The 55381-nt window shown below is 60.9% G+C and carries 59 protein-coding genes, 4 tRNA genes, 2 pseudogenes and 1 riboswitch (1 of these 66 running past the window's edge); of the genes and pseudogenes, 43 read left to right on the forward strand and 22 right to left on the reverse strand.

All coding sequences use genetic code 11. The features are described from left to right. The 6 genes from NX84_RS02715 to NX84_RS02740 all read left to right on the forward strand — a co-directional run. Positions 1-56: the end of a bifunctional uroporphyrinogen-III C-methyltransferase/uroporphyrinogen-III synthase gene (locus NX84_RS02715; protein ID WP_052319633.1), read on the forward strand. The gene continues 1633 nt to the left of window position 1, outside the view; only the last 56 of its 1689 coding nucleotides appear in the window; its start codon lies off the left edge, out of view; it ends in the stop codon at positions 54-56. 63 nt (positions 57-119) lie between these two features. Next, positions 120-1097, forward strand: a complete 978-nt coding sequence (gene hemB / locus NX84_RS02720) for a porphobilinogen synthase (RefSeq protein ID WP_039673500.1) — start codon at positions 120-122, stop codon at positions 1095-1097. Positions 1098-1118: 21 nt separating this feature from the next. Continuing rightward, a complete protein-coding gene (locus tag NX84_RS02725) occupies positions 1119-1817 on the forward strand; it encodes a hypothetical protein (protein ID WP_039673502.1) in 699 nt (232 codons plus the stop codon). After that, complete coding sequence (locus NX84_RS02730; RefSeq protein WP_039673504.1) at positions 1814-2311, forward strand: hypothetical protein; 498 nt, start codon at positions 1814-1816, stop codon at positions 2309-2311. The genes NX84_RS02725 and NX84_RS02730 overlap by 4 nt, the downstream gene beginning before the upstream one ends. A 38-nt stretch (positions 2312-2349) precedes the next feature. Beyond that, positions 2350-3390, forward strand: a complete 1041-nt coding sequence (gene hemE, locus NX84_RS02735; RefSeq protein ID WP_039673506.1) for a uroporphyrinogen decarboxylase — start codon at positions 2350-2352, stop codon at positions 3388-3390. Continuing rightward, entirely contained in the window at positions 3391-4758 is a 1368-nt protein-coding gene (locus tag NX84_RS02740) for a protoporphyrinogen oxidase (RefSeq protein ID WP_039673508.1), read from the forward strand. It begins immediately after the preceding gene. A 125-nt stretch (positions 4759-4883) separates the two neighbouring features. Here the strand turns inward: NX84_RS02740 and NX84_RS02745 are convergent, their stop codons facing one another. The 3 genes from NX84_RS02745 to NX84_RS02755 form a co-directional block, all read right to left on the reverse strand. Beyond that, the gene (locus NX84_RS02745) at positions 4884-6503 is read right to left on the reverse strand and encodes an ATP-binding cassette domain-containing protein (protein WP_111689404.1); all 1620 of its coding nucleotides are present in this window, start codon (positions 6501-6503) and stop codon (positions 4884-4886) included. Positions 6504-6588: 85 nt separating this feature from the next. Next, a complete protein-coding gene (locus NX84_RS02750; RefSeq protein WP_039673510.1) occupies positions 6589-7605 on the reverse strand; it encodes a hypothetical protein in 1017 nt (338 codons plus the stop codon). Continuing rightward, positions 7605-8183: an ABC transporter ATP-binding protein gene (locus NX84_RS02755; protein ID WP_039673512.1), complete on the reverse strand. Its 579-nt coding sequence runs from the start codon at positions 8181-8183 to the stop codon at positions 7605-7607. The genes NX84_RS02750 and NX84_RS02755 overlap by 1 nt, the downstream gene beginning before the upstream one ends. A gap of 217 nt (positions 8184-8400) precedes the next feature. Between NX84_RS02755 and NX84_RS12910 the strand changes: the two genes are divergently transcribed. Together NX84_RS12910 and NX84_RS12750 are read left to right on the forward strand one after the other, a co-directional pair. Continuing rightward, positions 8401-8538 (forward strand): hypothetical protein, encoded by a 138-nt coding sequence (locus NX84_RS12910; RefSeq protein ID WP_169744698.1) that lies wholly within the window; start codon positions 8401-8403, stop codon positions 8536-8538. Between the two features lie 59 nt (positions 8539-8597). Next, the gene (locus NX84_RS12750; RefSeq protein ID WP_126297590.1) at positions 8598-8786 is read left to right on the forward strand and encodes a hypothetical protein; all 189 of its coding nucleotides are present in this window, start codon (positions 8598-8600) and stop codon (positions 8784-8786) included. Between the two features lie 40 nt (positions 8787-8826). Here NX84_RS12750 and NX84_RS02765 read toward each other — a convergent pair whose 3' ends face one another. Beyond that, positions 8827-9666, reverse strand: a complete 840-nt coding sequence (locus NX84_RS02765; protein ID WP_039673635.1) for an NAD(P)-dependent oxidoreductase — start codon at positions 9664-9666, stop codon at positions 8827-8829. A 25-nt stretch (positions 9667-9691) separates the two neighbouring features. Continuing rightward, positions 9692-9762: riboswitch (guanidine-III (ykkC-III) riboswitch) on the forward strand. Between the two features lie 11 nt (positions 9763-9773). On the opposite strand from NX84_RS02765, the pseudogene NX84_RS02770 reads away from it, so the two are divergent. Both NX84_RS02770 and NX84_RS12475 read left to right on the forward strand, forming a co-directional pair. Beyond that, positions 9774-9944: pseudogene (locus NX84_RS02770) on the forward strand (DMT family transporter); the annotation flags it as partial. A gap of 71 nt (positions 9945-10015) precedes the next feature. Continuing rightward, entirely contained in the window at positions 10016-11449 is a 1434-nt protein-coding gene (locus tag NX84_RS12475; protein WP_082013888.1) for a phytoene desaturase family protein, read from the forward strand. Between the two features lie 20 nt (positions 11450-11469). On the opposite strand, the gene NX84_RS12480 is transcribed toward NX84_RS12475, so the two are convergent. The 5 genes from NX84_RS12480 to NX84_RS02790 all read right to left on the reverse strand — a co-directional run bounded on the left by NX84_RS12480 (position 11470) and on the right by NX84_RS02790 (position 16221). Next, the gene (locus NX84_RS12480; RefSeq protein WP_231913998.1) at positions 11470-11730 is read right to left on the reverse strand and encodes a recombinase family protein; all 261 of its coding nucleotides are present in this window, start codon (positions 11728-11730) and stop codon (positions 11470-11472) included. A gap of 271 nt (positions 11731-12001) precedes the next feature. Beyond that, positions 12002-13297: an ABC transporter permease gene (locus NX84_RS02775; RefSeq protein WP_039673515.1), complete on the reverse strand. Its 1296-nt coding sequence runs from the start codon at positions 13295-13297 to the stop codon at positions 12002-12004. Further along, a complete protein-coding gene (locus NX84_RS02780; protein ID WP_039673517.1) occupies positions 13294-13968 on the reverse strand; it encodes an ABC transporter ATP-binding protein in 675 nt (224 codons plus the stop codon). Before NX84_RS02780 ends, NX84_RS02775 begins: the two co-directional genes overlap by 4 nt. Then, positions 13965-15572, reverse strand: coding sequence for a permuted SH3 domain-containing protein (locus tag NX84_RS02785; RefSeq protein WP_039673519.1), 1608 nt, complete (start codon positions 15570-15572; stop codon positions 13965-13967). Before NX84_RS02785 ends, NX84_RS02780 begins: the two co-directional genes overlap by 4 nt. A gap of 142 nt (positions 15573-15714) precedes the next feature. Then, a complete protein-coding gene (locus NX84_RS02790) occupies positions 15715-16221 on the reverse strand; it encodes a hypothetical protein (protein WP_039673521.1) in 507 nt (168 codons plus the stop codon). A gap of 204 nt (positions 16222-16425) precedes the next feature. On the opposite strand from NX84_RS02790, the gene hemL reads away from it, so the two are divergent. From hemL to NX84_RS02825, 7 genes are all read left to right on the forward strand, one after another. Then, on the forward strand, positions 16426-17763 hold the full coding sequence (gene hemL / locus NX84_RS02795; RefSeq protein ID WP_052319634.1) for a glutamate-1-semialdehyde 2,1-aminomutase: 1338 nt from the start codon (positions 16426-16428) through the stop codon (positions 17761-17763). 32 nt (positions 17764-17795) lie between these two features. After that, positions 17796-18404, forward strand: coding sequence for a histidine phosphatase family protein (locus NX84_RS02800; RefSeq protein ID WP_039673525.1), 609 nt, complete (start codon positions 17796-17798; stop codon positions 18402-18404). After that, complete coding sequence (locus NX84_RS02805; protein WP_052319635.1) at positions 18404-19003, forward strand: TlpA disulfide reductase family protein; 600 nt, start codon at positions 18404-18406, stop codon at positions 19001-19003. The genes NX84_RS02800 and NX84_RS02805 overlap by 1 nt, the downstream gene beginning before the upstream one ends. Then, positions 19000-19809 (forward strand): cytochrome c biogenesis CcdA family protein, encoded by an 810-nt coding sequence (locus NX84_RS02810; protein WP_039673527.1) that lies wholly within the window; start codon positions 19000-19002, stop codon positions 19807-19809. Before NX84_RS02805 ends, NX84_RS02810 begins: the two co-directional genes overlap by 4 nt. A 14-nt stretch (positions 19810-19823) precedes the next feature. Continuing rightward, positions 19824-21455 carry a cytochrome c biogenesis protein ResB gene (locus NX84_RS02815; protein WP_039673529.1) on the forward strand — a complete coding sequence of 544 codons (1632 nt, stop codon included), beginning with the start codon at positions 19824-19826 and terminating at the stop codon, positions 21453-21455. 125 nt (positions 21456-21580) lie between these two features. Further along, positions 21581-22597: a c-type cytochrome biogenesis protein CcsB gene (gene ccsB / locus NX84_RS02820; protein WP_039673531.1), complete on the forward strand. Its 1017-nt coding sequence runs from the start codon at positions 21581-21583 to the stop codon at positions 22595-22597. After that, a complete protein-coding gene (locus tag NX84_RS02825; RefSeq protein WP_039673533.1) occupies positions 22598-22864 on the forward strand; it encodes a helix-turn-helix domain-containing protein in 267 nt (88 codons plus the stop codon). Here NX84_RS02825 and NX84_RS02830 read toward each other — a convergent pair. Further along, entirely contained in the window at positions 22861-23151 is a 291-nt protein-coding gene (locus NX84_RS02830) for a hypothetical protein (protein ID WP_039673535.1), read from the reverse strand. The genes NX84_RS02825 and NX84_RS02830 overlap by 4 nt on opposite strands. Before the next feature lie 43 nt (positions 23152-23194). Between NX84_RS02830 and NX84_RS02835 the strand changes: the two genes are divergently transcribed. Further along, positions 23195-23536 carry a DUF4229 domain-containing protein gene (locus NX84_RS02835; RefSeq protein WP_039673641.1) on the forward strand — a complete coding sequence of 114 codons (342 nt, stop codon included), beginning with the start codon at positions 23195-23197 and terminating at the stop codon, positions 23534-23536. Here NX84_RS02835 and NX84_RS02840 read toward each other — a convergent pair. The 5 genes from NX84_RS02840 to NX84_RS02860 are packed head-to-tail and all read right to left on the reverse strand — an operon-like array spanning position 23533 to position 27761. Beyond that, entirely contained in the window at positions 23533-24417 is an 885-nt protein-coding gene (locus NX84_RS02840; protein WP_039673536.1) for a 1,4-dihydroxy-2-naphthoate polyprenyltransferase, read from the reverse strand. The two genes, NX84_RS02835 and NX84_RS02840, sit on opposite strands and share 4 nt — an antisense overlap. Before the next feature lie 5 nt (positions 24418-24422). Continuing rightward, a complete protein-coding gene (locus NX84_RS02845) occupies positions 24423-25277 on the reverse strand; it encodes a metal ABC transporter permease (protein ID WP_039673538.1) in 855 nt (284 codons plus the stop codon). Beyond that, positions 25274-26128 (reverse strand): metal ABC transporter permease, encoded by an 855-nt coding sequence (locus NX84_RS02850; RefSeq protein ID WP_039673541.1) that lies wholly within the window; start codon positions 26126-26128, stop codon positions 25274-25276. The genes NX84_RS02845 and NX84_RS02850 overlap by 4 nt, the downstream gene beginning before the upstream one ends. After that, a complete protein-coding gene (locus tag NX84_RS02855; RefSeq protein ID WP_039673542.1) occupies positions 26125-26835 on the reverse strand; it encodes a metal ABC transporter ATP-binding protein in 711 nt (236 codons plus the stop codon). The genes NX84_RS02850 and NX84_RS02855 overlap by 4 nt, the downstream gene beginning before the upstream one ends. Then, complete coding sequence (locus tag NX84_RS02860) at positions 26835-27761, reverse strand: metal ABC transporter substrate-binding protein (protein WP_039673545.1); 927 nt, start codon at positions 27759-27761, stop codon at positions 26835-26837. The genes NX84_RS02855 and NX84_RS02860 overlap by 1 nt, the downstream gene beginning before the upstream one ends. Before the next feature lie 107 nt (positions 27762-27868). Between NX84_RS02860 and NX84_RS02865 the strand changes: the two genes are divergently transcribed. Further along, positions 27869-28558 (forward strand): metal-dependent transcriptional regulator, encoded by a 690-nt coding sequence (locus tag NX84_RS02865; RefSeq protein ID WP_039673547.1) that lies wholly within the window; start codon positions 27869-27871, stop codon positions 28556-28558. On the opposite strand, the gene menE is transcribed toward NX84_RS02865, so the two are convergent. The 5 genes from menE to dcuC all read right to left on the reverse strand — a co-directional run bounded on the left by menE (position 28555) and on the right by dcuC (position 33726). Then, positions 28555-29703 carry an o-succinylbenzoate--CoA ligase gene (menE, locus tag NX84_RS02870; RefSeq protein ID WP_039673549.1) on the reverse strand — a complete coding sequence of 383 codons (1149 nt, stop codon included), beginning with the start codon at positions 29701-29703 and terminating at the stop codon, positions 28555-28557. The genes NX84_RS02865 and menE overlap by 4 nt on opposite strands. Positions 29704-29714: 11 nt before the next feature. Then, positions 29715-29876: a hypothetical protein gene (locus tag NX84_RS12915; protein WP_169744699.1), complete on the reverse strand. Its 162-nt coding sequence runs from the start codon at positions 29874-29876 to the stop codon at positions 29715-29717. Positions 29877-30282: 406 nt separating this feature from the next. Continuing rightward, positions 30283-31263: a 1,4-dihydroxy-2-naphthoyl-CoA synthase gene (locus NX84_RS02880; RefSeq protein ID WP_039673553.1), complete on the reverse strand. Its 981-nt coding sequence runs from the start codon at positions 31261-31263 to the stop codon at positions 30283-30285. A 344-nt stretch (positions 31264-31607) separates the two neighbouring features. Next, positions 31608-32069, reverse strand: a complete 462-nt coding sequence (locus NX84_RS02885) for a DIP1984 family protein (protein ID WP_039673555.1) — start codon at positions 32067-32069, stop codon at positions 31608-31610. Between the two features lie 247 nt (positions 32070-32316). Next, complete coding sequence (dcuC, locus tag NX84_RS02890) at positions 32317-33726, reverse strand: C4-dicarboxylate transporter DcuC (protein WP_039673557.1); 1410 nt, start codon at positions 33724-33726, stop codon at positions 32317-32319. Between the two features lie 85 nt (positions 33727-33811). On the opposite strand from dcuC, the gene NX84_RS02895 reads away from it, so the two are divergent. The 7 genes from NX84_RS02895 (at position 33812) to NX84_RS02925 (ending at position 41877) form a co-directional block, all read left to right on the forward strand. Then, positions 33812-34831: an o-succinylbenzoate synthase gene (locus tag NX84_RS02895; RefSeq protein ID WP_039673559.1), complete on the forward strand. Its 1020-nt coding sequence runs from the start codon at positions 33812-33814 to the stop codon at positions 34829-34831. Positions 34832-34879: 48 nt separating this feature from the next. Continuing rightward, entirely contained in the window at positions 34880-37216 is a 2337-nt protein-coding gene (locus tag NX84_RS02900) for an ATP-binding cassette domain-containing protein (protein ID WP_039673561.1), read from the forward strand. A gap of 23 nt (positions 37217-37239) precedes the next feature. Beyond that, positions 37240-37833 carry a hypothetical protein gene (locus tag NX84_RS02905; protein ID WP_039673564.1) on the forward strand — a complete coding sequence of 198 codons (594 nt, stop codon included), beginning with the start codon at positions 37240-37242 and terminating at the stop codon, positions 37831-37833. Then, entirely contained in the window at positions 37826-39523 is a 1698-nt protein-coding gene (menD, locus tag NX84_RS02910) for a 2-succinyl-5-enolpyruvyl-6-hydroxy-3-cyclohexene-1-carboxylic-acid synthase (RefSeq protein WP_052319636.1), read from the forward strand. Before NX84_RS02905 ends, menD begins: the two co-directional genes overlap by 8 nt. A gap of 61 nt (positions 39524-39584) precedes the next feature. Further along, positions 39585-39968 carry a DUF3592 domain-containing protein gene (locus NX84_RS02915; RefSeq protein WP_231913989.1) on the forward strand — a complete coding sequence of 128 codons (384 nt, stop codon included), beginning with the start codon at positions 39585-39587 and terminating at the stop codon, positions 39966-39968. 8 nt (positions 39969-39976) lie between these two features. Further along, positions 39977-41176: a glycosyltransferase family 4 protein gene (locus NX84_RS02920; protein ID WP_039673645.1), complete on the forward strand. Its 1200-nt coding sequence runs from the start codon at positions 39977-39979 to the stop codon at positions 41174-41176. A gap of 11 nt (positions 41177-41187) precedes the next feature. Next, positions 41188-41877, forward strand: a complete 690-nt coding sequence (locus NX84_RS02925; protein WP_039673647.1) for a demethylmenaquinone methyltransferase — start codon at positions 41188-41190, stop codon at positions 41875-41877. Between the two features lie 21 nt (positions 41878-41898). On the opposite strand, the gene NX84_RS02930 is transcribed toward NX84_RS02925, so the two are convergent. Then, the gene (locus tag NX84_RS02930; RefSeq protein WP_052319637.1) at positions 41899-43137 is read right to left on the reverse strand and encodes a geranylgeranyl reductase family protein; all 1239 of its coding nucleotides are present in this window, start codon (positions 43135-43137) and stop codon (positions 41899-41901) included. A 94-nt stretch (positions 43138-43231) separates the two neighbouring features. Here NX84_RS02930 and NX84_RS02935 point away from each other — a divergent pair, with 94 nt between their 5' ends. The 9 genes from NX84_RS02935 (at position 43232) to rplA (ending at position 47843) form a co-directional block, all read left to right on the forward strand. Beyond that, entirely contained in the window at positions 43232-44236 is a 1005-nt protein-coding gene (locus NX84_RS02935; RefSeq protein WP_039673571.1) for a polyprenyl synthetase family protein, read from the forward strand. Between the two features lie 76 nt (positions 44237-44312). Next, a tRNA-Tyr gene (locus NX84_RS02940) sits at positions 44313-44394 on the forward strand. A 246-nt stretch (positions 44395-44640) separates the two neighbouring features. Then, positions 44641-44716, forward strand: a tRNA-Thr gene (locus tag NX84_RS02945). Between the two features lie 34 nt (positions 44717-44750). Then, positions 44751-44822 (forward strand) — tRNA-Met (locus NX84_RS02950). Between the two features lie 129 nt (positions 44823-44951). Then, a tRNA-Trp gene (locus NX84_RS02955) sits at positions 44952-45027 on the forward strand. Between the two features lie 24 nt (positions 45028-45051). After that, the gene (secE, locus tag NX84_RS02960) at positions 45052-45378 is read left to right on the forward strand and encodes a preprotein translocase subunit SecE (protein ID WP_039673649.1); all 327 of its coding nucleotides are present in this window, start codon (positions 45052-45054) and stop codon (positions 45376-45378) included. 125 nt (positions 45379-45503) lie between these two features. Then, a complete protein-coding gene (gene nusG / locus NX84_RS02965; RefSeq protein WP_039673573.1) occupies positions 45504-46430 on the forward strand; it encodes a transcription termination/antitermination protein NusG in 927 nt (308 codons plus the stop codon). 165 nt (positions 46431-46595) lie between these two features. Beyond that, positions 46596-47039, forward strand: coding sequence for a 50S ribosomal protein L11 (gene rplK, locus NX84_RS02970; protein WP_010189723.1), 444 nt, complete (start codon positions 46596-46598; stop codon positions 47037-47039). A 99-nt stretch (positions 47040-47138) separates the two neighbouring features. After that, the gene (gene rplA, locus NX84_RS02975) at positions 47139-47843 is read left to right on the forward strand and encodes a 50S ribosomal protein L1 (RefSeq protein ID WP_039673575.1); all 705 of its coding nucleotides are present in this window, start codon (positions 47139-47141) and stop codon (positions 47841-47843) included. Between the two features lie 635 nt (positions 47844-48478). Here rplA and NX84_RS02980 read toward each other — a convergent pair. Beyond that, positions 48479-49273 carry a siderophore-interacting protein gene (locus tag NX84_RS02980; RefSeq protein ID WP_039673577.1) on the reverse strand — a complete coding sequence of 265 codons (795 nt, stop codon included), beginning with the start codon at positions 49271-49273 and terminating at the stop codon, positions 48479-48481. Positions 49274-49398: 125 nt separating this feature from the next. On the opposite strand from NX84_RS02980, the gene NX84_RS02985 reads away from it, so the two are divergent. From NX84_RS02985 to NX84_RS03015, 8 genes and pseudogenes are all read left to right on the forward strand, one after another. Then, entirely contained in the window at positions 49399-50343 is a 945-nt protein-coding gene (locus tag NX84_RS02985) for an ABC transporter substrate-binding protein (RefSeq protein WP_039673579.1), read from the forward strand. Then, on the forward strand, positions 50344-51411 hold the full coding sequence (locus tag NX84_RS02990; protein ID WP_082013889.1) for a FecCD family ABC transporter permease: 1068 nt from the start codon (positions 50344-50346) through the stop codon (positions 51409-51411). Then, positions 51408-52460, forward strand: coding sequence for a FecCD family ABC transporter permease (locus NX84_RS02995; protein ID WP_039673581.1), 1053 nt, complete (start codon positions 51408-51410; stop codon positions 52458-52460). The genes NX84_RS02990 and NX84_RS02995 overlap by 4 nt, the downstream gene beginning before the upstream one ends. An 84-nt stretch (positions 52461-52544) precedes the next feature. Next, a pseudogene (locus NX84_RS03000) lies at positions 52545-53261 on the forward strand (ABC transporter ATP-binding protein); the annotation flags it as partial. 344 nt (positions 53262-53605) lie between these two features. Then, positions 53606-54127 (forward strand): 50S ribosomal protein L10, encoded by a 522-nt coding sequence (gene rplJ / locus NX84_RS03005; protein WP_039673585.1) that lies wholly within the window; start codon positions 53606-53608, stop codon positions 54125-54127. 88 nt (positions 54128-54215) lie between these two features. Next, the gene (rplL, locus tag NX84_RS03010) at positions 54216-54602 is read left to right on the forward strand and encodes a 50S ribosomal protein L7/L12 (protein ID WP_039673587.1); all 387 of its coding nucleotides are present in this window, start codon (positions 54216-54218) and stop codon (positions 54600-54602) included. A gap of 222 nt (positions 54603-54824) precedes the next feature. Beyond that, entirely contained in the window at positions 54825-55058 is a 234-nt protein-coding gene (locus NX84_RS12485; protein ID WP_231913979.1) for a type II toxin-antitoxin system RelE/ParE family toxin, read from the forward strand. Continuing rightward, on the forward strand, positions 55036-55380 hold the full coding sequence (locus NX84_RS03015) for a HigA family addiction module antitoxin (RefSeq protein ID WP_306302912.1): 345 nt from the start codon (positions 55036-55038) through the stop codon (positions 55378-55380). The genes NX84_RS12485 and NX84_RS03015 overlap by 23 nt, the downstream gene beginning before the upstream one ends. Position 55381 lies beyond the last annotated feature (1 nt).

Raw genomic sequence — 55381 nt, forward strand, 5'->3', positions numbered from 1 at the left:
GCAAGAAGCGCCGCTCGCGGAAGAAGTCTGCATCGACCACATCTGGGCGGTCCTAGGAGGGGCGACTAGAGTCGGGGAAGGTATAGATTGTCTCGAAGCTCGAAGGAGAGTTCCTACTTATGAGCATTGTTCGCCGCCCCCGTCGTCTGCGTCAGACCCCGGCCCTCCGGAACCTGGTTGCGGAAACGTCGCTGCGTCCTTCCGACCTCATCCTTCCGATGTTCGTCGTCGACGGGCTGGATGCGCCCCGCGATATCCCGTCCATGCCTGGCGTGCAGCAGCACACCGTCGAGTCCCTCAAACGTGCCGCACACGAGGCTCTTGATGCTGGCGTGACCTGCGTTGACCTTTTCGGTGTTCCGCGCGAGGAAGACAAGGATGCGACTGGCTCCGTGGCCTGGGATCCGCAGGGCATCCTCAACGTTGCGATTGCGGAGCTGCGTCAGGAATTCGGCGATGACCTCATCGTCATGGCGGATACCTGTCTGGATGAATTCACCTCTCACGGGCACTGTGGTGTGCTCGACGACCAGGGCCGCGTGCTTAACGACGAAACCGTGGAACTCTATCAGGACATGGCTCGCTCCCAGGCCCGCGCCGGCGCACACATGGTCAGCCCGTCCGGCATGATGGATGGCCAGATCGCCGCCATCCGTGAGGCCCTCGATGAGGCCGGGCACGAGGACGTCGCCATTATGGCTTATTCGGCCAAGTACGCTTCGGCCTTCTTTGGGCCTTTCCGCGATGCTGTGGGTTCGTCCCTGGAAGGCGATCGCCGCACCTACCAGCAGGACCCGCGCAATTACCGCGAATCCATGTTGGAAGTGGACCTCGACATCGAAGAGGGCGCGGACATTGTCATGGTGAAGCCAGGCTTGCCCTACCTCGACGTGCTGGCGGGTGCCGTCGAGCGTTCCTCCGTTCCGGTTGCCGTTTACCAGGTGTCCGGTGAGTATGCGATGATTCAGGCGGCATCCCAGAACGGGTGGATCGACGGCGAGGCCGTTATGCTGGAGTCCTTGACCGCGTTCAAGCGCGCTGGTGCGGATCAGATTCTGACGTACTTCGCCACGGACGCTGCCCGCCTGCTCGCATAATCTGACGCTTCAAGGAGAGTCGTGACGCTCAGCCCGAATACCGCGCCGTCTGATAAGCCGCAGGACGAGGCCGCCAAGAACCCCAAGCGCACCGAAGCCGTCTCCCTCATGCTCAAGGTGTGGACCGTTGCGCTAATACTCGAAGCAGTGCACCTCGTCCTGAGTATTACCCTGACGCTGCTCAACCGCGATGAGCTTTTCGCCCAGGCTCGCAGCACTGCGGAGTCAGCCGCGGAGCGCTCCGGACAGGAGATGACGGATTCTTTCGTCCAGATCGTGGGCTACGGCTCGCTGGTGCTGAGCTCGCTGATTTCCCTGGCCATTGTGGTGCTGCTGGGCGTCATGCTGTGGATGATCAACAGTAACTCCAAGGCAGCCGGCACGGGCCGGCGTCTGTGGTTTGCTTTCTCCCTCTACTTTGGCTTCCGCGTGCTCATCGTCTTCCTCAGCAGCCCGGCTGGGGCGAACGTGCCGGATTGGCTGTTTGTGGTCGATGGCGCGGTGCAGATTCTCGTGGGCGTAGCCGCCATCATGGGCCTGATTTTCTCTAGCAAGGAAGAGGTTCTGGAGTACACCGGCGAGATGGAGCAGATGCGCCAGATGCGCAAGGAAATGGAAGAACAACGTCGCTTGGATAACCAGGCCCAGCGCGATAAAGACAAAAATAAAGACAACGATAAAAACACAGACAAGAAAAACTCAAAGGACGACCGCTCATGACCGATCGCCCCGGCCCCGCGGATTATAACCGCAGCTCCCGCAGGAAAAAGAAGAAGGGCGATCAGGACTATTCCTCGTGGCCCTCGCAGCTGCGCATTGCCTATTGGATCTTCGTTGTCGGAGCAGTCTTTATGCTCACCGCCGGCATGGTGGGCCTGTTTGGCTCCTACTCCCGGATCAACAACCCAGAACTGAGCGTGGAGCAGGTGGACTATATCCGCTTCAATACCCGCTTTGCCGCCATCTCTCATATCGTGAGCGCGGTGGTTATCGCGGCGTGCTCCGCGCAACTGGCTAGTGGTTGGGTATGGGCTCGCCGCATCATCACGGCAGTGTCGGTCTATGCCATGTTCGTCAGCGTGGCTGCGCTCATCGCCGGTGTGGGTGGAATGGCGTTGCTGATTGTTCCTCTGGTGCTCATGGTGGGGATGTACTTCATCTTCCATCCGGAATCCTCAGCCTTCATCAAGGCCCGCCGTGCTGAGCGGTCGTGATTAGCGTCGGCTCCAACTTTTGATTCATAATGGACGGTATGTCTCGTCTGTCTGCCGCGCCGCTTATTGAGGCCGCTTCCGGCCGTACCCCGTCCCGCCCGCCCGTCTGGTTTATGCGCCAGGCGGGTCGTTCCTTGCCGGAATACCGCAAGGTTCGCGAGGGAATCGGCATGTTGGATTCCTGTTTCATGCCAGAGCTGCTGGCGGAGATTACCCTGCAGCCGGTGCGCCGCCACGACGTTGATGGCGCCATCCTTTTTAGCGATATCGTTGTCCCGCTCAAGGCAGCGGGCGTGGGCGTAGAGATCGTCCCCGGTCGCGGCCCCGTCATGGATGCCCCAGTGCGCACCAAGGAGGACGTGGCCAACCTGCCGGTTCTCAACGTCGACGTGCCCGAGGTCCGCCAAGGCATTGAGATCATCCTGAACGAGCTTACCGATCAGCAGGCCCTCATCGGCTTCGTCGGAGCGCCTTTTACCCTGGCTAGCTACCTCATCGAAGGCGGGCCCTCGAAGAATCACGAGCGCACCAAGGCGCTGATGCATTCCGAGCCGGACACCTGGCACCGTCTCATGGAGCGCCTGACCCCGACGATCATCGCGTTCTTGGAGCTACAACTCGATGCTGGCATTGACGCCATGCAGCTCTTCGATTCGTGGGCGGGCTACCTCAATGAGCGCGACTACCGCGAGTTCGTGCTGCCTTATTCGGCACAGATCCTCAAGGCCGCTGAAGGCCGCGTGCCGCGCATCCACTTCGGCGTGGGCACGGGCGAATTGCTCGGCGCGATGTCGGAGGCCGGCTCCGAGGTCATGGGCGTGGACTACCGCGTAACCATGGACGCGGCGGCCGCCCGCGTCAACGCCGACATCCTGCAGGGCAACCTCGACCCCGCCCTGCTCTTTGCTGGCGACGACGCCGTGCGCCAAGCCGTGCGTACCATCAAGTCTGAGGTCGATTCCGCACGCGCTCGCGGCGACGTGAAGGGACACATCTGGAACCTCGGACATGGGGTTCTGCCGACTACCGACGCCGACGCCATCACCCGCGCCGTCGCCATCATCCACGAGGAGGGCTAAATGAAGATCGCGATCATCGGTGCTGGACTAGCAGGACTCACCGCCGCCTGGGAGCTGCGTTCCCACGAGGTATACGTTTTCGAAGCAGCCGACCGCATCGGAGGAAAACTGCACACCGTGCCGTTTAACGGCGGGCCGACCGACATGGGCGCGGAAGCCTTTATCCGCCGCCGCCGAGACGCCGTCGATTTCTTTACCGAGCTGGGCCTGCACGAGTCCATCGTGGAACCCAATGCCGAGCTGCGCCCGCGTGTCTATACCGGCGGCGAGCTGCACTTCCTGCCGCAAGGCGGGGTCATGGGTATTCCGTCCCAGCCGCAGGACTTCTTCTCTGCTGCAACCAACGAGCGCATCACCAACGAGCAGCCTTTCGAGTGGGAGATTGGCGGTGATGTGTCCGTCGGTGAGCTCGTGCGCCAGCAGTACGGCGATGACGTGGTGGACCACGTGGTCTCTGCGCTGCTCGGTGGTGTGTACTCCTGCGTTGCCGATGACCTGGGCCTGCGCGCGACGCTTCCGCACCTGGCGGCGACCTTGGACACTATGGCGCAGGATGGCCCGGTGACGCTGTCTGCAGCGATTAAGCAGATCGAGTCTGGCCGCAGCCCCGCTGAGGGTTCCGTCTTTGGCACCTTCAAGGGCGGCTACGCCGAACTCTACGAGGCTCTGGCAGAGAAATCCGGCGCGCAGATTCACCTCGATACCTTCATCTCCGGTGTTACCCGCAAGGGCGATGCCTTTGAGGTCAAGGGCGCTCCGGGAGATATCGGGCCCTTCGACCGCGTGCTCTTTGCCACCCCTGCCCCAACGACCGCGCGACTGCTCAAGGCCGTAGCTCCGGAGGCCGCTGAACAGCTTGCCACGATTCAGTTGGCCTCCTCCGTGGTCGTCGGCTTCAACTTTGCTTCCGCCACGGACCCAGAGGGCAACGCGCTTCCCGACGCCACCGGCATCCTCGTCGCCTCCGACGAGCCCGGCGTGCGCGCCAAGGCCTTCACGCTTTCCTCTAACAAGTGGCCGCACTTGGGCGAGCGCGAAGGTTTCCTCGTGCGTGCGTCCTTCGGCCGCTTTGGCGATGACGCCATCGTGCGTGCGGACGAGGATGATCTCGTGGACTATGCCCTTGATGACCTGCAAAAGATCACTGGCTTCGACGGGCGTGCTGCCGGCGTGGAAGAGATCTACACGCAGCGCTGGTTCGGCGGTATCCCTCGCTACGACGAGAAGTACCTGTCTACGCTCGCTGCTGTCCGCGCCGCGCTTGCCGACGTCTCCGGCATCGCCGCCACCGGCGCCTGGGCCGATGGCGTCGGCGTACCCGCTGTTATCGCCGGTGCCCGAGCCGCTGCGCAGGGGCTTGTCAGCTAGCTCGCTGTCTCTCCTTGTGGCGCCTCACAAAGGGCGTCCAGCAAAAGGCATCAGGTATAAGGCATCTTTGGGCCTGAAAACGCCATCTGCAATGTGTAGAAGGCGTTTTTAGCCGTGAAAACGCCTTATGACTGATGCCTTTTGTCAGATGCCTTCAGCTCTTCGATGGAGTCACGCAGACGTTGTGCGTTGCGAGGGGAACGCAGAAGGTACTCCGTTTCACGGAGCGAGTTGTAGTCATCCATGGAAACGGTCGTTGTGAGGTTTAGCTGCTCGCATACGTGCTCGTCGTGGCTGACCAGGATGAATGCTCCGTGGTAGCTCGTGAGCACCTCAACCAGCCAGTCGGTGGTGGGGATGTCGAGGTTATTCGTTGGTTCGTCGAGAAGCAGAAAGCGCGGGGCCGGATCGCTGAGCAGGACGCGGGCGATTTCGACGCGGAAGCGTTCGCCGCCAGAAAGCTGGCCCACGGGCTGGTGGATCTTGTCACCGACAAAGAGCATCTGGGCCAGCTGATCGCGCAGGAACTGCGGGTCCGCGCTGGGGTTGGCCTCCCGGACGATGTCGAGCACCGACTCCTCCGCAGGCAAGACGATGCGCTGGCGGATGTACCCGCAGGGCAGCGCGTACTCGACGTCGCCGCGGGCTACGCGGTTGAGGAATGTGGTCTTGCCGCTGCCGTTGGGCCCGGCGAGGCGAACGCGCACGGGGCCAGTAATGCTGAGCAGATCGCTCACGAGCACGCGGGTTCCCGCGGGCAGCTCAGTGCCGGGGAGGTCGATGTGGACATGGGTGTCGTCGCGAAGCGCGCGCTGTGCCTTGTCGTGTGCCGACTGGGCGGCAGCAACTGCATCGTTGGCCTGTTGAGAACGCCCAGCAGCGGAGCGCTCAGAACGGTTCTTGTCATTGCCCATGGCCATGCCGGGTTTGCGCTTCGAGTCGGCGAAATTCTTGCCGCGGCGGGCATCGCGAGCAAGGCGGGTCTGCATGGCGGCGCGCTCGCGAATTTGTTTGCGGTGTTCGGCCTTGGTTTCCCGGACCTTGGCCTGCGCGGAATCCTGCTCGGCATCAATCGCTGCGCGGTAGGAGGAGTAGTTTCCCTCGAACTCGCGCAGAGTTCCGTGGTAGAGCTCAGCGATGCAATCCGCGTGCTCGAGGAGTTCGCGGTCGTGTGAGACGACGAGAACCGGCATCGGTGCGGTGCGAATGAGCTCGAGTAAGCGCTGACGAGATTCGGAGTCCAGGTTATTGGTGGGCTCGTCGAGGATCAGGAAATCCGGGTTGCGAAGGAAAGCTGCGGTCAGCGCCACGGTCACGGCTTCACCGCCAGACAATGTGCCGATAGTGCGATCCAGCGGGAAGGGGATATCCGCGGCGTCGAGAGCCGCCTCGATGCGCTCTGCCAAATCCCACTGCTCACCAACAGTGGTGGCGAGCTCTTCCGAGTATTCGCCTGCCTCAATGCGGTCAATGGCGTTGAGGATCTCTGTCGCGCCAAAGACATCGGCGATGGTGTCAGACGTGTGGAGGCCTAAATCCTGGTCGACATAGACGACTGAGCCCGCGGATACCGTTCCCGAAGACGGGGGAATGAGGCCAGCAAGCACCTTGGCCAGCGTTGATTTTCCGGAACCATTCGCCCCAACTAAGCCTGTGAAGTGGGAGGAAAACGAGCCGGTGAGTTCCGTGAAACAGGGGGTACCGTCGGGCCAAACGACGGTGAGATGAGAAAAAGAAATAGGCATGAAGAAATCCACCTTCGAGTAAGTCGCGTAAAAAGAGTGACGTCGAATTAGGAAAAAATCTTCATGCCCGAAAGACTAGCCCCGGCTAATGCCCCAGCGCAAGGGCCGCCACGCCAAGACCGAGAGCGCCGCGGGTAACGTAGTGCAGCACCTCGGGGGAGAAGGAAACACCGAAGCCGCCGCTATCCAGCATGGACATGCTGTCTACCCGTGCCGGGCGGGAACGCTTAAACGACGCCCAGCTAAGACCAGCGATGATGAGCGCCACTGCGATGGCGGAGAGCTTCCACACCAAGGCGAGGATACCGGCGCCAAGGAGTGCCGTGCCCACAGAAGCTATAAGGGGAAGGCCCCAGTCTGGCCATGCATCGTCGTTGACGCGGCCGAAGGAGGCAGCGCGCCCAACCGCCGCGCCAACGATGCCCCACGCAGACATGAAGCCGACCATAGCCAGCGCCCCGAACTGTGGGGCGAGCCCCAACGTCAAGCCGAGGGCCGCGAGCGCACCGACGCCGATGTACCACCGTCGTCCCAAACGACGGAAGAAGAGACCAGACAACGTGGAAGGTGCATGGGCGCGACGAGGAATCCACGCGGATTGGCTCGCAATGGCGTCAGAGGTGACCTCCGAATCGAGAAGGCTTAGGCCAGAACCGCCGACTAGGCGTGTGCGCCCAGCTCTGAGAAGCGAAGCCAGCGTGAACGAGCGCCATCCCACGACAAAACGCAGGGCCGGGACTGCCAGCGCGAACCACGGGGATAGCCCGGTGGACACGCAGATGCCGAGGCCCAAGATCCCGAAGCCGATCAGCTGCGTCCATGTGATCCAGTCCGTACCACGGAGCTTGCCGCGCGGCCGGTCAACGTAAACCCAGCGTTCCCGCGACAGTGCGCGCAGGGGATAGAGAACCTCGGTGAGCACCATGAGCGCGAGCAGTCCCACGATGCCGGCAATCGGAGCGATACCAGTCAGCGTGATGCGCGCCGGGATGGCAGGCAAAACGGCGCCGACTTCTTGCCAGACTGTATAACCGAAGCCGAAGACGATGCCGGCGAGGATGAGGTACCAAATGCCATCACCTAGCCGCGATAGCACGCGCATCACAGCTGTACCACCTCGTCGCAGGCCTGGGTGATGGTGTCGGAATGCGAGGCCACGACGATGCAGCGATTCTCCTCGTCGGCTAGGTAGCGCAATTCGCTGGCGAGGAACTCGGTCCAGGCGGCGTCGAGGTGGCGCTCGGGCTCGTCGATAAGCACTGCACGTGCCGGCTGGTATAGTTGCGCGGCCAAGAACACGCGCTGGCGCTGGCCCGAGGACAGGCGCGAGGCTGGGTGCGGAAGGAGAGGCTCAAGCGCCCAGAGTTCGCAGAGCTTGGCGACGTCCACCCCTGCCGCCTTCCCCATCAAGTCCAGGTGCTCGCCCACGGTGAGGTCGGGGAGGAAAACCGGCTCGGCCACCGTAATCACAGCGCCCGGCTGTTCCTTCGTGCCGATGGGGTGACCGTCCCACTCCACTGATCCATCGAGAGGCGCAAGCTCCCCGCCGAGCGTTGCGAGCAACGTGGACTTACCCGAACCATTGGGGCCAGCGAGGCCATAGATGTGGCCCAGGGCGAAGTTCTTCTCAAGGTGTCCAAGGGGCGTGGAATGCCCATAATCGGCGTCGATGGAAAGCATTGCTGGGCAGCGATCTCCTTACATTGTGTGACAAGACAATAGTGAAAACTTATTGATTGAGTGTAGCAAAATGCACGCCCTGAATGTTCTTCTCGAGATGGGAAACACCCTTGGGATTGGTGTTATGAGCTGCTAAAATGAGGTCAATTAAAGCTGGTAACTCGGGAGGGCCTAGTTGGCAAGGGTAGCAAGTCAACAGAAGAGCGTTGAGGAAAGCGTGACTTTTGCAAAGGGGGTTTCACTGCTAGCTGGACACAATATGGATGCGGAACAGGAATCGCTTGTCCGTGCCGTCGCTTCAGGAGACATGACGGTCGAGGAAGCAATTGCTATCGCTAAGGCGCAAGTTAAATAGGGATTGCTTCAATTATCGTGCCGTCAGGAACGCTTTTTCGTCGCGTTAGGAGTCGTGTATTGAATCCGAATCTAGTAAAAGATGAAGACCCCGAGCGTGATCCGCTAGCGCTGAGTGACGCTGCGATGCGTTTGGCAGGCCACGATGTGACTGATGAGTACGTGCGCCAGCTGGGCCGCGAGGTAGCCGCAGGGACACTATCTGCCGACGAAGCAATCGCTCGTGTACGGCGTGCTTCGTTGAAGTAGAGCAAGAGTTCGTCGGAAAGCAGGTCGCCTAGCTGCTGGGCTATCCCTTGTTGCGGAAGACGAAGATGGAGGAGAAATCTTGGTCGCCGTGGCCCATGGCCTGCTGCTCCTCAAAGCGCTGAATGACGGCGGCGAGGGCTGGGAGTGGCTTGTTGGCGGTCATCTCCATGAGCTTGGCGTCCTTGCACAGGGCGTCCACGGTGAAGTCGCCTGGAGTGGTGTTGCGCTCGCCGGTGATGAACGGGCCCTTCATGTTCTTCATGAAGGCGAGGCCGGTGATGTCGAGCATTTCGAGGATGACCTCAGAATCAAGGCCTTCGGACTCGCCGAGCTGAAGAGCCTCGAGCAGACCTTCCGCAGTAACGGCGAGGGCCAGGTTGGCCAGGAGTTTGCCAATCGCTGCGGTGGCGGCGGATTCGACGCCGATGAGCTTGTTCTCGTCGGCCCAGAGCTCGGCAATGGTCATGGCGAGCTCGCGGCGATCGTCGTCAGGCGTGCCCACATAGACGCCGAGCTTTCCCTCCCGCGCCGGGCCTAGCGAACCGACGACGGGCGCGTGGACATATGAGTCGACCGCGGCGGCGAATTCACGGGCGGCATCGGGGGAGATGGTCGTGGTGTCGATCCAGGTCACGCCCTTCGGGATGAGGTTGGCGTCAATGACCTGTTCACGGATGTCATCGGGCCCAAAGAGCGAGGTGATGATGACCTCTGCGTCCTCCACGGCGGCGGTGGGGGAATCGGCGAGGGTAGCGCCGGCGTCGACCAGCGGCTGCGCGCGCTCGGCGGTGCGGTTCCACACGGTGAGCTCATGGTGGTCGAGGAGGTGTCGGGCGAGCTCGGTGCCCATGCGGCCAGTACCAAGGAATGCAATCTTCATGCCGCCCAGTGTGCCATCATTGTGGGCAGGCTCGCCGCGATTCATGCGAGCCCCGGACGAGGGAGCCGTACCCGGTGACGCGACAAGACGGCCAGAAAGGGCTGGCTATGTCGTGGTTCGTGTTGATTTTCTCCGGTGCCTTTGAGGCTGTGTGGGCAGCAGCGCTGGATAAGTCGGAGGGCTTTAGCCGCCTGTGGCCCTCAGTGATCTTTTTCGTTGCCTGCGCCATTTCCATGGGTGGGCTGGGCTGGGCCATGAAGTCCATCCCCGTGGGTTCTACTGGGGTACACCCCAGCTAAACACCTCAACCAGTTGAACAAATGATGAACAACAATAAGAAGGAAGAACCATGACAAACGCCGTTATCGTTGGAGCAGGCCCTAATGGTTTAGCAGCGGCCCTTTTCCTCGCCGATCACGATATTGAGGTGACAATACTTGAAGCTAATTCTTCTATTGGAGGCGGTGCACGATCCGGGGAATACACGCTCCCCAGACTGACACATGACCACTGTTCAGCGTTTCATCCTTTCGGTGTCGGATCAAGTTTTTGGAAAGAGGTAGAACTAGAGAAGTACGGTTTAGAATGGGCATGGTCTGAAGTTGACTGCGCTCACCCTCTGGATGATGGACGGGCTGGGATCCTGTATAGGTCTCTAGACAAAACTGTCGAACATCTGGGAGTCGACGGAGACATCTGGAGAAAGATAGTCGGGAGCAACGTAAGGAACTTCGACCTCCTGACGGAGGACATTTTCCGCCCACTTCTTCATATTCCTCAACACCCGGTCACTCTTGCCAAGTTCGCCCCATATGCTTCTCTGCCAGCCTCAACACTTATGCGCATGTTTAAAACCGAAGCGGGCAAAGCATTGTTTGGGGGAATCGCAGCCCACGCTTTTACCTCTCTCGACCGACCGCTAACTGCATCGCTCGGAATAATGCTCGCTGCTGCAGCCCACCAGTGGGGTTGGCCGGTAGCGAAAGGAGGATCTGGCGCAATTGTAGCGGCTCTAGAAAAAGCTCTCACCCAAAAGAACGTAACGATCCACACTAACAGTCCCGTTATTTCGAAAAGGGATATTCCAACCGCAGATCTTGTTCTTCTAGATCTTTCTCCCCAACAGATCCTCTCCTTATATGGAGATGAGATGCCATCAAGAATTAAAAAGCAATACTCAAATTTTAGATCTGGATCTTCCGCTTTCAAAGTTGACTATGCAATCAGCGGAGACATCCCTTGGAAAAATTCACATTGTAGACGTGCAGGCACTGTCCACCTTGGTGGCAATGCCAAAGAAACACTACTTTCCGAATCTTTAAGAGCTAAAGGAAAGATGCCTTCACGACCGTTCGTCCTTGTCGGACAGCAATATATGGCAGATCCTGCACGCAGCAATGGAAATCTAAATCCAATTTACGCATATGCGCATGTGCCTAAAGGATACTCAGGAGACGCTACAGGGCTAGTCACTGAACAAATAGAAAGATTTGCTCCAGGGTTCCGTGATCAAATTGTTATGAGCAAAAGTATTAACCCGCAGCAAATGGAATCGTCCAATAGGAACTTCCACAATGGGGACATTATTGGTGGAGAAAACGACGGACTACAGCTGGTATTTCGCCCTAGGATGACCACGAATCCATATTGGGTTGGTGTACAAGGTGTCTATATCTGTTCACATTCCTCTCCACCAGGGGCTGGAGTTCACGGACTATGTGGAAAAAATGCCGCAACTGCGGCCTTTCGGGATCTCCAAAAAAGGATCCACATGTTGTGGTGACCCGCTGAACCCGTCGTTTTCTACCTCACCCCGCTACGCACCCCGAAACCGGAAGAGCCGGTTTGACCCTCTTTGAGAGACTTCACGGACACCTCACGTGCGGTGAGGTCATCGACTAGGCGGTGGAGGTCGATAAGGGAGCGTGCCAGTCTGTCCATGCTTGTGATGGTGAGTTGGTCACCAGGGCGCAGGTAGTTGAGTGTCCCGTCGAGGCCGGGGCGGTGCGTGGAGGAGTCACTAGCAGTGTCGGTGAAGCAGCGAAAGACTTTTTCTTTTTCAATGCCGCTATTTGTCGCTCTAGGTTTTGGTCTTTGGAGCCCAGTTTAGGTAGGTATTTCGGCGCGACAAGGGTAATACGCTAAGAATGGTCGCTGCTTCAGAAGGACCTAGTTCTCGCTGCAATAGTTTCATGAGTGCCCCTTGATAGCTGAGAGTACCGGCAGGAGGGGGCTTGATGCGCGAAGATCTCAAACACGCACCGCGTATCGAATACGAAGTCCCACCGAGCTTTTGGGCTTCAGAATGCCCGATAAGTCAGGAGGGCGAGTGGGGTTATTCGTAGCGCAGCGCCTCAATCGGGTCCAGCTTCGCGGCCTTGCCCGCGGGGTAGTAGCCGAAGAAGAGGCCAATAGCCAGCGAGAAGAGCAGCGAGAGGATGACTGCCCAGAGCGGTGGTGCCACGAGTGAGCCGATGGCGGCCGCGCCCGCCATGCCGGCGGCGGTGCCGATGGCGATGCCGATGAGACCACCGATGAGGCAGACGACGATGGCCTCCGTGATGAACTGGATGCGGATATCGCGGCGGCGTGCACCAAGCGCCTTGCGGATGCCAATCTCGCGGGTGCGCTCCGTGACGGTGATAAGCATAATGTTCATCACGCCGATGCCGCCGACGAGCAGTGAGATACCGCCGATGGCCGCGAGAACCAAGCTCATCGTGGTGAAGATCTGGTTGAGGGACGCGAGGTCATCGCTGAAGTCGGTCACCTTCACCATGTAGTCGGGGTTGTCCTTGTAGTAGCTATCGAAGACGCGCTGCAGGTTGCTAGCCACCGCGGCCTTGTCCAAGTCCGGGTTGCCGCGAACGGTGACTTGGTTGAAGGCGGTGCCGGCACCGGGGGAATCGGAAAGCTCGGCCTCAAGTGGGTAAGGAACGAAGGCAGTTTGGCTGGGGCCGCCGCCCACCAGAGGTCCGGTCTGAGGCTCTTCAAAGACGCCGATGACGGCCAGCTCAATCGGGGAGGCCTCGTGGGGTTCGAAGCTTACGTATTGGCCAATGGCGTCTTCAGGAGCGCCGAAAAGCTTGGTGGCGGTTTCTTTATCCAGCATGGTTACTGACCGGCTGGAATCGATATCGTCTTCGCTGAGGAAGCGCCCGGCCACGATGGAATAGGATGAGCCCGAGACATAGTCTGGGTTAGTGGGGCGGACAAGGAGGTTGGCAGTTTTCTCCTGTTCGTCGCCTTCGGCGACGAACGCGCCGGAATAGGAGTTGTACTCGCCGATATTGATGCCGGCGATCTGTTCCCCCATGATCTCTTTGGCACGGTCCAGCATGTCTGGGGTGAGCATGGAGGACTCGTCGTCGACGAAACCACCGCCCATGAAGGGGTCATCTGCCTCTTCCTCTTCGCCTTCCTCCGGGCGCTCTTTGACCTGGACGGTGAAGTTATTGGCGCCCACCTTGTCCAAGTCCTTTTGCACGGAGGCCTGCAAGGAATGGCCCAGCGTGACGATGGCGATGACCGCGGCGATGCCGATGATGACACCCAACAGCGTCAGTGCCGAGCGCATCTTGTTGGTGCGCAGGCTAGTCAGCGCCATCTTGGTTGATTCAGCGAAATTCATGACAGAACACCGTCCTTCATCGTGACGATGCGGCTACATTCCTCGGCCAGCTCTGGGTTGTGGGTAATGAACAAGATGGTCTTTCCGTGTGTGCGGTGCAGTTCGTGGAACAAGTCCATGACCATACGTCCCGTCTGCGAATCCAGTGCGCCGGTGGGCTCGTCTGCCAGCAGAATATCCGGCTGGTTGGCCAGGGCGCGGGCTACAGCCACGCGCTGCTTTTGACCACCAGAAAGCTCGTTGGGCAGGTGGTTCATGCGGTCGCTCATGCCGACCATCTCCAGGAGGTTCTGTGCCCGCTGGGTGCGCTCGTGGGTGGAAACCCCGGCATAAACCATGGGCATCTCCACGTTCTTCAGCGCGGACATACGGCCGATCAGGTTGAAATTCTGGAAGATGAAACCGATTTTTTGGCCGCGGAAGGAGGCCAGTTTGTCGTCGCCAAGCGCCAGCGCATCCACGCCCGCCAGCTGGTACTCGCCGGCGGTGGGGCGGTCGAGCAGGCCGATGATGTTCATGAGCGTGGACTTACCGGAACCGGACTGGCCCACCACGGCCACGAACTCGCCTTCGTCCACCGAGAAATCTAGGCCGGGGATGACGGTCAACTCGCTGTCGAGGCCCTCGTTGAAGCGTTTGACAATGCCCCGCATCTCAATGAGGCGGCTCATGCGTTCTCATCCGCGCCGGCGACGGTGGCTGCCTGGCCGACCATGTCCTTGTACATATCGGCCTGGGTGATGACGGTATCGCCTTCCTTCACACCGGAGGCGATAGCGGCGGCGAAGGCGGACTCGGTAGCTACGGTGACCGTGCGGGCGTGGATTTCGCCATTCTCCACAACGAGTACGGACTTTTTTCCGTGGTCCTCAAAAATGGCGGACAGCGGCACGGTGATGGCGTTCTTGTTCTGTTCCGTGATGATCTTGGCCTTCGTTGTGGAACCTAGGCGCAGGCCCTCGCGGTTACCTTCGACGCGGATGTCCACAGGGAATTCAGGCTTGGAGGAGCCTCCGCCACCACCGCCGCTGGAGGACCCTGCGCCGGATTCAGCGGACATGGGCTGCTCAGCGGTGGGGGAGATGAAGGTGACCTTTCCCTTGTATTCCTTGCCGGGGCTCGACGGCGTGGTGAACGTGACTTCGTCGCCGACCTTGATCTGGGCGATGTCGCCTTCCTTGACCGTGGACTTCACCAGGAGTGTGGAATCATCCGCCACGGTGAGGATGGGGCCTTCGGCGGGCATGCCGGCCTGACCATTGACGGCGGTGATGACACCGGCCAACGGGGAGCGCAAATCGGCCTGGGACAGCCTGTATTCAAGAGGCCCATTTTCCTTGGCGTTGCTGGCGCTTGCCGACGTCGCCGTTTCCACCGCATGATTCACCGCTTGGGATTGGGCGGCGATTTGCTGTTCGATGGCCAGGTTGCTGGCCTGCAGTGCACGTTCGGCATCCGACACCGCCTGGTAGGACGCCGAGGTGGCGCGCTGCTGCTCGCCGAGCTCGCGGTCGATGCCACGGAGGACGCGGTTGTAGGAATCTTCGGTGTCCTTGAGCTGGCGCTCGGCTTCTGACACGGCCTCGTCAGAGTCGAGGTAGCTCAAGATGGCACTGGCGGTCTGAACGCCAGAGGGGTCTTCGGCGGCGGTGCCAATGGAGGCGAGCGCTGCCTGGAAGGACGTGGACTCGGCGTCCCGCACTCCGGTGCGTGCTTGGTCGACGGCAGCGCGGGCCTCCGCAACTTCGGGGCGGTCGCCCTTGGTGGCGAGGGCTTCATCGAGCTTTTTCTGCGCTTCGGCGTACTCGGTCTGAGCCGAATTGACGGCGGACTGGGCGCTGTTGACCTCAGGGTTGAGGCCTTGGTCGAGGGAGTCTTGCAGTTGGCGCAGCTGCAGCTGGGCGTCCTCGATCTGGTGGACGGATTCCAGTTTGCTTGCCTCTTGTGCTGTGCGCTGGGCTTCGAGCTCGCGCTCGGTGTCGGTGGTGTCCATCCGTCCAAGCAGTTGCTGGGAGTCGACGCGGTCGCCGACCTTGGCGTCGAGGGACTGGATAGGTCCGGTGAGCGAGGTGGTCAGGGAAAGCTCGCGCTCAGCAGCCACCGTGCCGGTTGCGGACACGGAGCTGATGAGGTCCTCTTTGGCTGCCGTGGTGACGTCGGCGGCAGTCAACTGGATATCAGAGGAACCACTGGTGAGCGCGTAATAGCCACCACCGCCGGCGAGGAGAACCGCCGCGAGGGCTCCTGCTGTGATGCCGAGAGCTTTCTTGTTCATGAATTCCTAACCTTTACGCCGTGAATAAGACTGGATTCAGGTTAACTCTAGAAAGCGCCCCTTGTCATGCCTGGAGGGGGAATATCGGAGGTAGATCAGGGTATACCCCTAGAGGTTTGTGGGTTATGCGGTGTAGTGGCGTTTAGAAAGGTACGTCGATGTAAACATCCTCTGCCTTGGGCAGAGGCGGCAGCTTGGGGAGCTGGTCGAGACCATCCTGAACTTCTGGCGGGAACGGGATAGAGGTCGGTACGCGTGGAGGTTCCGGGAGTTCTAGTTTGGGCTTGTGGCGCTGCGGTGGCGCGGGACGCGGAGCCGGTGCATGAACGGTGACGGTGGCTACCTGTGGCGAAGGCACGTGGGTAGGCGAAGGTGCTGCGGCTGGTGTCTCGACTAGCGGCTCGGCTGCTGGCGGTGCGGGTTGCTTCTCGACGTCATCAGGCGTTGGCGCTACGGAAGTGGTGTCGCCGAAGCGTGTGACGGGTTGGGGCGCAGCACCCGGCTGCCAAGAATCTGTGGCAATTCCAGCGACCGGTGAATGGGAGGTTGTGGACGTCGGCTGGGCTGGCTCAGTGGATTCCGTTTGCGCCGTAGCGCAGGAAGCGAGTGGAAGGCAGGCAAGAATTATGAGAATGCGGCGCGTGGCCATGTGGATCCCCCTCGGTGTAAGGCTCGCCCGCAGCGCACCCCCTGTGCGAAGGGCGAGTCATAAGAATGTGGTTGTGCTGCCAGCATAGCGGTACTGGGGCAACGCTGCAGGATGAGAACAGGACGACGTCTGGATGAAGCGTCTGGGTAGGAGGATAACTACTGGCAGGGACTCAAACTTTTGTATAGGGCTAAAACCGATACAATGTGGGCTATGCCTAACTCTAGCCAGCAGAATTCCTCCCAGAATACGACTCAGTCCGCCCAGTGGTTTGACCGCGCCACCAAGGTCACCCCGGGCGGTGTGAATTCCCCGGTCCGTGCCTTCGGCTCCGTGGGCGGCCAAGCCCGCGTTATCGCCCGCGGCGAGGGGTCCCGTTTGTGGGATATCGATGGCAACGAATACGTCGACTTGGTGAGCTCCTATGGCCCGATGATTCACGGCAATGCTCACCCCGCCATCGTGGAGGCAGTGCAGAAGGCGGCTGCCGATGGCCTTTCCTTCGGCGCCCCGACCGAGGGCGAGACGCTGCTGGCGGAGCGCATCGTGGAGCGCACTGCCGCTGAGCAGGTGCGCCTGGTCAACTCCGGTACTGAGGCAACGATGTCCGCTGTGCGCCTTGCCCGCGGGTTTACTGGCCGCGCGAAGGTTCTCAAGTTTGAAGGGTGCTACCACGGTCACGTGGATGCGCTGTTGGCGTCGGCAGGCTCCGGCGTGGCGACCTTTGCGCTGCCGGATTCCCCGGGCGTGACTGGAGCCTCGGCTGCTGACACCATCGTCGTCCCGTACAACGATCTCGATGCCGTGCGCGACGCTTTCGCCGCGCATCCAGGGGAGATTGCCTGCATCATCGCCGAGGCAGCTGCTGGCAACATGGGCACGGTTGCACCGCAAGAGGGCTTTAATGCGGCACTCAAGGAGATCGCGCATGCCGACGGCGCCCTGCTTATTCTCGATGAAGTCATGACCGGCTTCCGCACCTCCCACAAGGGCTGGTTCGGCGTCGATGGCGTGGCTGGTGACTTGGTGACCTTCGGCAAGGTGGTCTCTGGTGGCTTGCCTGCCGCTGCCTTCGGCGGCCGCGCTGATGTCATGGCATCGCTGGCACCGGCAGGCCCCGTCTACCAGGCAGGAACCCTTTCCGGAAACCCGGTCGCCATGGCCTCCGGCCTGGCGTCTTTGGAGTTGGCCGACGAAGAGCTCTACCCGCGCCTGCAGGCCAATGCTGACCGCCTCACCGGCCTGATAACGGCGGCACTCGATGCCGCCGGCGTGGCGCACCACATTCAGCGAGCAGAGTCGATGTTCTCCATTCGCTTTGCGGAGGGCCAAGGCCACAACTTCGCCGACATGCAGGCGGCCGATACTTGGCGTTTCGCACCTTTCTTCCACGCTCTGCTGGAGGGCGGTGTCTACGTTCCGCCGTCAGCGTTCGAGACGTGGTTTGTGTCCGATGCGCTGATGGACAATGATTTTGAGGTAATCGAGGCCGCGTTGAAGCCTGCCGCCCAGGCCGCCGCTAGCGCGCAGCGCCCGCAGTAAATCAACCACTACGAGGGGATACCACCAGGCTTATGTCCACCACTATCGTCCACTTCGTCCGCCACGGCGAGGTCTACAACCCGGACAAGATCCTCTACGGACGCATCCCGGGATACCACCTATCCTCCCGCGGACATTCCATGGCGGCGCGCACCGCGCAGGCCTTCGAAGACCACGACGTCACCTACCTGGCGGCATCGCCGCTGCAGCGCGCGCAGGAAACTGCGCAACCGATTGCGAAGGTGACGGGGCTTGAGGTGGACGTCGATAAAGGCGTCATCGAATCCGGCAACCGTTTCGAAGGCCTGCGCACCAAGGGCTGGAACTCGCAGCTGTGGAACCCGCAGCGCTGGCCGCTCATGGTCAACCCGCTCAAGCCCTCGTGGGGCGAGCCTTTCGAGCAGATTGCCGCGCGCATGATGGATGCCGCCGAGCGCGCCCGTGCCAAGGCTGAGGGTCATGAGGCCATCGTGGTGTCCCACCAGCTGCCCATCGTGATGGTGCAGCGCACGGTGTTGGGCAAGCGCCTGGCACATGCGCCGTGGGACCGTGAGTGCGACTTGGCCTCGGTGACCTCGCTGGTTTACCGCGACCGTGAGATCGTGGACATCTTCTATTCCGCGCCCGCGCAGGATATCTAATGAAACATCTGAAAAACGGCATGGCCGTTGTCTTGGCTGCGCTGTTGCTCGCGGGCTGCTCGCAGAGCGAGGAGAATTCGCAAAACGCAGTGGCCTCCGGTGGCACATTCCAGTTCATCTCTCCCGGTGGTCAGACCACCATTCGTTATGACGAAGCGGACCGCAAACCACTGAAGGATTTCTCCGGCGAAGATCTGCGGGACGAGTCCACGACGATTCGCCTATCTGATTTCAAGGACCAGATCGTCGTGCTCAACTCCTGGGGTCAGTGGTGCGCGCCCTGCCGTTCCGAGTCGGATGATCTCCAGGCCATCCACGCGGAGCTGCAGAAGCGCAACATTGGCACCGTGTTGGGCATTAACGTCAAGGACTTTAACCCGGAGATTTCCCGGGACTTTATGGCCGATAATGGCTTGGAGTACCCGTCCATCTACGACCCGCCGTTCAAGACGGCCGCGGCCCTCGGTGGCGTGCCGACGTCCGTGGTGCCCACCACCATCGTGTTGGATAAGCAGCACCGTCCGGCGGCGGTCTTCCTGACTGAGATTACAGAGGACATGGTTCTCGAGGTCGTCGACGAGCTGGAGAAGGAACAGTGATCCTTGCCGCCGATGGGGTAGGGCAGAGCTTTGCCGACGCCGCCGCAGCCGGCCCTCTTCTTCTAGGAATTCTGGCCGCTGCCGCGGCGGGATTAGTGTCCTTTGCTTCGCCTTGCGTGATTCCCCTCGTGCCCGGCTACATGTCCTACCTCGCCTCCGTGGTCGGCGGTGAGGTCAGCTACGACGAGGAGTTGGGGGTGGGCGTCGGCAAGCGCAGGCAATGGGCCGTCGTGGGCGCTGCAGCACTGTTTGTTCTAGGCTTTACCGTCGTCTTCGTGCTGGCTACGGTGTCTGTTTTTGGTGCAATTTCTGTGCTCATGCTGAACGCAGACACTCTTATGCGGGTGGGCGGTATCATCACCATCCTCATGGGTGTGGTGTTCATGGGCATGGTGCCGGTGCTGCAGAAGGACACGCGCATGACGCCGAAGCGGTGGACCACGTGGCTGGGCGCCCCACTGCTCGGCGGCGTGTTTGCGCTGGGGTGGACACCCTGCTTGGGGCCCACGCTGGCCGCCATCCTGTCCGTGTCTGCCGGAACTGAGGGAACCACCGCGCTGCGCGGCACCATCCTCATCATCGGCTATTGCTTGGGGCTGGGCCTGCCCTTCCTGCTCGTGGCCCTCGGCTCGGCCAAGGCCATGCGCACCATTTCCTGGATGCGCAAGCACTCCCGCGCCATCCAGATTTTCGGTGGCATCGCCATGATTCTTGTGGGGCTAGCCTTGGTGACTGGGCTGTGGGAAATCTTTATCAACGCCATCCGTCAGTGGACCGTGTCTTATGGCGCGACGACGCTGATTTAAGGAGAGATTCTTTCGTGAGGTACATCCGCAAGGCCTGGCACTGGCTAACCAGCATGCGAACGGCTCTGGCGCTGCTTTTCCTATTGGCCATCGCAGCAATTCCGGGCTCTCTCCTGCCGCAGCGCTCGCTCAACGAGTCCAACGTCGATGACTTCATCGCAACCAACGGCACCGTCGCGGAAATCTACGATAAGCTGCAGCTTTTCGATGTTTTCTCCTCCGTGTGGTTCCAGGCCATCTACGTTCTGCTCATGATTTCTTTGGTGGGCTGCATCATCCCGCGCTCCTGGGATCACTACAAGGCATGGAAGACCCCACCTACGCGCGCGCCGAAGTACCTGGAAAAGATGCCCCTCAACGCCACCGGGCACTCGGAGAAATCCCCGGAGGAGATCGCCGCAGCGACGACGACCATGCTGAAGAAGTGGCGCGTGTCGGAGGTTTCTCCGGACAAGGATCGCGCTGGCGCCCAGTCTTTCTCCGCTGAGCGTGGCTATGCCCGTGAGCTGTGCAATCTCATCTTCCACATCGCGCTCGTGGCCATCCTGCTCACCATGGCGGCCGGCCGTCTGGTCACCTACGAAGGCCAGGTCATCGTGGTCACGGAGAAGAACTCACTCGGTCAGGCCCAGGAACAGACGCAGTCCACGGAGTTCTGTAACACGTCTACCTCTGTGTATGACTCCTTCCGTGCGGGCGCGCTTTTCGACGGCACCGGGCTCCACCCCTTCTGCTTCCTGGCACACGATTTCACCGCGGACTACCTGCCGAATGGCCAGGCGGAAATGTTTACCTCCAACGTGTCCTATGCCGTGGGGGATGACATCTTTACTGACCCGGAGACCTGGGAGGACTATCAGCTCCAGGTAAACCACCCGCTGCGCATTGAAAACAACCGTGTCTACCTGCAGGGGCACGGCTTCGCGCCGACGATGACGGTGGAGTGGCCCAACGGTGAAAAGCGCACGCAGACCATCCAATTCCAACCCAATGACATGACCTACTTCCTGTCCTCGGGCGCGATGCGCTTTGACCCGCCCGCGGGCATGTACCCGGACTTGTATGAGCGCCGCCAAAACCAGATCGCCATCCAAGGACTTTTTGCCCCTACTGCTGAGTGGTCGGGCGAAAACGGAAAGCTCCTGCAGTCTTCCTTCCCGGCAATGAATGATCCGGCCGTGGCTATCGATATCTATCGCGGCGATGCCGGCTTGGACACGGGCCGTCCCCAGAGCTTCTTCTCCCTTGACCCGAGTCTCCTCCAGTCGGGCCAGCTGCAGAAGATTGACCGCGTCAACCTCACCCAGGGCGAGTCAGTCACGCTCGATGACGGTACGAAAATCAGCTTCGACGGTGCCTCCGAGTTTGCGAACTACCAGATTTCCTATGACCCCTTCCAGGGATGGGTTCTGGTGTCCTCGCTCATTATGTTGGTCTCCCTCGTTGGTTCTTTGGTGATTAAGCGCCGCCGCGTGTGGGTACGTATCCGCCCGGCAGCTGATGGTGGTACCGATATTGAGATGGGTGGTCTTGCCCGCACCGACCGCGCCGGCTGGTCTGAAGAGTTCTACGCGTTGCACCGCGAGCTTCTCGAGCTGCCGGACCCGGATGAGGTTGAGGAAGACGTGCTGTATTCCGCCGACTAAAGGTGAGCAACCTATCAGTCAAAAGTTGGATACCGCCAGGGAAGAGGGGTAGCCTTATGAGCACTATTCATCTCTCCGTTGAGTGAGCACTTTCTTGAGCATTGTGAAGGCAAGGTTTCTCATCCATGCAGATTGATCAGAATCTGTCCAACTTCTCCGACATCGCCGTCCAGACCGCGTTCGTCATCTACGCCCTCGCGCTGGTGTTGTCCTTGGTCTACTACGGCCGTATGCAGGGCATCATTGAGGGCCTGCGCGCGCGTTCTGCCGCCGTGGCCCAGCAGCGCGAGCTGGCTACCGTCGGCGGCCCGGCAGGGGACGCGGTGCTTGGCGACGCACCCTCGGCCGGCCTTAGCGAGGACGCCGACCTTGCCAAGAAGCAGGAGAAGGCGGACAAGCTCGGCGGAATGACGCAGATGCTGCTGTGGCTGGGCATCGCACTGCACTTGGCTGCCATCGTGCTGCGCGGCTTGGCCACCAGTCGATTCCCGTTTGGCAACCTCTACGAGTACGTGCTCATGGTGACTGCCGGCGTCATGGTGGTGGCGACCATCGCGATGCAGCGCAAGGAGTGGCGCACCCTGTGGCCATGGCTGCTGACCCCGATCCTGGCGCTCATGTTCTACGGCTCCACGAAGCTGTATGCGGAGTCCGCCCCCGTGGTGCCGGCGCTGCAGTCACACTGGCTGCCCATCCACGTCACCGTGGTTTCGCTTGGTGCCTCCATCGGTATCGTCTCCGGTATTGCCTCCTTGCTCAGTGTGCTGCGCGTGCACCAGGGCAAGGGAAGAGAGCATGGTTTCTTCGGTGCGATTGCCCGCCCGCTGCCCTCAGCAAAGAAGTTGGATCAGCTGGCTTACCGCCTAGGAGTGGTGACCCTGCCGACTTTGGGTCTGGGTATTGTGCTGGGCGCGATTTGGGCTGAGTCCGCGTGGGGCCGCTACTGGGGTTGGGACCCGAAGGAAACTGTCTCCTTCGCCACCTGGATCCTCTACGCTGCCTACCTGCATGCCCGCGCCACCCCGGCGTTTCGCAAGGCCGCCCCGTACCTCAACATCGCGGCGATGCTGCTGATGGTCTTCAACCTGTTCTTCATCAATATGGTTGTCTCCGGCCTGCACTCCTACGCGGGGCTGAACTAAATGGCGGATACACATAAACCCCGGCACAAACAGGGCAAACCGGCCGGCGATAACCCGCAACTCATCGCTTTAGGTGATGTCTTTGCTGAGAGACGCCGCGAGTTAGGCATCCTCCAGCAGGATCTAGCTGAGAAAGCCGGTCTGTCGCGTTCTACCTTGCACACCATCGAGCATGGCGGCTCTGGTGTGCGCTGGGAAAAGATTGCGGCGGTGGCGGAGGCCCTCGACCTGGAAATGGCGTTTACGCCTAAGACACCAAGGAACTAGTTTTCTTCCCCGGTGGCGTCAGGGTCTTCCGGCTTCTGGGGCTTGGGTGCGCGCCGGCGGCGCTCTTCTTCTTTGCGCTGTGCCTCGCGCTCTTTCGCGCGGCGCTCCTTGAAGCGCTGCTTTTCCAAGTTCCAGAGGAACTCTTCGTCATCATCGGGGCCCTTGATTGCGGGGCGCTGCGGCTGCTGTTGCTGCTGCGCCTTATTCTTCCAGCTGGATGGCCCAAATGCCTTCCACACGAGAAGTGCCGCGAGGATAAACAGGACTAGTAGTATCAAACGACCCATGCGTTGTATTCTACGGAATGCCCGCGAAGCAGAAGTGAGAATGATGAGCCAGACAGACAACATGACCAACGAGTCCCAGATCCCTGAGCCTCCTCAGCCGGACCCGGCGCTCAAGCGCCGCTCACGTGTGGCACTGTGGAAGTATGGTGCTGCCCGCCTGGTGCTCTTCATCCTGCTGACCGTGGTGATTCAGCTGCTGGCTATGGCTATTGGTGTGGCCATCCCCGTGCTGGTGTCGGCTCTGTTGGCGTTGTTCGTGGCGCTGCCGCTGTCGATGCTGATCTTCTCCACGTGGCGCGTGGAAGCTACCCAGACTCTGGCGGAGTATTCCGCGCAGCGCAAGGCCCACAAGGAGTGGGTACAGGCGGAGCTGGCTGGCCGCTAAACCAATGCCAACGCGAGGGCGTTTATGACCGCCCACACGAGCATTGCGCGGCCAGTCATGCCGAGCACCGGGATGAGTTTGGGCCCGCGCGCACCGCGGTTGACGGTGCGGATAGCGCCTAGTGCGAGGGGGAAGTAGAGCAGCGAGGTCAGCGCCGCCCAGGAATCGAAGGCCAGGCCCACGGTAAGCAGCACTGGGAGCAGCAGCAGGATCATAAACAGCGTGCGGGATTTCTTATCACCCAAGCGCACGGCCAAGGTGATCTTTCCGGCGGCTGTATCGGAGGGGATGTCACGGATATTGTTGGCCAAGTTCACTGCGGAGCTCATGCCGCCAATGCCCACGGCCAGTGCCAGGCCGGTCCACGTGATACGGCCGGCTTGCGTGAATTCGGTGCCGAGCACCGCGACGAGTCCGAAGAAGATGAAGATGGCGATTTCCCCAAACCCGCGGTAGCCATAAGGGTTCTTGCCGCCGGTGTAGAACCACGCGCCGGCGATACACACGGCGCCAACCAGAATGAACCAGGCTGCGTTGGCAGCCAGCGACAGTGAGATGCCCGCGATGGCGGCCACGCCGAAGCAAGCGAAAGCGGCGAACTTGACGTGCTCCGGCTTGGCCAGCCCACCGCCGGTAAGACGCTGGGGGCCGGTGCGGTCATCATCGGTGCCGCGAATGCCGTCGGAGTAGTCGTTGGCGTAGTTCACGCCAATGATGAGTGCCCACGCCACAATGAGCGCCAAGAAGGCCCGGCCCCAGTGCAGACCATGCGCCGCGGCGGCAGCGCCGGTACCGGCAATAACGGGGGCGAAGGCATTGGCCCAGGTGTGTGGGCGAGCGCCCTGGAGCCAATCGGCAGGAGTGGCGGAAAAGGCAGACATGCTCACTATTGTGCCACTGGTGTGGTGTGCTGCGGCAATGAGCTGGTGCGTTGGCGAAGTCGGTAGATAATGAGCACCGCGACGAAAATAACGGCATTGCTCACTGTCATTGCGGCGGAGGTCGCTGCGTCGAGGACATAGGCAACCCAAAAGCCCACGACTGCGCTGATCGCGGCAACGCCACAGGCAGTTAACACCAGTGCGGGCACGCGCTGAGTAAGCAGCCGCGCAGTCATCGACGGGAATACCATGAGCGCGATGACCAGCATGGCACCGGCAGCGTGAAAAGCGGCGGTGGCAGTGCAGGCAACCACGGTCATAAATATGATGTGAAGAACGCGCGTGGGCACCCCGCGTGCAGCGCAAAAGTCGGAGTCAAAAGTCGTGGCGGACAAACGCGGCAGTGTGAGGGTGAGGAAAAGAGCGTTGATGCCCAGCACTGCGGCCATGATGTAGCAATAGTTGGGGTTGGAGAAGGCCGCGAGGTTGAGATCGCCGACGAGGACCGCGTGGACATCAAGGTGCACGTGGCTCATGTGCGTGGAGATCAAGATGACTCCGGCGGCAAACAGGGCGGGAAAGACCAACCCGAGGGCGGAATCAGCAGTCACCAGTGGGCTTCGCTGGAGCGCGTCGGTACCCAACGCTACTACCAAGGCACCAGCGGCCGCGGTAGCGAGCAGCACGGGCGAATCCAGATCGGAGGTAAAGAGGTAACCGATGGCAATCCCGGGAAGGACGGCATGGCCGATGCCGTCGATAAGCATGGCCTGGCCTTTGAGGACAACAAAGGTGCCGGGGATAGCACAGGCTAAGGCAGTCAGGACGGCAAGGAGACAAGCAGTGGCGGCGAGGGTCATGAGGCGAGCTTTCTGCTGAGGAGGCTGATGGTGACGAGCGCCGCCTGAACCAAGACGATGACCGGACCGGTGGGCAGCGGGCCGTGCGCAATGGAGACATAGCAGCCGAGAGCAGCGGTCGCCGCGCCGAGGAACCCGGAGAGCGCGATGAAAGGTAGCAAGCGCGTGGTCCAGGGGCGGGCAGCGGCGGCAGGGCTGATGACTACGGCGACCATGAGTACCACGCCGACGACTTTGACACCGAGCACCGTGATGGCGGTGAGGGCGAAGAAGCTAGCCGTGTTGAGGAATGAGGTGCGGATGCCGGCTACCTGGGCAAAACTTGAGTCAAAGGTGACCGCTGCCTGCCGGGTGTGAATGAGGAAAAGAAAGAGCAACACGCAGCCGCCGATGATGAGTGTGGAGCGCACATCCGCGCGAGTGAGTGTGGAGGCGTTTCCCAACAAATAATCCTGGATTCCGGCCTTACCGGGCAGTGGTCGGCGGGAAATATACTGCATGAGCAGCATGCCTACCGAGAAAAACGTGGTCAGCGTGGCGGCCATCGCAGTGGTATGGCCCAGGGGAGTCAACCGCGGGATGAGGTGAATGCACCCCACCGCGAGGGTTCCGGTGAGCAGGGCTCCACAAGAAAGGAGCCAGACATTTCGCCCGTCCCAACCAATGGTGGTGGCCAGGAGGAAGGCGGTGAGTAGGCCGGGCAGGGAAGAATGCGAGATGGCATCGGCCAGCAGGCTGGTGCGGCGAACATACACCAGGGGGCCCAGCGCGCCGGCGCAGCCACCGATCAGCACGGTACCCAGGAGTGCTTGGGTATAGGTGTAGTTCTGAAGAAGCTCGAGTGGGTTCATGATGGCAGGGAAAACATGTCGGCAATGGCGGACTCGGTAAGTACCTGCTCGGTGGGGCCAGCAGCAATGAGCCGGCCGCGGCCGACCATGAGGACCTCATCGCAAAAGTCGGCGACCTCCGCCAGGTTGTGATGCACCAGCAGGATGGTCACGCCGTTCTCGCGCAGTTCCTTGAGCACATCCATGATGGCGCGCTGGCTCGCGGCATCAACACCAGCGAAGGGCTCATCCAAGATGATGAGCTCCGGAGCGCTCACGAGCGTGCGCGCCAGCAACACGCGCTGGCGCTGCCCACCAGACAACGCGGAGATCGGCAGCTGCGCGTGTGCCTGCATCCCGGTCCGAGCAAGTGCTGCGTGGGCGGCGTCTTTGTCAGCGCGGCTGGGCCACTGCCACCAGCGCAGCCCGGCGGTGCGGCCCATCAGGGCAACGTCGAAGGCGGTGGCAGGGTAACTCCAGTCGATATTCGCATGTTGTGGCATGTACCCGAGCCGGTGCCGAAAATGCGCCAGGTCGACGCCATCGAAAGTCATCGACCCGCAGGCTAGTGGCGGAAGGAGCCCCACCAGCGTGCGGACCAGAGTGGACTTTCCCGACCCATTCGCGCCCACCAGTCCGGTGATGGACGCGGGGGTGAGGGTGAAGGAGGCGTCGTGAAGCACCGGCGTGCGGGGATAGCCGGCGGTGAGGTTTTCAACGCGGAGCATTAGCTCAGTGCTTTCGCCACGGCACTAGCGTTGTGTTCGAAGGCTCCGAGGTAGGTATCGGTGGGGGCTTCCGGGCCGAGGGTATCGGCAAAGAGCTCCTCATCCGAGATGGTGACTGTCCAGTTGCGGGATTCTACGGCTTCCTTGAGAGAAGTGATGGCCTGTGGGTTCGCCTGGTTATCTTGGAAGATAACGGGGACCTTCTTCTCCGCGATGGTATCCGCGAGCTCGGAGATCTCAGTGGCGGACTTGGTGGCTTCGGTGGTCACGAAGTCGGTGGCTTGGACTTCAAAGTCGAAGGTCTTGCCGAAGTAGTTGAAGGCGTCATGGCCGGTGATGAGAACACGCGGGGAGGCGCTTTCGAGTTCCTTAGCGGCCTTGTCGTGCGCGGCTGCAATCTTGTCTTCATAAGCATCGGCGGCCGCGGCATAGTCTTCGGCATTGTCAGAGTCGATTTCGCCGAGTTTGGTGCCGATGTGATCGACGACCTGGCTCCACAGCTCGGGGCTATTCCAGATGTGCGGGTCGTAGAGTTTTTCGCCCTTGTCACCTTGCTCGGGCCACGGCAGGAGGTCGGCAGTATCGAGTTGTTCGCCAACTGCTAGCTGCTTCTCACCGAGGGAGGAGAGCTGGTCCACCATTTGCGCCTCGAGGTGAAGGCCATTCCAGAGGACGAGGTCGGCGTCCTGCATCTTTTCAATATCGCGCGTGGTGGGCTGGTATGTGTGTGGATCGCCGCCGGGGCCGACCATGGTGGTGATGTCGGCGTCCGGGGCGATATTGGCGGCCGCATCAGCCAAGTAACCGGTCGTGGCGAAGATCGTCAGATTGTCGTCCTGGGCTTCGGTGGAGTCGCTGCTGGTGCAGGCGCTCAGCGTGCTTGCGACCACGAGGGAAGCGAGGGGAAGGGCAATAATTTTCTTCACAGGAAACCTCTCTTATTAAAAGTGAATGTCGATGTTCAACAGATTGAACTTGAAAGAGCATAAGTGCTGAAACCGTTGGAAGCAATAGGCTGAACTACGATGGGGGTATGCACATCAGCGAGCTGCCCGAACGCACCCAGGATTACCTCAAGATCCTCTGGACCTATGAGGAGAAAGAGGGCTCTAATACCGCGATGCCGCTGGGGGACCTAGCTAAAGCGGCGGGGCAGAAGCTGCCCACCACGTCGGAGGCGGTCAAGCGCCTGGCCGCGAAGGGGCTGGTGGAACATGAGCGCTACTTTGGTGTTCGGCTTGTTGAGGAAGGCCGGCGGCTGGCTGTGGCAATGGTGCGCCGGCACCGTCTCCTGGAAACCTTCCTCGTGCGCGCTCTGGGCTATACCTGGGATGAGGTGCACGATGAGGCGGAAATGCTAGAGCACGCGACGTCCGACAGGCTCGTTGAACGTCTCGATTCTTTCCTGGGCAACCCCGCCCGCGATCCGCATGGTGATCCCATACCTGCCCCGGATGGTACTGCCGAGCCGGTCTCGCGCATCATGCTTATCGACGTCCCCGCGCAGACCCCCGTCACCGTGGAGCAGGTCACTGACGCTGATGGCGAGTTTCTGCGCTACCTGGATAAATATGGAGTGCGGCCGGGAGTGGAATTGACCGTCGTTGCCCCCTCGGTCGCGGGTGTGCTCGAGGTTGCCGTCGACGGCGGTTCACACTTCCCCCTCGGGGAATCCGCTGCGCGCGGCATTGCCGTACGCAGCATCAGCGAAGCGGAGGATTAGCTGCCCCACGTGCGGGCGACCGCGAGGCGGTCTACCTTGCCGGGGCCGGTGGTGGGGAGCTCGGCTAGGCGCTTGAAGTCCTTGGGGATTTGCCACCGGGGAAGGCCACTATCGTCGAGAGCCACAAGGATATCGCCGACATCCGCCCATCCGGTATAAGCAGCAACGATCATCTGTCCCAAGCGTGGGTGGGGGATGCCGACCACACAGACTCCTTCCACTCCCGGCACGCGCAGGATGTGCTGCTCGAGCTGCTCCGGGTGGAGCTTGAGCCCGCCGGTGTTCAGGATGTTGTCGAGGCGCCCGGTGACGGTGACGTGGCCGTCGTGAAGCGCGCCGGCGTCGGAGGTAGCAAACCACGAGGTGCCGGACTCATCGACCACGAAGGCATCTGAGTCCACGTTCCGGTAGCCTCGCGCAATCATGGGGCCGCCGAGGTAAATGCGCCCCTCGTCGCCGATGCGAACAAGAGCGCTATCGAGAGGACGGCCGTTGTAGACGCAGCCGCCGGCGGTCTCCGAGGAGCCGTAGGTGGTGACGATATTGATGCGCAGCTTTTTCGCAGAGTCCAACAACTGTGGGTGGGTGGCAGCACCCCCGACGAGGATGGCATCAAAGGTGCGCAGGGCCTCGATTCCTTCTAGCGAATCCATGGCCTTGGCTAGCTGCATCGGGGTCAGGCCCGTGTATGAGCGATCCCCGGTGGCGGCCAGCTCGTGCGCGGCGCGGGCGAAATTGGGGATGGAAAAACCTTCCGACAGGTCAAGGCAGAGCGGCTCCACACCCGCCACGAGCGAGCGCACCAATACCTGGATGCCCGCGATGTGGGAGGCAGGCATGGCTAGCAGCCACTGGCCGGTGCCGCCGAGAGCCCGGTGCGTGGCATCGGCGCTGGAGACCAAGTTGGCAGCCGTGAGTTGCGCGCCCTTCGGTGTGCCCGTGGACCCAGAGGTGGCCACGACCAGCGCGATGGAGGAATCAATGGGTTCTCCTGCGCGCATGTGGATGCGCAGCAGCTGCGCGAGGGTACGGTCCTCCGCCGGAATGGGCAGGAAGGTGGCTTGTCCTGCGATGGCCGCTTCCAGATCAGGGAGGATGGCGGCAGGGGCACGCGGATCGACGGGCAGAGGAGAGAGGATAGTCACGGTTAGTTAGGTTACCGCCCGCGGTACTCATAGGGGTTGATGAGCTCGTCCTCCTGATCGAAGGGGCGCTCACCGTCCCTCTGAGCCTGCTGGATGCGCCGCAACATCCACACTCGCGATGCAATGACGGCAATGAGCGCGATGGCCGCGAGGGCAATGGTGAAATACAGCACTTCAGGCTCTCCCTGGGTGAAGGTGATTGGTGGTAATTAAGATAGCTGGCAGGTCCCTACCTGCCCTCCCTACTGGCTTGAGCCTTATGAAGTGGCCTCGTGTGTCTCGGGGGTGTCTTCTTCCGTGGAGAAGCAACCTAGGACAAAAATCAGCACCAGCATGGCGGCGATGGTTGCGCCAACGGCGACGCCCGCCCGTAGCAGCCATGACCATTCGGTAAAGTGCCGCAGGGAAACCAAAAGGATTAGGCAGAGGACAAGTCCGATTGGGCGGGTTATCTGATTGATTTTCTCCGTGGTCAAAGTTGCCTCCGTGGGAGCTATAGTTACTGGCGTTAACTGTCCCGGATATTACCCTCGTTTTATCTTTCGGGTGGAAGAGAAGGCACGAGCCCTCGATGGAGGCCTAGTAGTAGTACGGGAAGTCATCCCAGTTGGGCTCACGTTTTTCTAGGAAGGACTCCTTGCCTTCGACGGCCTCGTCTGTCATATAGGCCAGGCGCGTGGCTTCACCGGCGAAGACCTGCTGACCCATGAGGCCATCATCGGTGAGGTTAAACGCAAACTTGAGCATGCGCTGGGCGGTGGGGGACTTCATGTTGATTTCGCGCCCCATTTGGATGGCGGCGTCCTCCAGCTCAGCGTGGTCAACCACCTCGTTGACCGCGCCCATCTCGTACATGCGCTGGGCGTCGTAGGTGCGGCCCAGGAAGAAGATCTCGCGGGCGTATTTCTGGCCTACCATTTTGGCCAGGTAGGCCGAGCCATAGCCGGCGTCGAAGGATCCCACATCGGCGTCGGTCTGCTTGAAGCGTGCTTCTTGGCGGGAGGCAATAGTCATATCGCACACCACGTGCAGGGAATGCCCGCCGCCGGCGGCCCAGCCGTTGACGACGGCGATGACCACCTTGGGCATCGTGCGTATGAGTCGCTGAACTTCCAAGATGTGTAGGCGGCCGCCTTCGACCTTTTCGCGGGCGGTGTCTACCGTGGATTCGTCCGCAGTCGCGTCATCGTGCGCGTGCTCAGTGGCGTAGCGGTACCCGGAGCGGCCGCGGATGCGCTGGTCGCCGCCGGAGCAAAACGCCCAGCCGCCGTCCTTCTGGGATGGCCCGTTGCCGGTGAGCAGCACTGTGCCAACGTCTGGCGTGCGGCGCGCATGGTCCAGCGCGCGGTAAAGCTCATCCACCGTGTGCGGGCGAAACGCATTGCGCACCTCTGGGCGGTCGAAAGCGATGCGGACAATGCCATCCTTGCGCTTCGGCTTTGGCTCATCACTAATAAGCCGGTGGTAGGTGATGTCCGTGAGGTCCTCAAAGCCCTCCACGGTCTGCCACAGTTCTGGCTTAAACGGATTATCGGTGCTGTAGTTCTTCTGCTCGCTCATGGCACACCAGCTTAATTGGAAAGTAGTGCGCCGGAAGTATAGTCCCCATTCCCAACCCTCACCCACACTCCCCGCCCAGCGCGGCGGTGATAAACAGTAAACAATACTGCGGGATTTTCCCCGTCAATGTACACGTGTAATCCGTACCAGCGCGGTACACCATACAGTGGGACGGAATCGAACCTCCCTGCCTTCTTGCGCTACGAAGGCGCCTGAGAAGCACCGGGCTTTTCCCTGCCCAGTAAGGGTTGCGCTCGCTGCGAAAAGTGTGGGCTACCGTCGCGCGCTTGGTGCGCGCGACATGACTACGTGCCGCAAGAATGCGGCACAACTAGCGGCAGACCTTATTTAGTTATGAGTTCCGTATTCCAGTTCAGCTGCTGGATGCGGGTATCGAGCTCGCGGTACTGGCGGGCCAGGTCATCAGCGCGCTCGCGCAGCTTCGGCACGGGAACGGTGGCCACGAACTTGATCTCTGAACGAGAGAAACGATCCTGGCGTGCACCAGCCTGTTCCGCCAAACCCTGGTAGATGCGGCGCTTGCGCAAGAGGCCATCGCGAAGTGCCAAGGCCTCCATCAGCGTGATCTCTTCATCGAACTTCGTAGCCGTGTTCGTCGCGTTGATAGCGATAACGAGTTCATCAATGCGTGCAGTGACGCCCTCGAGCTCCCGGAGGAGATCTGTCGGATTCTCGTCCGGTTCATCGCCTTCCTGCACGCGAACCGTCGCCACAAGACGATCCTTCAGGGTGTTGAGGCGCTCCTGCGCCTGGGCGCGTTCGGCCAGGGCTTCAGCAAGTAGCATGGGTCCTCCTTAATGGGAATCTTTATCTGCACAATCGTACAGAAGGGATGGGGGAACGCCGTATGGTCGTGACGGTTTTAACAAATAGCGCCCCAAAACTTCGATGATCTGGGGCCTTATTTGATCGATATGTACGTCGTGGGCGCTTGGTCGGTACGTTTTCGTAAATATGCCCGGATTTGGGGGACCTTATTTACCAAAACGTACCGCGGACTCCGTGATTAACGTTGAGCCCGCGCGAAAACCGCTACCCAATAAACATGAACGCAAACAACGTGTTGAGCACCGTCGCCACGATCATGGGCACGGAGGTGCGCTTGACCAGTTGGATGGGGTTGACCTTGATGGCGCCGGAGACGATGAGTACCGCGGCGTTGACCGGGGAGACCTGGCGCATGAGGTTCGACGTACCCCAGATAGCGGTGAGCATTTGCGGAGCGTGGATGGAGGTCTGCGAAGCCAGGTTGGGTACTACTTCAGAGAAGGCGAAGTAGGGTGCAGTACCGGAACCGGTGAGTGCGGCCATCGCGGCGGTGGCGGCAACGAAGATGAGGACGATGAGGACGGCGGCGCCGGAGGAGCCTTCGGCGGCGTCGATAAGCATGTCGATGACACCCATCTGCGTGATGCCCTCCACCAGGACGGCGGCGGCGACCAGCAGTGCGACCACGCCGGCAGCGCCCTCGCCCATGCCTTTGAAGAAGGTAGCCATGGAGTCCACGGCGCCGGAGACGGTGCGCTTGCGGATGGATTCAATAATCATCGCGATGAACAGGGACACCACGGTCACCGGCAGGATGCCGCCCTCGAAGGGGATGATTCCCAGCTGCTTGAGAATCGCGGAAACGATGATGAGCAGCAGTGGCATGAGCGGAAGCACAGCGTAGTAGCCCGGCAGGGAAGCAGCGCGGGCGATGGCTTCCTCAGTGGCCTTATCGTTCATCGAGTCGGCGCTGACCTCGCCAGAGCTTTCGGCCTTGCGGGCATCCACCTTGTCGCAATGGCGCTGCCACCACATGTGGACGAAGGCGGTGATGAGCAGGGTGGGGACCGTTGCGCGGGCAACGGCGCCGTAGACGAATTCTGTCGGCGTCATGTTGGTGAGGTCAGCACCTTGGATAAGGCCTGCCTCCAGCGGCGTGGGCACGATAGTGGAGGAGGTCACCACAATGGCGCCCACGGTCAGTGGTGTCAGACCCGCGGCGATAAGCGCCGGCAAGAGCGTGGCTACAAGCAGTAGGGACAGCGCTGCGGCCGAAGGGATCACCAGCGAGAGCAACGTGCCCAAGATGAAGCCCACCGGAACCAACCAGTAGGAACCTTTGAAGCGCTTGAGCGGTGAGGAGAGCACCACGACGGTCTTGGCATCCGCACCGATGTGGCGCATATAGGACACGAAGCCAAAGAGCACCATAATCGCCATACCGATGCCGGAGAAGCGCGCCTTGAACAGTGCGTCGACTACGAGCAGCTGGTCATAGAAAGCATTGCCGGTCGCTTCAATTTCAGTGGTGCGGAAGTCAGCGCGCCCAGTGAGCGCGGCGAGCATGAGCAGGACGACGCCAACGGCGAAGATGGAGGCCGCAGCGTGGACTTTCTTATAGATGAGGTAGACAACTGCGGCGATGGCCAGCAGTGCGATGAGCAGATAGAGCATATCTGGTCCTTCTTCTGGTTATAACCAATTACCGTATCAATTTATCACTATCCATTACGGTTGTCGCATTCGGAGTCGACGTACGATGAACCCCATGCATATTGATGACGTCTTTGATCGCGCCCACGTGGTTTCCCTCCCACTCGCCGTTCAGTTCCGCGGTATCACCACGCGGGAAGCATTGCTTATCGATGGCCCCGCGGGCTGGGGTGAGTTCGCCCCCTTCCTGGAGTATGGCCCAGAAGAATCCGCGCGCTGGCTCGCCGCCGGTTTGGAAGCCGCCTACGAAGGTTTCCCGGAACCCGTGCGCGAGTGGGTAGAAGTCAACGGCACCATCCCCGCGGTTCCTGCTGAGCAGGTGCCGGAGGTGATGGCGCGCTACCCGGGCTGCCGGACTTTCAAGATCAAGGTAGCGGAGAAGGGGCAGACGTTGGATGACGACATTGCGCGCGTCCAGGCGGTTCGTTCCCACATCGAGTCCCAGGGCCGCGTGCCGGTTCTACGCGTTGATGCCAACTGCGGTTGGAGTGTGGAGGAGGCCGTTACCGCGGCGAAGGAGCTGATGCCGCTGGATTACATGGAGCAGCCGTGCCGCACCGTCGAGGAACTCAAGGAAGTTCGTGCCCAACTCATGCGCGCCGGGATTTTCGTCCGCGTGGCGGCTGATGAATCCATTCGCAAGGCCAGCGACCCGTACCGGGTGGCGGAACTGCAGGCGGCGGACGTCGCCGTGGTCAAACCAGCACCGTTGGGCGGTGTGCGCAAGGTCCTTGCGGTGGCGCAGCACCTGCGCGAGCGCCACATGGACATTACGGTCGCCTCCGCGCTGGATACCTCCGTGGGTATCTCGATGGGGCTGGCCGCGGTGGCTGCACTGCCGCAGATCTATGACGACGAAGATATCGACGTCACCCCAGCCGCAGCCGGCCTCGCCACAGGGTCACTCTTTAAAGAGGATGTCACCGCACCGCGTGAGCTTGTCGACGGCCACCTGCGCGCCGAGTTCCTCACCCCCGACCCGGATCGGCTCAGCGCGCTTGCCGCGCCGACTGATCGACGTGAGTGGTGGTTCGACCGCGTCCGCCAGTGCTGGCCGTACCTATAAAAGGACAGCTCACAGTACATGTCCTAAGGCCCGCGTAGGCTGGCTGGCATGACCATTTCAGTGAGAGACGCGCATCTACACAACCTTCGCAATGTCGACGTCGACATTCCCCGCGGCAAGCTCGTGGCGGTAACGGGCGTGTCGGGCTCCGGTAAGTCCTCTCTGGCATTCGGCACTATCCACGGTGAGGGCCAGCGCCGCTACCTCGAGTCGGTGGCACCTTTTGCTCGCCGCCTCATTGCTTCTGTCGTGGATCCGCAGGTCGGCGGTATCGATGGCCTGCCGCCGACGGTGGCGCTGCAGCAATCGGCATCGGCAGGTGGCGCACGCTCCACAGTGGGTACCATTTCCGCCATCTCCAACTCGGTGCGCCTTTTGTACTCACGGTGTGGTGACAACCCCGAAGGGTTGTACTCGGATTCCTTCTCACCCAATACTCCGGAGGGCATGTGCCCAGAGTGCCAAGGCACCGGAGTAGTCCACGAGCCGACGGAAGCCTCCATGGTTCCGGACCCCTCCTTGAGCATCGAAGAAGGTGCTATCAAGGCGTGGCCCGGTGCCTGGGCGGGCAAGAACTTCCACGACATCTTGGAGGAGCTGGGCTACGACCTAGATTCGCCGTGGCGAGACTTACCGCAGAAGGACCGCGACTGGATTCTCTTCACCGAAGAGCGCCCGGTTGTCACCGTCAAACCGCACCGCGGTGCAGACCAGATCCAACGCAACTACGAAGGTACGTGGCGCTCCGTGGCGTCCTATCTGCGTAAGACTTACGCGGAGACGAAGTCGGACACGCTGCGTGCGCGCACGTTGAGTTTTATGGAATCCCATGAATGCACCATGTGTGAAGGCCGCCGCCTCAATCCGCGGGCACTCAAGGTGACCTACGCTGGGCTGCCTATCGATGCTTTTAATAACCTTCCCCTCGCTGAGACCCTCGAGCTTCTTCAGTCGCGGTCCCCGCAGCCGAATGATGCAGAAGACTTGCTGCTCAAAACGATTCGCCCGGCCCTGGAATCCGCGCTGGAATTAGGGCTGGGACACCTGAGCCTGGACCGTCCTACCGAAACTCTCTCCGCCGGCGAGGCACAGCGCCTGCGCCTAGCCGCGCAGCTGCGCTCGGGCCTTTTTGGCGTGGCCTACGTCTTGGATGAGCCCTCTGCGGGACTCCACCCGGCGGAGCGCGATGCTGTCCGGGATATCTGCCGCCGCTTCATCAGCGAGGGCAATTCCGTCCTCTTGGTGGAGCACGACATGACCTTGGTCAAGGACGCGGATTGGCTGGTTGACGTCGGGCCACTGGCCGGCGAGCGCGGCGGCCAGGTGGTGTACTCGGGGACCGTTGCGGACTATGATGCTGATACCCCCACCGCCCGTGCGTTGGCGCGCCCGCATCCGGAGCCCAAGTCGGAACCGCGCCAGGCTCATGGTGAGGTGGAACTGCGCAACGTGCACTCGAATAACATCGACGGTCTCGTCGTGAGCTTTGGTCTGGGCCAGTTCACCGTCCTGACTGGGCTTTCGGGATCCGGTAAATCCACACTGCTCCACGTTCTTGAAGAAAAACTCACGGGCGAGGACAGCCCACAGGCCGTCAAGCGCGTGGTGTCCATTACCCAGAAACCCATCGGCCGCACGCCGCGCTCCACCGTCGCCACGTATACCAACCTCTTTGACAACGTGCGCAAGCTCTTCGCTGCCACTCCGAAGGCGAAGAAAAAGAAGTGGACGGTCTCTCGCTTTTCCTACAACGTGAAGCAAGGCCAGTGCCCCACCTGTGGTGGTGCGGGCCAGATTGAGGTCGAGCTCGTTTTCCTCCCCGGCTCTTACACGCAGTGCCCGGACTGCCAGGGCAAGCGCTATAACGAGGACACCTTGTCCATCCGTTGGAAGGGCTACACCATCGCGGATATCTTGGACCTCACTGTAGAGGAGGCCCTCGAGGTCTTCGCCGAGGAGGAACCGATCCTCCACGCCGTCCAGACCCTTGATGCTGTGGGTTTGGGCTACCTGCGCTTGGGCCAGGGTGCCCCGGAGCTTTCCGGTGGCGAAGCCCAGCGCATCAAGCTGGCCACCGAGTTGCAGCGCTCGCGCAACTCACGCCGCGGACACACTGTCTACTTGCTGGATGAGCCCACGACGGGGCTGCACCCGTCCGATATTGACCTGCTCATTAAGGAACTGCATTCGCTGGTGGACGCGTCCCACACCGTCGTCACCGTGGACCATGATCTTCACCTCATCGCCGGCGCAGACCGCGTCATCGAGATGGGCCCTGGTTCCGGTGCTGAAGGCGGAAAAATCGTGGCAGACGGCGCGCCGGGTGACGTTGCCAAGGGCGAAACACCTACTGGCCGGGTCTTGAGCGGCGTAGGCACACGTTAAGGACGCACGATAAGGTGAATCCCATGACCAACCACAACGGCGAGAACGAGACGCGCCAATTCAACCGCGTCAACGGTGACAACGAAACCCGCCAATTCGGCGCACCCCAGCCGGGCCTGGGCAACCAGCAGCCCCGCCAGCAACCACCGCAGCGCCCCCAGCAGTACTTCCCAGAGCCGGGTTCCCAGAACTCGTCGGGATTCGAGCAGAACTACCAGCAGCCGCAGTATGACCCGGTGCCTTCGAGCTACCAGGTAGAAGAGCAGAAGAAGAGCGGAAGTGCACTGGCCTACGTCTTTGCCGCAATCGCAGCCATCGCGGTTGTGATTGCCGGCATTCTCTTCTTCCTCTGGCGCGGCGCTGCGGAGGATGCCAACAAACCTGCTCCGGAGCCTGTTACCGAGACTCAGACCGTGACCACGGAGGTTCCCACCACGGTGACGACCACAAAGGACGCACCGCGAGAGGAAGATTCACCGGAGCCGCCGGCGGACCTGCCGACCGAACTCCCGCCGGAGCTGCAGGACCAGATGGATGAGAGCGGATCCGACTTCGAGAGCTTGCTCAACGAGCTCCTTGGTGACCTTGAAGCGAACGGTGGCGGGGAAAATGTCTAACACTGATACCGCTGCCTCAACGGAGCAGCCGGAGTCGATGGAGTTGGCCCAGGCATTGGCAGCTCAGCTCTCGCGGCACCTTACCGATGTCGTGCTGTGCCCCGGTTCGCGCAATGCGCCGCTCGCGCTGGCGTTGCTCGTGCGCCCCGATATTCGCGTGCATACCCGCCTGGATGAGCGCTCGGCGGCTTTTGCTGCCTTAGGTTTGGCGCGCGTGCAGCGTCGCCACGTGGGCGTTGTCATGACGTCCGGAACTGCGGTGGCCAATACGCTGCCCGCGATGGTGGAAGCGCACTACTCGCACACCCCGCTGGCGGTCATCAGCGCAGACCGCCCTGCACGCATGGTGGGAACCGGTGCGTCCCAGACCATTGAGCAGCAGGGCATTTTTGGTGTCTATGCCTCCACCACCCAGGTGGAAAAGACCAGCGATGCTCCGCTCATCGCTGAGCGTTTCCTCGCTGACCGTCAGGTGCACATCAATGTGGCCTTTGATGTCCCGCTGGTGGGGGAAGAGCTGCCGGGCCCGCCGAGTGATGTCACGCAGCATCGCGCTCGGACCCCGCGCTGGTCCAACCACGGTGAGGTCGCCGTGGACCTGAGCCGCAACACGCTCGTCGTCGCGGGCGACGAAGCCTGGGAGGTGGAGGGCCTCGAGGATGTGCCGACCATTGCCGAGCCCACCGCACCGGCGCCTTATCACCCGGTACACCCAGCCGCCGCGCACCTCTTTCGCTGCGCGCAGGTCTCCGCCAATGACTACGTGGTCAACACCAAGGTGGAGCAGGTCATCGTTGTTGGTCACCCCACCCTGCACCGCGGGGTACTGGCGCTGCTGAATGATCCCGATATTGATCTCATCTGCTTGTCCCGTACTGAGGATTTCACCAACCCCCGTGGCGAGTCCGCGCAGCTGGGCACCACGGTGAAGACCAGCGGCGAGCCTACCCGGGACTGGATGAAGATCTGCGAAGGTGCCGCCCAGATGGCCGCCGATGGCGTGCGCGAGGTGCTCGCGGAGTCCGTCGGTGAAGAGACTACCGGCGAGGAAGCTAAAGACTCCGACATCGGCTTTACCGGTCTGCACGTGGCCGCCGCGGTGGGAGACACCTTGTCCGTGGGAGACGTGCTGGTGCTTGGCGCATCGAATCCGGTGCGAGATGCCGCCCTCATCGGCCTGCCCTTCGACGGTGTGGAGACCTACTCGCCGCGAGGTGCTGCCGGCATTGACGGCACGATTGCCCAAGCCATCGGAATCGCGCTGGCTACACAGTCCCGTGAGGCAGATGCGCCGCGCGCGCCGCGCACCGTAGCGCTCATGGGGGACGTGACGTTCCTGCACGACGCCACCTCGCTCATCCTCCCCGAGGACAATCCGCGCCCGGAGAACCTAACCATCGTCGTCTCAAACGACGACGGCGGCGGAATCTTTGAATTGCTTGAGCAGGGCCGTGAGCCGCTGCGCGCATCCTTCGAGAAGGCGTTTGGGACGCCGCATGGGGTGGGCGTCGCCAAGCTTGCGGAAGCCTGCGGTGCCGACTACCGCGAGGTGAGCTCGGCGCAAGAGCTTCTCGACGTCCTCGCGGAGCTCAAGGAATACTCCACCGGCATCACCGTGGTGGAGGCCCACACCACGCGGTCCTCGCGGCGCGCACTGCAGGAGGCGCTGGCGGCCAAGGTGGGCCAGTAAGGTGACCAGGCGGCGGGTGCGCCAGATCATCCTGGTGCTCTATGCGGCGGCGCTGGTGGGCATGGCGGGAATGGTCATTGGGCCTTTTCTCAACGACCGCGCTATTAACGCCAACCCCGGCCGCGCGCTGGCCACGGTGACTGATGTGGGCCGTCTGCGCACCTTCGTGGACTTCCAAGACGGCGAGGGCATTTATCACTCCCCGCCGACCGGTCTGCTCTATCCCACTGGCCTGGGAGAGGGCCAACAGGTGTGGGTACTCTACGCCAAGAACAACCCTGACCTGGTGAAAGTGGAGGGACGTGAGTGGACGCTCTCTATTATCCCGGGGTTGTCGTCGGCACTCGTGGCCACGCTGATCGCCGGCGCGTTGTGGTGGGGGAGTGGAAAAATTAACCGGAATTTAGCGCATCCGTTACCAACGGAGAACTCGGACAAGGAATGATGGGGCGCATGCGTGTAGCTATCGTCGCGGAATCCTTCTTGCCTAACGTCAACGGTGTGACCAACTCCGTGCTGCGCGTGCTCGAATACCTCCACGAGCACGGACACGAGGCCATTGTCGTTGCCCCCGGTGCCAGGGATGGCCAGGAGGAAATTCCTGACTACTTAGGGTTCAGCATCGTTCGCGTCCCCACCGTGCGGGTGCCGCTGGTGGATTCCCTCCCCGTGGGCGTGCCCACGAGCGCTGTGGACGAAGCACTCCGGGCCTTTAAGCCGGACATTATCCACCTTGCCAGCCCGTTCGTTCTCGGCGCGGCGGGAGCCTTCTCCGCGCGCCAATTGCGCATCCCGGCCGTGGCTTTGTATCAGACAGACGTGGCAGGATTTGCTACTAAATACCACGCTTCCGCCCTCGCTTATGGCGTGTGGGAGTGGCTGCGCACCATTCACAACGCCTGCCAGATGACCCTCGCGCCGTCGTCGCTCACCATTGCTGACTTGGAGAAGCACCACATCAAGAACGTGCGCCATTGGGGCCGCGGCGTGGACTCGGAGCGTTTCCATCCGTCGAAGCGCTCGGACGCGCTGCGCCGCGAGTGGGAGCCGACCGGCCGCAAGAAGATCGTCGGCTTCGTCGGCCGCTTGGCCGCGGAAAAAGGCGTGCACCGTTTGTCGGCGCTTAATGATCGTGAGGATATCCAGCTCGTCATCGTTGGCGATGGCCCTGAACGCCCGCTGCTGGAAGCGCAGCTGCCCAGTGCGGTCTTTACTGGAGCACTTGGCGGTGAGGAACTCGATGCGGCTTATGCTTCCCTCGACGTCTTCGTCCACGCCGGCGAGTTTGAGACCTTCTGCCAGGCCATTCAGGAGGCGCAGGCTTCCGGTGTGCCGACCATCGGTCCGCGTGCGGGCGGCCCGGTGGACCTCATTGAGGAGGGCTATAACGGGCTGCTTCTCGACGTTTCAACGTTCGTCGAAGACCTCCCCAACGCCGTCGATGCGCTGCTTAACCCGGAGATCCACGAGGAGCTGCGCGCGAATGCTCGCGAGTCCATCTCGACCAAGACGTGGCCTGCGCTGTGCGAGCAGCTGCTGGGCTACTACGAAGAGGTCTTGGAGGATGTCCGCGAGGTGCCCCTCACCATCTTGGGCCAGCGCCCAGAGCTGCCGCGTTGGGCCGCTCGCGCTCTTGGTGCACGCGTAGCCTAGACTTGGCTTTTGTGTCTAAGGCAGATCTGGATAAAAAGCCCTTCGATGTCGCGCGCATGTTTGACGCGGTGGGCAAGAAGTATGACATCACCAACACGGTGCTGTCCTTTGGCCAGGACGCGCGCTGGCGCCGTCTGACCCGCGAGCGGCTCAACCTTAAGCCGGGGGAGAAGCTTCTCGACCTCGCCGCCGGTACCGCGGTGTCCACCGTGGAGCTAGCTAAGTCTGGCGCGTGGTGCGTGGCTTGTGACTTCTCGCGCGGCATGCTGGCGGCCGGTAAGGACCGTGACGTGCCCAAGGTCGCCGGCGATGGCATGCGTCTGCCGTTTGCCGATAACACCTTTGATGCGGTGACCATCTCCTATGGCCTGCGCAATATCCACGATTTCGAGCTCGGTTTGCGCGAGATGGCCCGCGTGACCAAGCCGGGTGGGCGCTTGGCGGTCGCGGAGTTTTCCAAGCCCGTCATTCCGGTCTTTGGCACCGTGTACAAGGAATATCTGACCCGCTTGCTGCCGCCGATTGCCAAGGTGGTCTCCTCCAACCCGGAGGCCTACGTTTACCTCGCAGAGTCCATTCGCGCATGGCCGGAGCAGCACGAGCTAGCCGCCGCCATTAACCGCAATGGGTGGGAGCAGGCAGGCTGGCGCAACCTGACGTGCGGCATCGTGGCGCTGCACTCAGCGGTTAAACCGGCTTAAGGGGCCTAAGTCCCACAGGCCTTAGGCCCAGAGAGGGGTATCGCGGCGCAGCGCGGACACCGCGCCACCAGCGAGCCGCCAAGCGCGGGCGATGAGGTCCTTGTCTTCTTCCGTAATGAGGTTGCCCATCAGGCGCGCGGCGGCAGGCATGAGCATGCGGCCGACCGGACCGCGCATGGCGACGGGCCCGGCAAGCGGCAGGAACTGCGGGTAGGTCAGAAGGCGCGCGGCCGTGCGAGCCAGCAGGAAAGCTTCTCCGTACTCGGCGTGTAGGCGATCTGGCCAGGCCAAGGTGAGATCCTTCGTGCCGAGCATGTCGACGGCGAGAGCGGCCGTTTCCAAGCCATAGTCAATACCTTCGCCGTTGAGCGGGTTGACGCAGGCGGCGGCATCACCGATGAGCATCCAGTTCGCCCCCGCGACACCGGAGACTGCGCCGCCCATGGGCAACATCGCTGAGGCGACGTCGCGGAGCTCGCCTAGGCCCCAGTCCGCTCGCTGTTGATCGGCGTAGAAACTCAGGGCCTTCTTCGTGTTGAGGCGAGCTGGCCGGGAAGCTGTGGAGAGCGCGCCGAGGCCAATGTTGACGCCCTGACCGAGCGGGAAAATCCAGCCGTAGCCGGGCTGGACCACGCCATCGGCGTCCTTAAGCTCGACGTGGGAGTGCATCCACTCCTCGTCATCGTGCGGGGAATCGGCATAGGCGCGCGCGGCGATGCCGTAAACCTCATTGCGGTGCCACTGGCGGCCCAGCTGCTTGCCAAAGGTGGAACGTACACCGTCCGCGACAATGACCCATTTGGCACCTACGCGCTGCTGGTCTACGGCGAAAGAGGTGAGGCGGTTGCCTGTAAGTTGTGGGTCGGTAGCGGTGCCGGTGAAAAGACGCGCACCGGCGTCCTGGGCGGCGGTGACCAGGAGCGCGTCAAACTCGTAGCGCGGTAGGGCCGTTCCTTCCTGCGAGGGATACGTTGCCGGCCATGGTGCAGTAACCGAACCGCTAAAGCCATGCAGCTTCAGCCCACGGTTGCGGTAGGAGGCGTTGACCTCGATGCCGAGAAGATCCAGCTGATGCATGGCGCGGGGAGTGAGGCCATCGCCGCAGGTTTTATCGCGGGGGAAGGGGGAGGCGTCGATAAGCACGGTATCGTGGCCGGCTCGCGCGGCATGGATAGCGGCTGCGGCACCAGCGGGGCCCGCACCGACAACAGCGACGTCTGCATGGATGGAATCGATCTGCTCCGACATGGGGACTATCATTGCACGGGATAGTGGCCTTGAGTGTGTTGAGGGCCGTGCTATGGGCTACGGTAAGTAAACACTAGGATTTTTGAGTTAATAAGGAACGCGTTTAATGTCACACGGCCAAACTCGCGCCAAGCACGTGAACTTGGGGGATGCGCAGCTCACCGAGCGTATCAACGCCGGGATGACTGCCGTTGAAGATCTGCTCAGCGCGGAGCTCGACCGCGGGCAGGACTTCCTCAAGGAGAAGGTACGCCACCTCTCGATGGCTGGTGGTAAGCGTTTCCGTCCGATGATGGCGCTACTGGCCTCCGAATTCGGTGAGCGCCCAGAGTCTCCTGAGGTGATCAAGGCAGCCACGGCTGTGGAGATGGTGCACGTGGCCACGTTATATCACGACGACGTCATGGATGAAGCTGACCGTCGCCGCGGTGTGGAATCCGCTAACTTCCGTTGGACGAATTCCGTGGCGATTCTGGCTGGCGACGCCCTGCTGGCGCATGCTTCGCGGCTGATGAGCCAGCTGGATACGCACACCGTCGAGCACTTTGCCGAGACCTTCGAAGAGCTCGTTACCGGTCAGATGCGTGAGACAATCGGCGCCGGTGAGGCCAATGCGGTGGAGCACTACACGGCGGTTATTCGGGAAAAGACCGCCGTGCTTATTGCCTCCGCCGGCTATCTGGGTGCTTATCACTCGGGTGCAGGCCCCGAGCAGTGCGAGGCCCTGCGCCAAATTGGCTCTGCCGTGGGCATGATTTTCCAGATCGTGGACGACATCATTGATATCTTCTCCGACCCTGAGGAGTCCGGAAAGACGCCGGGAACCGACTTGCGCGAGGGCGTTTTTACGCTCCCAGTGCTCTATGCCTTGGAGGAAGAAGGTGAGGTTGGTGACGAGCTGCGTGGCTTGCTCACGGGCCCGCTGACTGATGATGCCTCCGTGGACCGCGCCATCGAATTGTTGTGGAAGTCCACCGGCCGCGACAAGGCCATGGCGGATGTCAACGCCTACCTGCGCGTGGTGGAAGACCAGCTCTCGCTCTTGCCCGAGTGCACGGCGAGTGAGGCGCTGCGTCAGCTCGCGGATTACACGGTCCAGCGCGTGGGCTAATTGAGGCTCCTGCCAGCTGATTTGCATGTTGGGCGGGACTTCGTAGTAAAGTACATAACCGCACTCACGAGTGCATGCCAGGTTGCCCGAGCGGCCAAAGGGAGCGGACTGTAAATCCGCCGGCATTGCCTTCAGAAGTTCGAATCTTCTACCTGGCACAGAATGAATCCCGCAGACACAGAAATGTGCCTGCGGGATTTTGCGTTGCGTGGGGGACGCGATCGCGGGCGCATGGGGGCTGGGGCGGCCTAGGGTGGCGTTGAGGGGGTGTTTAAACGCTTCTTCTAAAGGCTTAAAAACACTAACTATGCTGGCGATTTGTGTTGTTTACGCGTTTCGGGTTAATCTTTTCAAGGCTTCAACGAGAGCACAGCGGAGATAATCCGTTACTCAAATGAGGCTGTGCCCCCTTAGCTCAGTCGGCAGAGCGTTTCCATGGTAAGGAAAAGGTCGACAGTTCGATTCTGTCAGGGGGCTCCATTCATGTTTCCAGACATTTCTGGAAGGTGAATATGGCGGTGTAGCTCAGTGGTAGAGCAAGCGACTCATAATCGCTGTGTCGCGAGTTCAATTCTCGCCATCGCTACCGGGAAGGAAAAGCGCCCGCGTTCAGGGCGCTTTTTTACTACCGACTCCCAGCCTTACACGGCACGTGGTTTCCATGTGGGATCACCGTTCTGGTAGGGTTGTGCGTTGTCCCAAAAAGGGCACGCAAAGGGGCGTGGCGCAATTGGTAGCGCAACGGTCTCCAAAACCGTAGGTTGCAGGTTCGAGTCCTGTCGCCCCTGCCACATCACTTCAAGGAGGAAATCGCCGTGAGCGATGAAAAGCAGCCGAGCACCGGGGCAGCCCGCCCAACCGGCAAGCGTCAGCTCTCTGGCGCAGCGACCACCTCTACTGAGTCCTACACTGACAAGCGCGTTGTGCGCGTCGAGGACAAGAAGGAAGAGTCCGCCGGTGGCTCCGTAGCCTCCTTCCCGAGTGAGGTTGTCTCCGAGGTAAAGAAGGTTGTCTGGCCTACTGGTAAGGAAATGGTCCAGTACGTTCTCGTGACCTTCGCCTTCCTCATCGTGCTGACTGCACTCGTCTGGGGTGTTGACACGCTGACTGGCCTCGGAGTTGAAGCGGTCCTCGCACCTTAGTAGAATCAACCACATACTTTCATCCCGCCGAATCCCACCAGGGGAACGGCGGGATACTTTTTGCCCTAGCTACCCCGGGTACCCTGGTGGTGACTAGACGGATTAACAGACAGATGGAGCAAACAATGAGCGACGAAACCACTGGCACTTCCCTTGAACAGGCCATGATCGATAGCGTCCAAGACCAGGCCTCTGAGGCTGCTGAGGCAGCGGACGCTGCCGAGGAGACCACGGACGCAGCTGCCGCCGAGGAACAGCAGGAGGAACTCTCCGCAGAAGAGCAGGAAGCTGCCGAGAAGGAAGCTGCTGCGAAGGCCGCTGAGGCAGCGCTGGGTGGCGGTGCTGAGGAGGGGGACGAGGAGGCGTCGGAAAGCGCAGTCCCTGGTGCTGACGCTGCCGCAGCAGAGGCTGAGTACAAGACTCGCCTGCGCGCCTTTACTCGTGAGCTGAAGAAGCAGCCGGGCCAGTGGTACATCATTCAGTGCTACTCCGGTTACGAGAACAAGGTGAAGACCAACCTGGACATGCGCGCCCAGACGCTTGAGGTGGAGGATTCCATTTTTGAGGTCGTCGTGCCAGTCGAGCAGGTCCTGGAGAAGAAGGACGGCAAGAAGAAGGTTGTGAAGCGCAAGCTGCTTCCGGGCTACGTGCTGGTGCGCATGGAGCTTAACGACGCTGCCTGGTCCGTCGTCCGCGATACCCCGGGTGTGACTTCCTTCGTGGGCAATGAGGGCAACGCTACCCCGGTCAAGATTCGCGACGTGGCCAAGTTCCTCATGCCGAACGACGCAACTGTTACCCCGGAGAGCTCGGCTGCCGACGCTGACGGTGAGCAGGTCGTTGCCATGCCGGAGAAGGAAATGGCCAAGGCTTATGCCCACGACTTCGAGGTGGGCGAGGCTGTCACCATCCTGTCCGGCCCGCTGGCCTCTGTTTCCGCCACCATTTCCGAGATTGATCCGGAGACTGGCAAGATGCAGGGTCTGGTGTCTATCTTCGGCCGTGAGACCCCGGTGGAGCTGTCCCCGACGGAGATCGAGCGCATCTCCTAAAAAGCGATTTTGAGCTGGGCGCACGGTGTTCTAAACTTGAACGCCGTGCGCTTTTGCGCATGTTAAAACGTTCATCCTCCGGTGGCCCACAACGCGTGAGCATCCGGACGGGGTGCTGTTATTCATCGTGGCGGCACCTCGGTACCACAGGAAAGAGGTAATTCGATGGCTCCCAAGAAGAAGGTTACTGGCCTGATCAAGCTCCAGATCGAGGCAGGCGCTGCTAACCCGGCTCCGCCGGTTGGTCCGGCACTCGGTGCCCACGGCGTCAACATCATGGAGTTCTGCAAGGCTTACAACGCTGCTACCGAGTCCCAGCGCGGCAACGTTGTTCCGGTGGAAATCACCGTGTACGAGGACCGCTCCTTCGACTTCAAACTGAAGACCCCGCCGGCTGCAAAGCTTCTGCTCAAGGCTGCTGGCATCAAGAAGGGCTCCGGCGTTCCGCACACCGACAAGGTGGGCTCCGTGACCTGGGATCAGTGCAAGGAGATTGCACAGACCAAGTTCGAGGACCTCAACGCTCGTGACATTGAGAACGGCGCCCGCATCATCGCTGGTACCGCTCGCTCCATGGGCATCACCGTTGACGGCGTCCCGGCTAAGTAATAACCGAATCTTTAATGCGCGATACGTTCTGTATCGCGCGTGGCAGGGCCAGCTTCGGCCCGCTATCACCACATCAATCCAAGAAAAGGAATTGCACTTATGAGCACCAAGTCGAAGGCATACAAGGCTGCCGCTGAGCTGGTAGACCGCTCCCGCCTGTACCGTCCGATCGAGGCTGCCAAGCTGGCCAAGGAGACCTCCTCCAAGAACTTCGACGCCACCGTGGACGTTGTCTTCCGCCTGGGCGTTGACCCGCGTAAGGCTGACCAGCTGGTTCGCGGTACCGTTTCCCTGCCGCATGGCACCGGTAAGGACGTCCGCGTAGCTGTCTTCGCTGAAGGCGACAACGCTGAGGCCGCTAAGGCTGCTGGCGCTGACATCGTCGGTACCGAAGAGCTGATTGCTGCTATCAACGAGGGCAACATCGACTTCGACGTTGCTATCGCTACCCCGGACCAGATGGCCAAGGTTGGCCGCGTTGCTCGCGTCCTGGGCCCGCGTGGTCTCATGCCGAACCCGAAGACCGGTACCGTGACCGCTGACGTGACCAAGGCTGTTGCTGACGTCAAGGGCGGTAAGATTTCCTTCCGCGTTGACAAGGCTTCCAACCTGCACGCCATCATCGGTAAGGCTTCCTTCGACGCTGAGAAGCTGGCTGAGAACTACGGTGCACTTTACGACGAGATCGTTCGTCTGAAGCCGTCCTCCGCCAAGGGCGTCTACGCCAAGAAGATCACCATCTCCACCACCTCCGGCCCGGGCATCCCGGTCGACGCTTCCGTGGAGAAGAACTACACTGACTAGTTTTAGTCTGTGTTAACGGCGTTGAGTTAACGCTGTTGAGGCCCTGGTTCGTTCGCGAGCTAGGGCCTTTCGGCATCTCTTGGCTTCCATATGCGCTAGTCAAAGGGCATTTTCTCACTTACAGGCAATTGGCAGGTTGGTGGTATGGCATTACAAGGAACCTGCCGCATAATAATCTTGTGCGTTTGAGAGAGGCGCATGAGAGATAGAGAGAACACCCTGAGTCTTGCAGGGCGGGCGGCGTGAGAAACCGCCTGATAGACAAGACCCCTTGCAACGCGGGTCCCGGATTTTCCTGGGGCCCGCGTTGTGCTGTGCGCTGCGTCCCCCACCCACCACCGCAGCTAGGTGATTAAGGATCAAAATGTGTGTCTTAGCCCGTAGCTCAAGGGGTGAAGCTTGGGGTGCAGGCGAAGACGGGGGCTAGAGGACCAAACTAAAGACACCATTTGGGGCGCTGAATCAAGAAAAGTCCAGGTAAAAGTATACAAGGTTTGGCATAAGGTGCCAATGCTTTGGTCCTTCTTCTTCCTTCCAAGTAGCACCGGCTCCGTAGCGTCCTTCATGTCACTGAAGCATACGGGTCCACCTTAAGGTGGAACGATTGCTTTCCTGTTGTGACGCGTACAGAGGGTTTAAGGCCGCGGCTTTCCTTGAATCCAGTAGACGGACCAGATGACGTCCTCGCGCGGCACACCCCAGTCGTGCACAGCTATGGCGCGCACTGCTTTGGCGAGGTCCCCTTCGCCGGATACCCATACCGAATCGGGTGCAGTATCCGGGGCGAAACGAGAATCAAGGAGCTGTCTGGCGCGCGCAATGTGCTCCTCGTGCGGAGCGGAAATCATAGTGAGCGAGCGAACCTTGCCGCTCCACGTTTCCTCAAATCCATCCTCAATTTCGTCGTCGCTTGCGATCAGAGCAACGACGTCGACGCCGCCCAAGGCGTCCGGTGAGAAAGCTTCGTAATGTTCCAGGATGTGCCACAGCGCCGGAAGAGCGGAGGCGTCTGCGAGTAGCAGTTGTGACTTCCTAGGTTCTTGCCACCGTGCTTGTCCCGTATATATTCCTGCGGTATCCCCAGGTTGAGCCTTGCGGATCCAGTGCGTGCCCGGGCCATTATCGCCATGGGTTACCACGTCGACGTCGATAGTGTGGGCGTCATGATTGAGCCTGCGAATCGTGTACCACCGCAATGCTGGGCGAATCTTGGCGGGCAATCCCGTGACGGCGGCGCGAACATTGGAATCTTCAACCGGAAATGGCGAAAACTCCTGCCCGTCTTGGGGCATGAGGAGCCCAAAGTATTCGTCAGGCCCGGCTGAGGGGTAGGAACCAAACGCTGGTGAGTAAAAAGTTAGTCGGTGTAGCCGTGGCTTGAGGCGGGTGTTCCCGGTGAGGGTAACGGGTAGTAGGCGGTGATGTGTCAAGGGGTGTGTTCCTAGGTAGGAGGGAGATTTGAAACCATCATAAAGTACAGGTTAGGCTATCCTCAAATAAATTAGGGGGTGCGTATGCTCACGTGCCCGTTCGCAGTGAAGGAAAGGTTTATTCTATGATTGCCATCAACCGGCGCGCGAAAGCCGTGCTTGCGATTGTCTCGGCGGTAGCGATTGGTCTGACGGGCTGCTCACGTGGAAGCGGCGATGACAGCGCGGGCGTGGCCGGCGCAGACGAGCCCAGGGTTGCAAGCCTTGGGCTGGGAGATGCCGATACCGTGCTGGCACTCGGACTCACTCCCGTTGCTGTGGCCCCCTGGGGTGCGAAAGGGGATGGTGATCCCTCCGGAGTTGGCCCATGGGCGAAGGAGCTTTTGGGAGATGCCCAGCCCGAGGTGATCTACAACACCGCCTCCGGTTTCACGGCTGAGGTTCTAGAGCAGGTCACTGCCTCGGACCCCACACAGATCATTGCCGTGAACCAGGCAGTGGACCAGGAGGCAAAGAAATCCCTCGAGGATATCGCTCCGCTGACCGTGAAGCCCGAAGGTTTCGAGGACTGGCAGATCCCCTGGGATGAGCAAGTTAAGACCATCGCCTCTGCCGTGGATAAGGAAGAGGAGGGGGAGAAGCTCATTGACCAAGCAGAGGGCGCCTTTGAGCAGTTCAAGGACTCCCACCCGGAGCTGCAGGGCAAGCGAGCAGCCATCCTCATGCCCTATGGCGGGAAGCTGGGCCTCTACACGGCAGAAGACGGCCGTGGCCAGTTCATTGAAGACCTCGGCTTTGAGATCCCGCAGGAGCTGCAGGGTGATGGCTCCAGCTTCTTCGTGGACTATGCACCGGAAAACTACTCCCAGCTCAACAACGTGGACTACCTGTTCGTTGTGGATTACAACGGTGCGGCCGATGAACTGAAGAAGGATTCCACGTTCCAAGGCCTAGACGTGGCCAAGGACGGTCGCGTTCGTTACCTAGACACCGACACTGGCAATGCGATGAGCATGCCGAACCCGCTGACTATTCCGTGGGCCGTCGACAAATTCGAAGAGAAACTATAAGTGCTTGCACTATCGAGGAAGGCTGGCGCTATCCACGGCGTTGCGGGGACGCAACGCGGAGGCAAGGCAGCCGCACTGGACTCGCGGGGGAGAAGCCTCGCACTGCTCACCACGGCACTGGTTGTGTCGACCCTTCTCCTTTTCCTGTGCTCGCTGGTGGTGGGCTCTAGGGCTATCCCGTTGTCTGATTTGTTTGTTGCCCTCCTTCACAGGGGCGAAGCAGATATCGAGAGCATCGTGTGGGATCTGCGCATCCCACGCACGTTCTTGGCCTACTTCGCGGGAGCGGCCATCGCGGTATCCGGTGTTATCGCACAGTCTTGGACTAGAAACCCCTTGGCCGATCCGGGCTTCATCGGTATCACTGCGGGTGCCTCCTTCCTTGTTGCCCTCGGGACAGCAGTAGGAATCGCCACCTCAACCGGGATGCGGACTGCCCTGGCCCTCCTAGGTGCCGGCGTGGCCACAACATTGGTGCTGGGTGTGTCCCGCAGGTTTCAGGATCCCTTGACGCTGGTCTTAGTCGGCGCAGGGGTCGCTGCTGCTTTGAGCTCAGGCGCCATGCTGATCGGCCTGTACTCCACGGATGTCCTCGACAGTATGCGTCGGTGGACCATCGGCTCCACGTTTGGGCGTGGCCCTGAAGATGTCGCCATCGCGGGTATCGGATTGCTCGTCGGGCTTATCATTGCCGCACGTGTGGCACGCCCGCTCGATCTTTTGGCAATGGGGGAGGAATCCTCGGTTGCCTTGGGTGGCTCGCCCTCGCTAACGCGGCGCGGCGCTGCCGTGAGCATCGTTGTCTTAGCGGGATGCGCTACTGCGGCGACAGGGCCCATTGCCTTCGTCGGATTTGCCATCCCTCATCTACTGCGCCGGTTCACGGGGCCGGAAGTTACCGCAATGATTGTTCCTGCCGCATTACTCGGTGGCTGTTCCGTACTTGCTGCAGATATTCTAGGCCGCCTCATCGCGGGCCCCTCAGAGCTGGAGATGTCCATTGTCTTGGCCTTTGTGGGCGCACCATTTCTCATTTGGGCAGTACACCGCGGGGAGCACACGCTATGAGTGGGCGGGTGAAGGGGGACGTCGCCAAGCATCTGCGTTCCCAAGAACGACAGCGCCGGACGTGGATATGGGTGGCCACCTGCTTCTTTATTCTGGTCGCAGCAAGCTCCTATGTCCTCCTTTTGGGCCAGGGGCCTGTGGCCTTGAGTCCGGGGCGGGTCCTGGAGATCCTCAACGGCGGGGGAAGCCGAAGCGAAATCCGCGTGGTCTGGGACCTGCGCATGCCGGTAGCGCTAGCGACCCTCATCGTGGGTGCCGCGCTCGGCTTGGCAGGGTCGTGGACGCAGTCAATGTCGCGCAATCCGCTGGCCTCGCCCGACATTCTTGGCGTGACTGGTGGCGCGTCCGTCATGGTGGTCCTCGGAACGGTATTCTCCCGGCCGCTGCTTGTCGACGGGCTCTCCATGTTCTGGTGGCGGGCGGGACTCGCCCTGTTGGGCGCGATGCTAGCGGCCATTCTGCTGGTGGCGCTTGGGGGAATCGGCACGAGCAACCGTATCGTCATCGTCGGAATCGCGCTGTCGCTTCTGTTCCAAGCCCTCGTGGCATATCTGTTGCGCGCAGCTGAGCTCCTCCGCGCGGCGCAATCGCAGCTGTGGCTGGCGGGCACCACGGGCTTCGTGCGGATGGAGGTCATTGTTCCATTACTTGTGGGGCTGACTCCTTTCGTAATCCTCGGCCTGTGGTGTGCTCGGGAGCTACCACTCCTGGCACACGATGATCTTTCGGCCCTCTCCTTGGGGGTCAACATCACGCGCACACGTGCTCTCCTGTTGGTTGCGGCTACGGGCATTTGCGCGGTGACCGTTTCCGTGGCTGGGCCTATCGGCTTTATTGCGCTTCTGGCCCCGCATGTGGGGCGCATGGTTGCCCGGACGCCCACGCCTGTGCCGCTGGTCTCCTGCGCTGCTGGCGCCGCTTTGTTGAGTGTGTGTGCTGTCATTGCCGGAATGCTGCCGATGGACGCTCCAGTGGGCGCGGTGTCTTCCATTATCGGAGGGTGCGCCCTGGTCATCTTGGTGTGGAATGCCGCCCGGCGGAGAGGATAAAAGCTTATGAACGACAGAGAAATTACGGCCACTGGTATTCATGCCGGCTATAAGGACGGGGAAGACATCCTGTCCGGCGTTGACTTAGTGGCCCGCCCGGGCGAAATCACCACGCTCATTGGGCCGAATGGCTGCGGAAAATCCACGTTGCTCAAGACCTTGTCTAAGATTCTTCGCCCGCGCCAGGGAAGCGTCCGCATTGGTGAGCTGGATGTGCACGCCATGAGCCCGAAAGAAGCCGCGGCCCGCGTCGCGCTTCTTCCGCAGCAGCCGACGGCGCCCGACGGGCTGCGGGTGGGCGAACTCGTCGCGCGTGGGCGCTACCCGCACCTGGGCCGCGGCAGGGGCCTGTCCGCGGAGGACCGCGACATCATCGCGCAGGCCTGCGTGGAGACTGGTATTACTGACTTCATCGATCGGGATATCGCGGCGCTTTCGGGTGGCCAACGCCAGCGGGTATGGCTCGCGCTTGCCTTGGCTCAGGACACGCCAGTGCTGCTTCTCGACGAACCCACCACCTTCCTCGATCCAGCCCACGCCATCAGCGTGTTGGAGCTTGTGCGTGCACAAGCAGACGCCGGGAAAACGGTGGTCGTTGTGCTGCACGATCTCATGCTGGCCGGCCAGTACTCCGACACCATGGTGGTCATGAACAACGGCGAGGTCATCGCGCAGGAAAGTCCCCGGCAGGCGTTGACGAAAGAAGTGCTGGCAGCCGCCTATGGCATCGACGTCGAGATCTGGGATGACCCGCGAAGCGACGCCCCCGTCATCGTTCCGCGCGGGGTGCTCAGGGACTAGGAATTCTCGTTGGGTGGCACGGGGAAAAGAAGCCCCGAGAGCCGCGATTTGGAGTTGGCTAGCGTGGCTTGTATAGTTCCTAGCGAAGTTTGAACGGCCTGAAAGGTCGAGTCAAAGTTCACCGAAGACCGTCGGTCATCCGGATACCCGGATCGAAGGTTCCTCATCCTAGGGGACGGCCCACGCAGGAGACACTTTGCGATTAATCGCGGCATTCTCTTATGCCGCGCGCCCTGTGCTCTTGCACGGGGCTTTTGTTGTTTCGGTTGTCCATTGGGCAAGCGGAGTAGGGAAGGCCCCGGCGGAAAACACAAGAGATGTTTCGAAAGGAGGCGAAGTAGAAAATGGCAAACCCGAAGAACACCGCAGACCTGGCAAAGCTGAAGGAGAAGCTCGATGGCGCTAACTCCATCGTGCTTACCGAGTACCGTGGCCTGACCGTGGGTCAGCTCCAGGAGCTGCGTAACAACCTCGGCTTTGACGTTGAGTACTCCGTCGCCAAGAACACCCTCTTCAAGATCGCTGCCAACGAAGCTGGCATCGAGGGTCTTGACGAGCACCTGACTGGCCCGACCGCTATTGCGTTCATCAAGGGCGAGGCAGTGGATGCCGCTAAGGTCATCAAGAAGTTCGCTGATGACAACAAGGCATTCGTCGTCAAGGGTGGCTACATGGACGGCAACATCCTGTCTGCCGACCAGGTTGCAGCCATCGCTGAGCTGGACAACCGCGAGACCACTCTCGCCAAGCTGGCTGGCGCCATGAAGGGTTCTATGGCAAAGGCTGCTGCCGTATTCAACGCTCCTGCTACCAAGATGGTCCGCACCGCTGCGGCCCTGCAGGACAAGAAGGCTGCAGAAGCTTAAGACGCCAACTAAAGGCGCACAACTTAAACACACACACTTTTATCTGGCCGCCTAGGGTGGCCAGGAACACTGAGAAAGGATGCCAATCATGGCTAAGCTCACCAAGGACGAGCTCATTGAAGCTTTCAAGGAAATGACCCTCATCGAGCTCTCCGAGTTCGTTAAGGAATTCGAGGAGGTCTTCGACGTTGAGGCCGCTGCTCCGGTTGCTGCCGTTGCTGCTGGTGCCCCGGCTGCCGGCGGTGCCGCTGAGGAAGAGAAGACCGAGTTCGACGTCGTTCTGACCGACGCTGGCGCTAAGAAGATCGGCGTTATTAAGGCTGTCCGCGAGATCGTCTCCGGCCTGGGCCTGAAGGAAGCCAAGGAAATGGTTGAGGGTGCTCCGAAGGCTATCCTCGAGGGCGCTTCCAAGGACGACGCTGAGGCTGCTAAGGCTAAGCTCGAAGAGGCTGGCGCTTCCGTCGAGCTCAAGTAATTCACCTGAATTACTCAAGCTTTCCCGCGCAGCACATTCGCTGCGCACCAACAACCCCGTTCCGCGTAAAGGCGGTGCGGGGTTGTTCTCGTTTGTCGGAACCTCGGTGGCCCGGCGGATTCTAAGCATTGCGAGTCAGGTCTTGACACTAGGGTCAAAAAGAGACACTATTAGGGTGTGCAATTTCGACGTAGGAGTCTCGAGCGGTTCCATCAGGATGGTGTGCCGCCGCGATATATTCCATCGGAATTGCGCTCGGTAGTACGCCGCAAGTTGCTTATGATCGGACGGTCTGTAAATGTCACGGACCTTCGGATTCCGCCAGCAAACCGGTTGGAGCGGCTCAAGGGTGACCTTGAGGGCTACTACTCAATTCGCGTCAACTCGCAGTGGCGCATCATATTCAAGTGGACACCCGAAGGAGCTGTTGACGTTGACTTTATCGACTACCACTGAAGCACACACTCATGTTGATGTTGTTCCCGTTCCGCATCCTGGAGAAATCCTTCTCCTAGAATTCCTCAAACCCTGCGGTATTACCCAGTATCGCCTGGCCAACGACATTGGCACTACCCGCTCCCAAGTCTCCAAAATTACCCGTGGCGCGCTCGGTATCAGTGCCGATATGGCTTTGCGTTTGTCGGCCTACTTTGGGAACTCCGCCGAGTTCTGGCTCGGGCTCCAAGAGGAATACGATCTCTGGAAAGCTCGCCAGACCACGGATGTCAGCGCTATCGTTCCGTGGAATCACAAAGAAGAAGCTGACTCTCGTTTGTAGA

It is taken from the genome of Corynebacterium minutissimum, assembly GCF_000805675.1.
Taxonomy (GTDB): domain Bacteria; phylum Actinomycetota; class Actinomycetes; order Mycobacteriales; family Mycobacteriaceae; genus Corynebacterium; species Corynebacterium minutissimum.

Coding starts and splice junctions, on each gene's coding strand:
- hemB (WP_039673500.1), top strand. CDS start 120: ATGAGCATTGTTCGCCGCCCCCGTCGTCTGCGTCAGACCCCGGCCCTC.
- NX84_RS02730 (WP_039673504.1), top strand. CDS start 1,814: ATGACCGATCGCCCCGGCCCCGCGGATTATAACCGCAGCTCCCGCAGG.
- hemE (WP_039673506.1), top strand. CDS start 2,350: ATGTCTCGTCTGTCTGCCGCGCCGCTTATTGAGGCCGCTTCCGGCCGT.
- NX84_RS02740 (WP_039673508.1), top strand. CDS start 3,391: ATGAAGATCGCGATCATCGGTGCTGGACTAGCAGGACTCACCGCCGCC.
- NX84_RS02745 (WP_111689404.1), bottom strand. CDS start 6,503: ATGCCTATTTCTTTTTCTCATCTCACCGTCGTTTGGCCCGACGGTACC.
- NX84_RS02750 (WP_039673510.1), bottom strand. CDS start 7,605: ATGCGCGTGCTATCGCGGCTAGGTGATGGCATTTGGTACCTCATCCTC.
- NX84_RS02755 (WP_039673512.1), bottom strand. CDS start 8,183: ATGCTTTCCATCGACGCCGATTATGGGCATTCCACGCCCCTTGGACAC.
- NX84_RS02765 (WP_039673635.1), bottom strand. CDS start 9,666: ATGAAGATTGCATTCCTTGGTACTGGCCGCATGGGCACCGAGCTCGCC.
- NX84_RS12475 (WP_082013888.1), top strand. CDS start 10,016: ATGACAAACGCCGTTATCGTTGGAGCAGGCCCTAATGGTTTAGCAGCG.
- NX84_RS02775 (WP_039673515.1), bottom strand. CDS start 13,297: ATGAATTTCGCTGAATCAACCAAGATGGCGCTGACTAGCCTGCGCACC.
- NX84_RS02780 (WP_039673517.1), bottom strand. CDS start 13,968: ATGAGCCGCCTCATTGAGATGCGGGGCATTGTCAAACGCTTCAACGAG.
- NX84_RS02785 (WP_039673519.1), bottom strand. CDS start 15,572: ATGAACAAGAAAGCTCTCGGCATCACAGCAGGAGCCCTCGCGGCGGTT.
- NX84_RS02790 (WP_039673521.1), bottom strand. CDS start 16,221: ATGGCCACGCGCCGCATTCTCATAATTCTTGCCTGCCTTCCACTCGCT.
- hemL (WP_052319634.1), top strand. CDS start 16,426: ATGTGGGCTATGCCTAACTCTAGCCAGCAGAATTCCTCCCAGAATACG.
- NX84_RS02800 (WP_039673525.1), top strand. CDS start 17,796: ATGTCCACCACTATCGTCCACTTCGTCCGCCACGGCGAGGTCTACAAC.
- NX84_RS02805 (WP_052319635.1), top strand. CDS start 18,404: ATGAAACATCTGAAAAACGGCATGGCCGTTGTCTTGGCTGCGCTGTTG.
- ccsB (WP_039673531.1), top strand. CDS start 21,581: ATGCAGATTGATCAGAATCTGTCCAACTTCTCCGACATCGCCGTCCAG.
- NX84_RS02825 (WP_039673533.1), top strand. CDS start 22,598: ATGGCGGATACACATAAACCCCGGCACAAACAGGGCAAACCGGCCGGC.
- NX84_RS02830 (WP_039673535.1), bottom strand. CDS start 23,151: ATGGGTCGTTTGATACTACTAGTCCTGTTTATCCTCGCGGCACTTCTC.
- NX84_RS02835 (WP_039673641.1), top strand. CDS start 23,195: ATGAGCCAGACAGACAACATGACCAACGAGTCCCAGATCCCTGAGCCT.
- NX84_RS02840 (WP_039673536.1), bottom strand. CDS start 24,417: ATGTCTGCCTTTTCCGCCACTCCTGCCGATTGGCTCCAGGGCGCTCGC.
- NX84_RS02845 (WP_039673538.1), bottom strand. CDS start 25,277: ATGACCCTCGCCGCCACTGCTTGTCTCCTTGCCGTCCTGACTGCCTTA.
- NX84_RS02850 (WP_039673541.1), bottom strand. CDS start 26,128: ATGAACCCACTCGAGCTTCTTCAGAACTACACCTATACCCAAGCACTC.
- NX84_RS02855 (WP_039673542.1), bottom strand. CDS start 26,835: ATGCTCCGCGTTGAAAACCTCACCGCCGGCTATCCCCGCACGCCGGTG.
- NX84_RS02865 (WP_039673547.1), top strand. CDS start 27,869: ATGCACATCAGCGAGCTGCCCGAACGCACCCAGGATTACCTCAAGATC.
- NX84_RS02880 (WP_039673553.1), bottom strand. CDS start 31,263: ATGAGCGAGCAGAAGAACTACAGCACCGATAATCCGTTTAAGCCAGAA.
- NX84_RS02885 (WP_039673555.1), bottom strand. CDS start 32,069: ATGCTACTTGCTGAAGCCCTGGCCGAACGCGCCCAGGCGCAGGAGCGC.
- dcuC (WP_039673557.1), bottom strand. CDS start 33,726: ATGCTCTATCTGCTCATCGCACTGCTGGCCATCGCCGCAGTTGTCTAC.
- NX84_RS02895 (WP_039673559.1), top strand. CDS start 33,812: ATGAACCCCATGCATATTGATGACGTCTTTGATCGCGCCCACGTGGTT.
- NX84_RS02900 (WP_039673561.1), top strand. CDS start 34,880: ATGACCATTTCAGTGAGAGACGCGCATCTACACAACCTTCGCAATGTC.
- NX84_RS02905 (WP_039673564.1), top strand. CDS start 37,240: ATGACCAACCACAACGGCGAGAACGAGACGCGCCAATTCAACCGCGTC.
- menD (WP_052319636.1), top strand. CDS start 37,826: ATGTCTAACACTGATACCGCTGCCTCAACGGAGCAGCCGGAGTCGATG.
- NX84_RS02915 (WP_231913989.1), top strand. CDS start 39,585: ATGGCGGGAATGGTCATTGGGCCTTTTCTCAACGACCGCGCTATTAAC.
- NX84_RS02920 (WP_039673645.1), top strand. CDS start 39,977: ATGCGTGTAGCTATCGTCGCGGAATCCTTCTTGCCTAACGTCAACGGT.
- NX84_RS02930 (WP_052319637.1), bottom strand. CDS start 43,137: ATGATAGTCCCCATGTCGGAGCAGATCGATTCCATCCATGCAGACGTC.
- NX84_RS02935 (WP_039673571.1), top strand. CDS start 43,232: ATGTCACACGGCCAAACTCGCGCCAAGCACGTGAACTTGGGGGATGCG.
- nusG (WP_039673573.1), top strand. CDS start 45,504: ATGAGCGACGAAACCACTGGCACTTCCCTTGAACAGGCCATGATCGAT.
- rplK (WP_010189723.1), top strand. CDS start 46,596: ATGGCTCCCAAGAAGAAGGTTACTGGCCTGATCAAGCTCCAGATCGAG.
- rplA (WP_039673575.1), top strand. CDS start 47,139: ATGAGCACCAAGTCGAAGGCATACAAGGCTGCCGCTGAGCTGGTAGAC.
- NX84_RS02985 (WP_039673579.1), top strand. CDS start 49,399: ATGATTGCCATCAACCGGCGCGCGAAAGCCGTGCTTGCGATTGTCTCG.
- NX84_RS02995 (WP_039673581.1), top strand. CDS start 51,408: ATGAGTGGGCGGGTGAAGGGGGACGTCGCCAAGCATCTGCGTTCCCAA.
- rplJ (WP_039673585.1), top strand. CDS start 53,606: ATGGCAAACCCGAAGAACACCGCAGACCTGGCAAAGCTGAAGGAGAAG.
- rplL (WP_039673587.1), top strand. CDS start 54,216: ATGGCTAAGCTCACCAAGGACGAGCTCATTGAAGCTTTCAAGGAAATG.